42 protein-coding genes, 1 tRNA gene and 1 pseudogene (2 of these 44 cut by a window edge) are annotated in these 57,671 nt (G+C 69.0%); 11 read left to right on the plus strand and 33 right to left on the minus strand.

The window, feature by feature from the left end; translation table 11 throughout:
* From clsB to WG922_RS04170, 21 genes are all read right to left on the minus strand, one after another.
* Nucleotides 1-72, minus strand: the start of a protein-coding gene (clsB, locus tag WG922_RS04070; RefSeq protein ID WP_340280868.1) for a cardiolipin synthase ClsB. 1,128 nt of this gene lie to the left of the window's left edge; the window shows 72 of its 1,200 coding nt (coding positions 1-72); its start codon is at nucleotides 70-72; its stop codon lies beyond the left edge, outside the window.
* Between the two features lie 13 nt (nucleotides 73-85).
* A complete protein-coding gene (locus WG922_RS04075) occupies nucleotides 86-817 on the minus strand; it encodes an endonuclease/exonuclease/phosphatase family protein (protein WP_340280869.1) in 732 nt (243 codons plus the stop codon).
* Nucleotides 814-1,299, minus strand: coding sequence for a dihydroneopterin triphosphate diphosphatase (gene nudB / locus WG922_RS04080; protein WP_340280870.1), 486 nt, complete (start codon nucleotides 1,297-1,299; stop codon nucleotides 814-816). Before nudB ends, WG922_RS04075 begins: the two co-directional genes overlap by 4 nt.
* Before the next feature lie 25 nt (nucleotides 1,300-1,324).
* The gene (locus WG922_RS04085; protein ID WP_340280871.1) at nucleotides 1,325-6,424 is read right to left on the minus strand and encodes a malto-oligosyltrehalose synthase; all 5,100 of its coding nucleotides are present in this window, start codon (nucleotides 6,422-6,424) and stop codon (nucleotides 1,325-1,327) included.
* Nucleotides 6,417-8,291, minus strand: a complete 1,875-nt coding sequence (gene treZ, locus WG922_RS04090; protein ID WP_340281166.1) for a malto-oligosyltrehalose trehalohydrolase — start codon at nucleotides 8,289-8,291, stop codon at nucleotides 6,417-6,419. Before treZ ends, WG922_RS04085 begins: the two co-directional genes overlap by 8 nt.
* Before the next feature lie 5 nt (nucleotides 8,292-8,296).
* Entirely contained in the window at nucleotides 8,297-10,450 is a 2,154-nt protein-coding gene (glgX, locus tag WG922_RS04095; RefSeq protein ID WP_340280872.1) for a glycogen debranching protein GlgX, read from the minus strand.
* Nucleotides 10,451-10,453: 3 nt separating this feature from the next.
* Nucleotides 10,454-11,242, minus strand: coding sequence for a mechanosensitive ion channel family protein (locus WG922_RS04100; protein ID WP_340280873.1), 789 nt, complete (start codon nucleotides 11,240-11,242; stop codon nucleotides 10,454-10,456).
* A gap of 16 nt (nucleotides 11,243-11,258) precedes the next feature.
* Nucleotides 11,259-14,588 (minus strand): maltose alpha-D-glucosyltransferase, encoded by a 3,330-nt coding sequence (gene treS / locus WG922_RS04105; RefSeq protein ID WP_340280874.1) that lies wholly within the window; start codon nucleotides 14,586-14,588, stop codon nucleotides 11,259-11,261.
* A gap of 16 nt (nucleotides 14,589-14,604) precedes the next feature.
* Complete coding sequence (locus WG922_RS04110) at nucleotides 14,605-16,653, minus strand: alpha-1,4-glucan--maltose-1-phosphate maltosyltransferase (protein ID WP_340280875.1); 2,049 nt, start codon at nucleotides 16,651-16,653, stop codon at nucleotides 14,605-14,607.
* The gene (gene glgB / locus WG922_RS04115; RefSeq protein ID WP_340280876.1) at nucleotides 16,646-18,523 is read right to left on the minus strand and encodes a 1,4-alpha-glucan branching protein GlgB; all 1,878 of its coding nucleotides are present in this window, start codon (nucleotides 18,521-18,523) and stop codon (nucleotides 16,646-16,648) included. Before glgB ends, WG922_RS04110 begins: the two co-directional genes overlap by 8 nt.
* 238 nt (nucleotides 18,524-18,761) lie before the next feature.
* Nucleotides 18,762-20,564, minus strand: coding sequence for an aspartate--tRNA ligase (gene aspS / locus WG922_RS04120; RefSeq protein WP_340280877.1), 1,803 nt, complete (start codon nucleotides 20,562-20,564; stop codon nucleotides 18,762-18,764).
* Between the two features lie 31 nt (nucleotides 20,565-20,595).
* A complete protein-coding gene (locus WG922_RS04125; RefSeq protein WP_340280878.1) occupies nucleotides 20,596-21,216 on the minus strand; it encodes a DUF502 domain-containing protein in 621 nt (206 codons plus the stop codon).
* Nucleotides 21,217-21,230: 14 nt separating this feature from the next.
* The gene (locus WG922_RS04130; protein WP_340280879.1) at nucleotides 21,231-21,632 is read right to left on the minus strand and encodes an FmdB family zinc ribbon protein; all 402 of its coding nucleotides are present in this window, start codon (nucleotides 21,630-21,632) and stop codon (nucleotides 21,231-21,233) included.
* 211 nt (nucleotides 21,633-21,843) lie between these two features.
* Entirely contained in the window at nucleotides 21,844-23,322 is a 1,479-nt protein-coding gene (locus WG922_RS04135; RefSeq protein ID WP_340280880.1) for a sodium:solute symporter family protein, read from the minus strand.
* A gap of 80 nt (nucleotides 23,323-23,402) precedes the next feature.
* A complete protein-coding gene (gene ubiB, locus WG922_RS04140) occupies nucleotides 23,403-24,971 on the minus strand; it encodes a ubiquinone biosynthesis regulatory protein kinase UbiB (RefSeq protein ID WP_340280881.1) in 1,569 nt (522 codons plus the stop codon).
* Nucleotides 24,968-25,525: a ubiquinone biosynthesis accessory factor UbiJ gene (locus WG922_RS04145; protein WP_340280882.1), complete on the minus strand. Its 558-nt coding sequence runs from the start codon at nucleotides 25,523-25,525 to the stop codon at nucleotides 24,968-24,970. Before WG922_RS04145 ends, ubiB begins: the two co-directional genes overlap by 4 nt.
* 76 nt (nucleotides 25,526-25,601) lie before the next feature.
* On the minus strand, nucleotides 25,602-26,594 hold the full coding sequence (locus tag WG922_RS04150; protein ID WP_340280883.1) for a Tim44 domain-containing protein: 993 nt from the start codon (nucleotides 26,592-26,594) through the stop codon (nucleotides 25,602-25,604).
* Between the two features lie 34 nt (nucleotides 26,595-26,628).
* On the minus strand, nucleotides 26,629-27,360 hold the full coding sequence (gene ubiE, locus WG922_RS04155) for a bifunctional demethylmenaquinone methyltransferase/2-methoxy-6-polyprenyl-1,4-benzoquinol methylase UbiE (RefSeq protein ID WP_340280884.1): 732 nt from the start codon (nucleotides 27,358-27,360) through the stop codon (nucleotides 26,629-26,631).
* Between the two features lie 112 nt (nucleotides 27,361-27,472).
* A complete protein-coding gene (locus WG922_RS04160) occupies nucleotides 27,473-27,886 on the minus strand; it encodes a DUF971 domain-containing protein (RefSeq protein ID WP_340280886.1) in 414 nt (137 codons plus the stop codon).
* Nucleotides 27,887-28,219: 333 nt separating this feature from the next.
* On the minus strand, nucleotides 28,220-28,657 hold the full coding sequence (locus WG922_RS04165; RefSeq protein WP_340280888.1) for an HIT family protein: 438 nt from the start codon (nucleotides 28,655-28,657) through the stop codon (nucleotides 28,220-28,222).
* The gene (locus WG922_RS04170; RefSeq protein WP_340280890.1) at nucleotides 28,657-32,550 is read right to left on the minus strand and encodes an FAD/FMN-binding oxidoreductase; all 3,894 of its coding nucleotides are present in this window, start codon (nucleotides 32,548-32,550) and stop codon (nucleotides 28,657-28,659) included. Before WG922_RS04170 ends, WG922_RS04165 begins: the two co-directional genes overlap by 1 nt.
* A gap of 193 nt (nucleotides 32,551-32,743) precedes the next feature.
* On the opposite strand from WG922_RS04170, the gene ugpB reads away from it, so the two are divergent.
* The 9 genes from ugpB to WG922_RS04215 all read left to right on the plus strand — a co-directional run bounded on the left by ugpB (nucleotide 32,744) and on the right by WG922_RS04215 (nucleotide 43,715).
* Nucleotides 32,744-34,054: a sn-glycerol-3-phosphate ABC transporter substrate-binding protein UgpB gene (gene ugpB / locus WG922_RS04175; protein ID WP_340280892.1), complete on the plus strand. Its 1,311-nt coding sequence runs from the start codon at nucleotides 32,744-32,746 to the stop codon at nucleotides 34,052-34,054.
* 146 nt (nucleotides 34,055-34,200) lie between these two features.
* Nucleotides 34,201-35,082 carry a sn-glycerol-3-phosphate ABC transporter permease UgpA gene (gene ugpA, locus WG922_RS04180; RefSeq protein ID WP_340281168.1) on the plus strand — a complete coding sequence of 294 codons (882 nt, stop codon included), beginning with the start codon at nucleotides 34,201-34,203 and terminating at the stop codon, nucleotides 35,080-35,082.
* 1 nt (nucleotide 35,083) lies between these two features.
* Nucleotides 35,084-35,935, plus strand: a complete 852-nt coding sequence (gene ugpE / locus WG922_RS04185; RefSeq protein ID WP_340280893.1) for a sn-glycerol-3-phosphate ABC transporter permease UgpE — start codon at nucleotides 35,084-35,086, stop codon at nucleotides 35,933-35,935.
* A gap of 69 nt (nucleotides 35,936-36,004) precedes the next feature.
* A complete protein-coding gene (locus WG922_RS04190) occupies nucleotides 36,005-37,015 on the plus strand; it encodes a sn-glycerol-3-phosphate import ATP-binding protein UgpC (RefSeq protein ID WP_340280894.1) in 1,011 nt (336 codons plus the stop codon).
* A complete protein-coding gene (gene ugpQ, locus WG922_RS04195; RefSeq protein WP_340280895.1) occupies nucleotides 37,012-37,761 on the plus strand; it encodes a glycerophosphodiester phosphodiesterase in 750 nt (249 codons plus the stop codon). The genes WG922_RS04190 and ugpQ overlap by 4 nt, the downstream gene beginning before the upstream one ends.
* A 399-nt stretch (nucleotides 37,762-38,160) precedes the next feature.
* Nucleotides 38,161-38,778, plus strand: a complete 618-nt coding sequence (locus tag WG922_RS04200; RefSeq protein ID WP_340280897.1) for a VOC family protein — start codon at nucleotides 38,161-38,163, stop codon at nucleotides 38,776-38,778.
* A gap of 13 nt (nucleotides 38,779-38,791) precedes the next feature.
* Nucleotides 38,792-40,507 (plus strand): FAD-dependent oxidoreductase, encoded by a 1,716-nt coding sequence (locus WG922_RS04205; RefSeq protein WP_340280899.1) that lies wholly within the window; start codon nucleotides 38,792-38,794, stop codon nucleotides 40,505-40,507.
* A complete protein-coding gene (locus WG922_RS04210) occupies nucleotides 40,504-40,692 on the plus strand; it encodes a DUF2783 domain-containing protein (RefSeq protein WP_340280900.1) in 189 nt (62 codons plus the stop codon). Before WG922_RS04205 ends, WG922_RS04210 begins: the two co-directional genes overlap by 4 nt.
* Nucleotides 40,693-40,892: 200 nt before the next feature.
* Complete coding sequence (locus WG922_RS04215) at nucleotides 40,893-43,715, plus strand: valine--tRNA ligase (protein ID WP_340280902.1); 2,823 nt, start codon at nucleotides 40,893-40,895, stop codon at nucleotides 43,713-43,715.
* A 90-nt stretch (nucleotides 43,716-43,805) separates the two neighbouring features.
* Here WG922_RS04215 and WG922_RS04220 read toward each other — a convergent pair whose 3' ends face one another.
* Nucleotides 43,806-44,783, minus strand: a complete 978-nt coding sequence (locus WG922_RS04220) for an NAD(P)-dependent oxidoreductase (protein WP_340280904.1) — start codon at nucleotides 44,781-44,783, stop codon at nucleotides 43,806-43,808.
* Nucleotides 44,784-44,886: 103 nt separating this feature from the next.
* Between WG922_RS04220 and galU the strand changes: the two genes are divergently transcribed.
* Nucleotides 44,887-45,774, plus strand: a complete 888-nt coding sequence (gene galU, locus WG922_RS04225; RefSeq protein WP_340280905.1) for a UTP--glucose-1-phosphate uridylyltransferase GalU — start codon at nucleotides 44,887-44,889, stop codon at nucleotides 45,772-45,774.
* 117 nt (nucleotides 45,775-45,891) lie between these two features.
* On the opposite strand, the gene WG922_RS04230 is transcribed toward galU, so the two are convergent.
* From WG922_RS04230 to cysM, 3 genes are read right to left on the minus strand one after another with little or no spacing between them, the layout of a single operon-like run.
* Nucleotides 45,892-46,119: a sulfurtransferase TusA family protein gene (locus tag WG922_RS04230; protein ID WP_340280907.1), complete on the minus strand. Its 228-nt coding sequence runs from the start codon at nucleotides 46,117-46,119 to the stop codon at nucleotides 45,892-45,894.
* 27 nt (nucleotides 46,120-46,146) lie between these two features.
* Nucleotides 46,147-46,668 carry an NUDIX hydrolase gene (locus WG922_RS04235; RefSeq protein WP_340280909.1) on the minus strand — a complete coding sequence of 174 codons (522 nt, stop codon included), beginning with the start codon at nucleotides 46,666-46,668 and terminating at the stop codon, nucleotides 46,147-46,149.
* Nucleotides 46,669-46,670: 2 nt separating this feature from the next.
* A complete protein-coding gene (gene cysM, locus WG922_RS04240; RefSeq protein WP_340280911.1) occupies nucleotides 46,671-47,573 on the minus strand; it encodes a cysteine synthase CysM in 903 nt (300 codons plus the stop codon).
* 42 nt (nucleotides 47,574-47,615) lie between these two features.
* On the opposite strand from cysM, the gene WG922_RS04245 reads away from it, so the two are divergent.
* Nucleotides 47,616-47,700: transfer RNA gene (locus WG922_RS04245), tRNA-Leu, on the plus strand.
* A 196-nt stretch (nucleotides 47,701-47,896) separates the two neighbouring features.
* Here WG922_RS04245 and WG922_RS04250 read toward each other — a convergent pair.
* The 8 genes and pseudogenes from WG922_RS04250 to WG922_RS04285 all read right to left on the minus strand — a co-directional run.
* The gene (locus WG922_RS04250; protein WP_340280912.1) at nucleotides 47,897-48,352 is read right to left on the minus strand and encodes an SH3 domain-containing protein; all 456 of its coding nucleotides are present in this window, start codon (nucleotides 48,350-48,352) and stop codon (nucleotides 47,897-47,899) included.
* A 173-nt stretch (nucleotides 48,353-48,525) separates the two neighbouring features.
* Nucleotides 48,526-48,738: pseudogene (locus WG922_RS04255) on the minus strand (DUF3820 family protein); the annotation flags it as partial.
* Nucleotides 48,739-48,773: 35 nt separating this feature from the next.
* The gene (locus WG922_RS04260) at nucleotides 48,774-50,843 is read right to left on the minus strand and encodes an acetate--CoA ligase family protein (RefSeq protein WP_340280913.1); all 2,070 of its coding nucleotides are present in this window, start codon (nucleotides 50,841-50,843) and stop codon (nucleotides 48,774-48,776) included.
* Complete coding sequence (locus WG922_RS04265) at nucleotides 50,840-51,991, minus strand: acyl-CoA dehydrogenase family protein (RefSeq protein WP_340280914.1); 1,152 nt, start codon at nucleotides 51,989-51,991, stop codon at nucleotides 50,840-50,842. Before WG922_RS04265 ends, WG922_RS04260 begins: the two co-directional genes overlap by 4 nt.
* A gap of 12 nt (nucleotides 51,992-52,003) precedes the next feature.
* Entirely contained in the window at nucleotides 52,004-53,530 is a 1,527-nt protein-coding gene (locus WG922_RS04270) for an aldehyde dehydrogenase (protein WP_340280915.1), read from the minus strand.
* 7 nt (nucleotides 53,531-53,537) lie between these two features.
* On the minus strand, nucleotides 53,538-54,530 hold the full coding sequence (locus WG922_RS04275) for a Bug family tripartite tricarboxylate transporter substrate binding protein (RefSeq protein ID WP_340280917.1): 993 nt from the start codon (nucleotides 54,528-54,530) through the stop codon (nucleotides 53,538-53,540).
* Between the two features lie 48 nt (nucleotides 54,531-54,578).
* Nucleotides 54,579-56,261: a hydantoinase B/oxoprolinase family protein gene (locus WG922_RS04280; protein ID WP_340280919.1), complete on the minus strand. Its 1,683-nt coding sequence runs from the start codon at nucleotides 56,259-56,261 to the stop codon at nucleotides 54,579-54,581.
* Nucleotides 56,258-57,671 carry the 3' portion of a hydantoinase/oxoprolinase family protein gene (locus tag WG922_RS04285; RefSeq protein WP_340280921.1) on the minus strand. 674 nt of this gene lie beyond the right edge of the window, so only the last 1,414 of its 2,088 coding nucleotides appear in the window; the start codon falls outside the window, past its right edge; the stop codon is at nucleotides 56,258-56,260. The genes WG922_RS04280 and WG922_RS04285 overlap by 4 nt, the downstream gene beginning before the upstream one ends.

The following is a 57,671-nucleotide window of genomic DNA, read 5'->3' on the forward strand; positions in this document are numbered from 1 at the left end:
AAAAAGCTCGGCGCTGCCCTCCAGCAGTTGCAGGCCGTGGCCGGGTCGCAGGGGCGGCAGGCGTAGCGGCATGTCCTGCGCGGCCCTACAGGCCGAACTCCGCGATGAGGGGCAGGTGGTCGGACATGCGCCACCAGATGCGCCCGCGCGGCACCATCAGGTTCAGTGGCCGCAGGCCGCGCGCGTAGATGAAGTCGAGCTGCGCCAAGGGCAGGCGCGAGGGATAGGTCAGCCCGCTGAGCCAGTCGCAGTCGCGCAGCCCCAGCGCCTTCATCGGCTCGCGCAGCTTGCCGCCCCAGTCGTTGAAATCGCCGGCCACCAGCAGCGGTTCGCCCTCGGGCACCTCGCGCGCGATGAAGCGCGACAGGTGCTGCACCTGGCGCAGCCGGCTGCCGGCGATGAGCCCGAGGTGCACCACCACCACGTGCACCGGCCGATCTTCGACCTGCACGTGCACGTGCAGCAGGCCGCGCTGCTCGAAGCGGTGGTCGGACATGTCTTCGTGGCCGTGCGATACCACCGGCCAGCGCGAGAGCAGCGCGTTGCCGTGCTCGCCGTGGCGGGTGAAGGCGTTGGTCTGGTAGACGGCCTGATAGCCCTCGGGACACAGAAACTCGGCCTGCGGCAGCTCGGGCCAGCGCTTGAACCAGGCGGACTGGCGGCGGTGCAGCCGCCGCACCTCCTGCAGGCAGACGAGATCGGCATCGAGCTGCTCGACGGCATGGCCCAGGTTGTGGATCTCCAGCCGCCGCGCCGGCCCGATCCCCTGCACGCCCTTGTGGATGTTGTAGGTCGCCACCCGGAGGACTTCGGTCATCGCCGGAATTCTGGCAGCAAGAGGATGGCTTCGGCGTTGGACGGCGAGAAGCAGGCGTCGGCCGCCTCGCGCCAGGGCAGCCAGCGGAAGGCGCTGTGCTCGCGTGGGTTCAGCACCACCGGCGTGCCCGCCGGAACGCACAAGCCGAACAGATGCTCGGTATTGCGCGTGGTGCCGGGTGCATAGCGGTGCAGCCACTGGGGGTAGATGTCGTAGACGTTCACCAGGCCCCAGTCACGCAGCGCCCCGTCGAGCTCGGAGCCGGGCCCGCAGGCGATGCCGGTCTCTTCCCACACCTCGCGGGCGGCCGTCTGGCGCAGGTCCTCGCACGCCGTGTCCTTGCTGCCGGTGACCGACTGCCAGAAGCCGGGCGCATCGGCACGGTTGATCAGGAGCACCTCGAGCGCGGGCGTATGCACCACCACCAGCACCGACTCGGGAATCTTGAACGGCCGGGCCGCAGCCCCGGCGATGGTCTGCACGGCACGCACCTCCTGGTGCGGCAGTTTAGGGGGCCCAGAGCAGTGCGCAGGCAGGCAGCCGCGCGAAGGCCTCGGCCAGTGCGATGCGACCCTCCCGAACGACGAACTCGGCACCGTCGAGGACGCTGGTCAGCCGCGCGCCGTCGGGCAGGCCTGCAACATCGACGGTGGTGTCGCCCCAGGCCGCCGAGCCCACCGGCGGCGTTCCGGCATCGCAGGGCAGCTGCGACCACAGCCGTCCGGCGATGGTGACGAGCATGCGCCCCTCGTGGCGGCGCGCGAAGGCCAGCACGTTGGCCGCCCGCGTGCCGGTCGCGTCCAGCGGTTGGTAGTCGCCGCGCTCGAACAGCGCCGGATCGCGCCGCCGCAGGCCCAGCAGCCGCCAGGCGATCCACAGCTTGGCGCGACCGTCGCCGGGCGTGGCGGCGAGCCCCGGCGGCAGCGCGTCGCCCGCCGCTGCGAGCTCGTCGAGCATGCGTGCGAGCGCGGGGTAATCGACCGGCCGCCGGTTGTCGGGATCGACCAGCGTGAGGCTCACGACCTCATGGCCCTGGTAGGTGTCCGGCACGCCCGGTGAGGCGTGCTTGACCAGCGTGCTGCTGAGGCTGTTGAGCGCGCCGAACCAGGCGAGCTGCTGCGCCATCGCGTGCAGTTCGGCCAGGAAGGTGCCCTGCTGCCCCGGCGCCAGCGCGCCTTCGACGAACGCGGCCAGCGCGTTCTCGTAGCCCTCGTCCGGTTTGGTCCAGCGGGTGCGCACCTTGGCCTCGCGCGCGGCCTTGCGCATGTAGTCGACGATGCGTCCGGCGTAGTCCGGCCCCGGGCCTTCGAGCGGCCAGGTTCCCAGCAGGGTCTGGTAGAGCAGGTACTCGTCGGCGGCGCTGGGCGCGTCCTCGGGCGCGCCGGCGGCCCGCAGGCTCTCGCGCAGCGGGCGGTTCACCGCGCGCCAGCGCCGCAGCGCCAGCCGCCACGCGGCGGGCATCTCGGAGAGCACGTCGATGCGGTTGCGCACGTCCTCCGACCGCTTGTGGTCGTGGGTGGCCGTGGCCAGCATGGTGTGCGGCCAGCGCCGCGCGCGGTCGGCGCTCGCCTGGTGGAACGCAGCTACGGTCATGCCGAACTGCGCCGGCTCGCCTCCGACCTCGTTGAGCGAGGACAGCGGAAACCAGCGGTAGAAGGCGGTGTCCTCGACGCCCTTGGCGGCGACCGGCGAGCAGAACTGCTGGATGCGGATGGCGAAGCGCCGCACCCGCGCGAGCAGCTCGTGCGAGGCGTCGGGCAGGCTCTGGCCCAGCATGCACTGGCGGATGAAGCCGAACACCGACAGGTCGGCGTCCTCGCTGCGGCCCATCGCTTCCTCGACCGCCCACTCGACGTAACGGCGGTCCTGCACCGAGGGGCCATCGACCACGTAGGTGCGGTAGACCGGCAGGCAGGCGACCACCTCGGCCAGCGAGCGGCGCAGGCTGTTGAAGGTGTAGTCGCGGGTGCGGCGGTGGCGCCGTGCGATGCGCAGCAGCTCGGTGGCGAGCACCGTGAGCTCGGAGGCCAGTGCCGTGCGCATGATGTCGATCTTGGCCTCGCGCGCGACCTCGTCGAACGGCCTGCGCTCGCCCGTGAAGCGCTGCCAGATCTGCACGAAGCGGTCTTCGGCGGCGGTATCGACCAGCACCCCGTTGACCACGTTGGCGAAGCGGTAGCCGGTGGTGCCGTGCACGTGCCAGTCCTCGGGCACGTCCTCGTGGCTGGCGGCGATCTTCTCGGCCACCACGTAGAGCGGGCGGCAGGGGCGGCCGCCGGCGTCGCGCTCGGGCAGGTCGAGCCCGGCCCGCGTGGCATAGCCCTCCTGCAGCATGCGGAAGTAGCGCGCCGGATCGTAGAGGCCGTCGGGGTGGTCGATGCGCAGGCCGTCCACCGCGCCCTCGGCGGCGAGTTGCAGCGCGAACGACTGCGTGGCCTCGAACACCTCGTCGCGCTCCATGCGCAGCGCCGCCAGGTCGCCGATCTCGAAGAACCGGCGGTAGTTGATCTCGTCGGCCGCGACGCGCCAGTAGGCGGGCCTCCAGGCCTGCGCGTCGATGAGCGCGTGCAGCTCGTCCCGGCGGGACGAATCGTTGAGTTCGGCGACCGCGGCCTCGACCGCGCGGGCCACTTCGGGTTCGCGCTGCAGCAGCCGCGCCAGCCGCGCCTTGAGCAGCTCCTTGTCGCGGTCGCGCTCGATGCGCTCGTCCTCGCCCTCGGCGTCGCGCGCGGGCAGGTGGCCGAATGCGGCGGCGATGCTGGCCAGCCGGGCCGCGAGGTCGAGGTCTTCGAGGCGGGCTTCGGCGCGCGACAGCACCGCGGGGTAGGTCTCCGGCGCGAGCGGCAGGCGGTGCTCGTAGTAGGCGAGCGAGAGCGCGCCGCGGCCCTCCTCCAGGCGCAGCACCAGGTCGCCGCGCTCGAGCACGTCGCCGTAATGGTCGCCCAGCAGCGGCACCAGCAGCTTGCCGGTGAGCTCGCGGTTCAGCGGCCGCCAGTCGATGTCGAAATGCTGCGCATACAGCGAGGCCGGGCCGTTCTCCAGCACGTCCAGCCACCAGGCGTTGTCCTGGCCCCAGACGCCCATGTGGTTGGGGACCATGTCCAGCAGCAGCCCCATGCCGCGCTCGCGCAGCGCGGCGATGAGCCGCCGCAGCCCGTCTTCGCCGCCGAGTTCGGGATTGATCTCGTCGTGCGCCACGACGTCGTAGCCGTGGGTGCTGCCGGCGCGCGCACGCTGCACCGGCGAGCAGTAGACGTGGCTCACGCCGAGGCGGTCGAGGTAGGGCAGGATGCGCACCGCATCGTCGAAGCCGAAGTCCTTGTGCAGTTGCAGCCGGTACGTGGCGCGCGGCACCCGGGCCTGGCAGGCGCGCGCCGCATCGGCCGGACGGTGGCGCGGACGCTGCGCCGCAAGGCTGGCCGAGAGGTCCTGCCAGCCCGGCCGGCCGGCCAGGTCTTCCACCGCCACGGTCAGCTTGCGCCGCCAGTTGGGGTGCTGGTCCACCGTGCCGGGCAGGTTGGCCTGTTCGAGCATGCCGAGCACGTCCTCGAACTGCACCATCATCACCGCCGACGGCGCACGCGCCAGCCAGGTGTGGATGGCATGGACCACCGAGGGCTCGAGCCGCTGCGTGCCGGCGGCAACGGCCACGTCGGACGCCTGCAGCAGGCCTTCGCGCTGCACGGCCAGCAGCAGCCGGATGCGGTCCTGCGCGCGTTCGAGCAGCTGCCGCTCCATCAGCTCGCGCGTGGGGAACAGCCCCAGCTGCTCGCGCACGCGCAGGTCGTGCCCGGCCCACCAGCCCGCCAGGGTCGGCAGGTCGTGGGTGCTCACGGCCACCAGCGCCTGCGCGGGGTAGTCGGCCGGCGGCTTGAAGTCGCCACCGTCACCGCGTTCGAAATACAGCAGCCGGTACGACAGCACGCCCGCGCGGCCGAGGCCGTTGCGCACTTCGTCGGCCACGGTGCCCAGGTCTTCGCCGATCACCATGCACTGGTTGCGCTGGCTTTCCAGGGCGACGATCGCCAGCAGCTCGTCGAGCCGGTAGTGGACATACGCACCCTCGCGCGGCGACAGGCCCGGCGGGATGCAGAACAGGCGCATCAGGCCCATGACGTGGTCGATGCGCAGCGCACCGGCGCCGCGCATGTTGGCCCGCAGGGCATCGATGAACAGGTCGTAGCCGCGCGCGCGCAGCTTGTGCGGATTCAGCGGCGGCAGGCCCCAGCCCTGGCCCTGCGCGTTGAACTCGTCGGGCGGCGCACCGGCGCCGGCATCGAGCGCGAAGCAGTCGCGCGCGCTCCAGGTGTCGGAGCCGGCCCGATCGACGGACACCGCCAGGTCGAGATACAGCCCCACCCCCATGCCGCGCGCGTGCGCCAGCCGGCCGGTGTGCGCGAGCTGGCGCCGTGCCTGCCACTGCAGGAACTGGTGGTAGCGCACCCGGTCGAGGTGGCGCGCCGCGAACTCGCGCACCTCTGGGGCCTCGGGGTCGCGCCAGCCTTCGGGCCATACGGGCCAGCCCCAGACCTCGGGGTTCTGCGCATGGAAATGCGCCTGCAGCGCTTCGAACAGCGCGTGCAGGTACAGGGACGATCCGCCTTCGCGCACGAATGCCAGGAATTCGTCGCCCAGCGCGTCGCGGGCGCTCCCCAGGTCGTCGTCCAGGCGCCGTGCCCGGAAGTCCGCCCAGACCAGCTCGAGCACCTCGAACTTGGCAGCGGCGACGCCCGGGTAATCGACCAGCGACATGTCGCGCAGCCGCGCGAGGCGCGCCTGGAAGGCCGGCGAGCGCACCCGCTGGCGTGCCTCCTGGGCGTCCTCGAATCCGGCGGCCGCCTCGACGTCGATGTACAGAACGTTCAGGTGCCGGCGCGACGACGGGCTGTAGGGGCTCAGGTGCGCCGGGTTGTGCGGAAACAGTGCGTGCAGCGGGTTCAGCCCCAGGATGCCGGCGCCGCGCTCGGCGGCGCGCGCCACCAGGACGGCGAGGTCGGTGAAGTCGCCGATGCCCCAGTTGCGCCGCGAGCGCAGCGCGTACAGCTGCACCGCCGGGCCCCACACCTTGCCCTCGCCTTCGAGGGCGGTCGGGCGCCAGCACCGGGGCGGCGCAGCGACGATGCGGCTGCCGGCACCCTGCCCCTCGACGCTCAGCGTGTGGTAGCCGGCCGGCAGGCCCGGGGCGATGTGCAGGCGGCGCTCGACGCGCGGGCCGTCGGGCCCCTCGCCCGCGCCCGTCTGGGGCAGCTCGCGCAGCGCGGCCTCGCCTTCGTGCACGGCACCGCCTTCTTCGACCACGCGCCAGCGCACGCGCTCCCACGCCGGCGGCAGGCGCAGCGGCACCGACCAGTGGCCGCGGCCCGCCTCCAGTGCCACCACCGGCGGCAGCACTTCGGCCCAGGCAGCCCGTCCGGCGTCGGCCAGCGCCTGTCCGGCGCCACCGGGGGCCTGCGTATCCACGCCGAACGCTGCGAGCAGCGCCGCGAGGTGCCCGGGCGCGACCTGGTGCCGCTGGCCCCAGATGTCCTGGTAGTCCGGCGCGATGCCGAAGTGCGCGCAGAGCCGTTCGAGCGCGCCGCGATCGATCCCTCCCTCGCCCTCAGACACCGCTGCCGCCCTCTGCGTGCGTGGCATCGACGCCGGCATCGAGGATCAGGCAGACCGCGCCGCGCTCCAGCCGCAGCCGGCCGTCGGCCGCATCCGAGGCGCGCTCGCGGTACAGCAGCCGCCCGGGCGGCGCCGCGATCTCGGTCGGCTGCGCGCCGAAGTGGGCGAGCAGGTGCAGGGTGCCCGCGGGCGCGCCTGCCGTGCCGAGCGTCCAGCGAACGGAAAGACGTGCATCGGCGCATTCCCACTGCCCCGCGCAACAGCCTTGGGCGAACCACGGAACCAGCGCGCGCTGGCGCAGCTGCAGCAGCTCGCGCATGCGCGTGAACACGCGCGCGTGTTCGCCTTCGCCGCGCTCCTGCCAGCGCAGGGTGGATGCGGTGAAGGTCGCCGGCGCGTTCGGGTCGGGGATGCGCGAGCGCGCGGCCTCGTCGCGGAACGCAGCGAAGCGGCCGAACTCTTCGCGCCTGCCGCGCGAAACGGCCTCGGCCAGCTCGGGGCCGAAGTCGCAGAAATACTGGAACGGCGTGGACGCGGCGTATTCCTCGCCCATGAACAGCATGGGCACGTGCGGCGACAGCAGCACGCAGGCGTGCGCCGCCTCCAGCAGCAGCGGGTCTGCCAGGCTGTGGATGCGGTCGCCGAAGGCACGGTTGCCGACCTGGTCATGGGTCTGCAGGTAGGACACGAATGCCGACAGCGGCAGGTGCCCCGACGGCTCGCCCCGGGCCTCGCCCTCACGGAACGCGCTGGGCTGCCCCTGGTAGATGTAGCCCTGCGCGAGCGCCCTGGCGAAACCGGCTGCCGGGTCGTCGGCGTAGTCCGCGTAGTAGCCGTCGGTCTCGCCGGTGGTGAGCACATGCACAGCGTGGTGCAGGTCGTCGTTCCACTGGGCCGTGGCGGCACGCGGGCGGCCGTCGGCCTCGCGCTCCAGGAAGCGGGCCTGGTTGGCGTCGTTCTCGAGCACGATGTGCACCTGGCGCTGTTGCCCGGGCCCGGCCTGCACCGCTTCGCAGATCTCCGTGACGATGTGGCGCGCAGAGTCGTCCCGGATGGCGTGCACGGCGTCCATGCGCAGGCCATCGCAGTGGAACTCCTCGATCCAGTAGAGCGCGTTGTGGACGAAGAAGTCGCGCACCGTGCGCGCGTGCTCGCCGTCGTAGTTGATGGCCGAGCCCCAGGGCGTCTGGTGCGCCGGGTTGAAGAACTCCGGACAGTACGCGTGCAGGTAGTTGCCCTCCGGGCCGAAGTGGTTGTAGACCACGTCCACCAGCACCATGAGGCCGAGCGCGTGGGCTGCGTCCACCAAGGCCTTGAGCTCGTCGGGCGTGCCGTAGCTCGCCTCGGGCGCGAACTGCAGCACGCCGTCGTAGCCCCATCCGCGCTGTCCCGGGAAGTCGGCCAGCGGCATGAGCTCGATGGCCGTGACGCCCAGGTCCAGCAGGTCGGGCAAGCGCTCGCGCGCCGCGGCATACGTGCCTTCGCGCGTGAAAGTGCCCAGGTGCATTTCGTAGACCACGGCCTCGTGCCAGGGGCGGCCGCGCCAGGCTGCGTCCTGCCACGCGTAGCTGCCCGGATCGATCACCCGGCTGGGGCCGTGCACGTCGTCTGGGTTGAAGCGGGAGGCGGGATCAGGCGCGCGCAGGCCGTCGCGCAGCACGAAGCGGTAGGCATCGCCGGCGCCGGCCTGCGCGAGGGTCAGCCGGTGCCAGCCCTGCGCGTCGCGCACCATCGGGTGCAGGCGCGGTGCGCCGCCGGCCGTGGCCGTGTCGTGCTCCAGTTGCACGCCCTCCTGGCTCGGTGCCCACAACCTGAATTCGACGCCGCCCCCCGGTTGCAGCCGTGCGCCGAACGGCATGTCATGCATTCGCTTCAATCAGGGCTCCTGGATCGACTGAGCAGGACCAGCGAACGGCCCTGGAGCGCGCAGTGTTCCTGATTTTCCAGCGGCGGTGGGTTACCAGATCCAACTTCGGGTCGCACCGTATCGATCAGGACGCGCCAGGGCCGCCCGGACGCTGCAGGCAAGGCGAACTGCCGGTCTTCCGGATGCGCGTTCAGCAGCAGCAGGAAGTCGTCGTCGCGCTCTCGCTCGCCGCGGGGTCCCAGGTCGGTGATGCCGCGGCCGGACAACATCATGCCGACGCAGCGGTTCTCGCCGTGGTTCCAGTCTTCGGGTGTCATCTCGCCGCCGTCCGGTCGCAGCCACACCACGTCCTTGACCTCGTCGCCATCGAGCGGCTTGCCGCTGAAGAAGTCGCGGCGGCGGAACATCGGATGCGCGCGACGCAGCGCGATCAGCCCCGCCACGAAGTCGGTGAGGCTGCCCTCCCCCTCCCCCGCGCCCTCACCGGCTTCCCAGTCGATCCAGCTCAGCTCGGTGTCCTGGCAGTAGGCGTTGTTGTTGCCGTTCTGGGAGTGGCCGCGGGCGTCACCGGCGAGCAGCATCGGCACGCCCTGGGACAGCAGCAGCGTGGCCAGCAGGTTGCGCTTCTGCCGCTCGCGCAGCGCCCGGATACCGGGGTCGTCGGTCGGGCCCTCGACCCCGTGGTTCCACGAGAGGTTGTGGCTGTGGCCGTCGCGGTTGTCCTCGCCGTTGGCCTCGTTGTGCTTGTCGTTGTAGGAGACGAGGTCGTGCAGGGTGAAGCCGTCGTGGGCGGTGATGAAGTTGATACTGGCGTAGGGCCGGCGGCCCGACCAGCCGTAGAAGTCCTCCGAGCCGGTGAGCCGGCGCGCGACTTCGCCCAGCAGGCCCGGATCTCCGCGCCAGAAGCCGCGCATGGCGTCGCGGTAGCGATCGTTCCACTCGGACCAGCCGGCGGGGAAGTTGCCGACCTGGTAGCCGCCGTGGCCGAGGTCCCAGGGCTCGGCGATGAGCTTGACCTGATTGAGCACCGGGTCCTGACGGATGGCGTTGAAGAAGCCGCTGAGGTTCTCCACCTTGCCCGACTCGCGCGCCAGTGCCGAGGCCAGGTCGAAGCGGAAGCCGTCGATGTGCATTTCCTCGACCCAGTAGCGCAGCGAGTCCATGACGAGTTGCAGCGCGTGCGGGTTCTCCAGGTTCACCGTGTTGCCGCAGCCGGTGAAGTCGTCGTAGTAGCGGCGGTTCTCGTCCTGCAGGATGTAGTAGGAGGCGTTGTCGATGCCCCGAAGGGAGAGCGTGGGGCCCAGGTGGTTGCCCTCGCAGGTGTGGTTGTAGACCACGTCGAGGATGACCTCGAAGCCGGCCGAGTGCAGCGTGCGCACCATCGACTTGAACTCGTAGATGCGTCCCGTCGCGCTGTAGCGCATCTCGGGCGCGAAATAGCCCAGCGAGTTGTAGCCCCAGTAGTTGCGCAGGCCCTTCTCCACCAGGTGCCGGTCGTCGATGAAGCTGTGCACCGGCAGCAGCTCGATGGTGGTCACGCCCAGCCGGCGCAGGTAGTCGAGCACCGGCGCGCAGCTCAGGCCGGCGTAGGTGCCGCGCAGCTTGGGCGGCACGTCCGGGTGGCGCATGGTGAAGCCGCGCACGTGCATCTCGTAGATCACCATGTCCTGCCACGGCACCGAGGGACGGCGATCGCCGTTCCAGGAAAAGGCCGAGTCGGTCACGCGCGCCTTCGGCACCAGCGCCGCGTTGTCGCGCTTGTCGAAGGACAGGTCCTGGCGCTTGGAGCCGACCGTGTAGCCGTAGAGCGCGTCGCTCCATCGCAGCGGGCCGACGAGGTCCTTGGCATAGGGGTCGAGCAGGACCTTGTGCGGGTTGAAGCGATGCCCCTGCTCGGGTTGGTAGGGCCCGAAGACGCGCCAGCCGTAGGCCAGGCCGGGCCGCGCCTGCGGCAGGTAGCAGTGCCAGACGTCGGCGGTGCGCTCGCGGATGTCGATGCGCTGCTGCTCGTGGCGGCCGGCCGGGTCGAACAGGCACAGTTCGACGCGCTCGGCGTTGTGCGAGAAGAGCGCGAAATTCACGCCCTGCCCGTCCCAGGTGGCCCCACGCGGATAGGGCTTGCCTGGCCAGACTTCGTTGATGCGGTCGAAGGGGCTCATCGCTTACAGCTCGCCGCCAGGAGGCCGACGCCCGGCGCTGTCCGCACCCGATGCGGAGCCGCGCCCGCGGCCATCGAGCGGATCGCGCAGGGGGTCCTGCAGGGAATTGCGCCGTGGGTCGCGCAGCCGCTCGCTGGGCCACCAGTGTTCGAGCCGCTCGGCGGCCCACTCGCGCCCTCCGAGGCCGAAGGCGAGCGCCAGCGCCAGGACCACGCCCCCGAGGATGAGGAGGAAGCTGTAGAAGACGATGTTGCCGCCCAGGTTCACCTGGTCGAGGGCGATCAGGATGACGAACAGCAGCACCGCGTAGTGCGCGATGCGCCCGAGCAGTTCGGCGTCCTGCACCTTGATGCTGCGGAAGTAGCCGGTGGTGGTGTCCCCGACGAAGCGGGCGAAGTAGGCGCCGAAGGCCAGCACCAGCAGCGCCACGAAGACGTTCGGCACGAACCACACGATGCGCGCGAGCAGGTCGGCCAGGTAGTCGAACCCCATGCCGTTGGTCGCCACCATGAGGCTGGCCAGGATGATGAGCCAGTAGACCAGCAGCGCCACCAGCGCCGTGGTGTCGCTGCGTGCGCCGCCCTGACGCAGGAAGTTGTCCAGCCCGGCGCGCTCGGTGAGCACGTGGAAGTTGATCGCGCGCAGCCCCCGTTCGACGGCGAAGCGCGCCGCCTTGGCCAGCAGCCAGCCGACCACGACCACCACCACGGCGCCGAGCAGGCGCGGCAGGAAGGCGACGACCTGGAGCAGGAACGCGCGCGCCGGCTCGAGTGAGATTCCTAAACGGTCCATGGCCGCTCCTTGTTTGTTATTGCGGATCGCGTCGGTCGAGCAGCGCCAGGATGCCTTGCAGCGGCACCTGCAGCCAGTCGATGCGATTGTTCAGCTCGTAGCGCACCTCGTACAGGGCCTTCTCCAGCTCCAGCAGCCGCAGCATGGAGGCGTCGATGCCACCGCCCTGCGCGCCGCCCACCGTCTCGGCATAAGCGCCGAAAAAGGCTTCGCGGGTGGCGAGTTCCCAGTCGCGCGCCACCGGGGCCAGCCGCTCGACCTCGCTCGCGCTGCGGGCGATGCGGCGCAGGGCCGCCCAGCGCGCGTAGTTGAACGAACGCAGCATGCCCGCCACGTCGCGCAGGGCCGATCCCTTGGCGCGGCGTTCCTCGAAGGTGCGTGCGGGCTCGCCCTCGAAGTCGATGACCAGGAAGTCGTTGCCGGTGACGAGCACCTGGCCCAGGTGGTAGTCACCGTGGTAGCGGGTCTTGATGCCGCCGGCGCTTTCCACGTCGAACGCATCGATGCGCGCGAGCAGCTCTTCGGAGCGGGCAAGGAGCGCCTCGGCGTCTTCGTGCACCGGCCCGGGCAACTGGGCCAGGCGCGCGCGCAGCAGCTCCAGCGTGTCGCGCGCCTCGCCGGCGGCCCGGTCGCGCATCGCGAGCCGGTCCGCCGGGGCGAGCGGCTCGGGATCGAACGCCGGGTCGCCGCTGCGCGTGGCCAGGGCGCGGTGCAGCTCGCCCGTGCGTCGGCCCAGCGTGGCCGCGAGCGCCAGGAAGCCGCCGTGGGCCATCCCCGGGGGTTCGGGATCGCTGGAGGTGGTGCGCAGGACTTCGAGGTGGCGCTCCAGGTAGCCCAGGGTGTACTCCCAGCCGTCGCCCTGGCTGGCGACATACGACTGCACCAGCGCCAGCGTCATGACGCGGCCGCCCTCGCCGAGGTATTCGAGCGCGCCGAGCACCGGCACGCAGTTGGGATAGTGCGCCACCTCGGTGAGGAAGCGCCCCATTTCCAACTCGGGGTTGAGGCCCTCGCGCACGCGGCGGTAGCCCTTGAGGAACAAGGTGTCGTCGATGGTGACCACGGTGTTGCTGCTCATGCCCAGGGGGCGCGAGACCGGCATGCTGGAGATGTCGGCTACCAGGTCGCGGAACACCGCAGTGGGCCGGAACGCCAGCCGGCCGCGGGCCGTGGGCAGCTCGGCGCCGCTGCCGATGGCGGAGATGACGGCGCGGCAGAAGGTCTCGTCATGAAAGGCGTCGCTCATCACGCCGACGTTGGCCTGCTGGCGCACCTTGGCGAGCGCCGCCGGCTGCAGCCGGTGGGTGCGCTCCTCCTCCATGTCCTCCCAGGCGAGCGCCAGCGGAACGAAATAGAGCGAGGCATCGTCGGGCCCGTCCAGTTGCATCAGCGGCAGCATCCAGCTGTGGGTGCCGTCGTTCCAGACGGCCTGGTCGAACAGGCGCGCCCGCGTGATCGGCGTGCCCTTGGAGGCGTACCAGCGCTGGATCTCGAGAAAGCGCGGCAGGGTGTCGGTCTCGAGCTGCGTACGCATGCGCTCGGCCATGCCGATGCGCCAGGGCATGACCTGCTCGCGGAAGAAACTCGTCCAGCCGTCGAACAGCACCAGCGTGGGACGGTCCTGCAGGGTGACGTCTTCCTGGTGCCAGGCGGGCGCGTTCGCATCCTGCGTGAGGCGGAACCAGTAGAAGCCATAGGAAGGCAGCGTCAGCAGGTAGGGCAACTCGCCGATGGGCGGGAAGGTGGAGCGCCCGAGCATCTCCACCGGCACCCGGCCGCGGAAGGCCGAGAGGTCGAGTTCGACCGCCTGCGCGGCGCGCGCGAGGTTGAAGACGCACAGCAGCGTGTCGTCTTCGTACTCGGTGAGGTAGGCCAGGATCTTGCGGTTGCCCGGCTTGAGGAAGGTGCGCCGACCGCGGCCGAACGCGTGGCTGGTGGCGCGCACGGCCAGCATGCGGCGGGTCCAGTTCAGCAGCGAACTGCTCGAGCGCCCCTGCGACTCGACGTTGATGACCTCGTAGCCGTACATCGGATCCATGATGGGCTGCAGGTACAGGCGCTGCGGATCGGCCCGCGAGAAGCCGGCGTTGCGGTCCGGGCTCCACTGCATGGGCGTGCGCACGCCGTTGCGGTCGCCCACGAACACGTTGTCGCCCATGCCCAGCTCGTCGCCGTAATAGATGATGGGCGAGCCCGGCATGGACAGCAGCATGCCGTTCATCAGCTTGATCTTGTCGGGGTCGTTCTCCATCAGCGGCGCAAGGCGCCGGCGGATGCCCAGGTTGATGCGCGCGCGCAGGTCGGCCGCATACATCGAGTACATGTAGTCGCGCTCGCGGCTGGTGACCATCTCCAGCGTCAGCTCGTCGTGGTTGCGCAGGAAGATGGCCCACTGGCAGCCCTCCGGAATCTCGGGGGTCTGCTGCATGATCTCGACGATCGGGTAGCGGTCCTCCTGCGCGATGGACATGTACATGCGCGGCATCAGCGGGAAGTGGTAGGCCATGTGGCACTCGTCGCCGTCGCCGAAGTATTCGCGCACGTCCTCGGGCCACATGTTGGCCTCGGCCAGCAAAAAGCGGTTCTTGTAGTTGGCGTCGATGGCGGCGCGCACCTTCTTGATGACCGAGTGCGTCTCGGGCAGGTTCTCGTTGCTGGTGCCGTCGCGCTCGACCAGGTAGGGGATGGCGTCGAGGCGGAAGCCGTCCACGCCCATGTCCAGCCAGAAGCGCATCACCTTGAACACCGCCTCCAGCACCGCCGGGTTGTCGTAGTTCAGGTCGGGCTGGTGGCTGAAGAAGCGGTGCCAGTAGTAGGCCTTGGCGACCGGATCCCAGCTCCAGTTGGAGACCTCGGTGTCGGTGAAGATGATGCGCGTGCCCTGGTACTTCTGGTCGGTGTCGCTCCAGACGTAGAAGTCGCGCTCGGGCGAGCCGGGCGGAGCGCGTCGCGCCGCCTGGAACCACGGGTGGTCGGCAGAGGTGTGGTTGATCACCAGTTCGGTGATCACGCGCAGGCCGCGCTTGTGCGCCTCGTCCAGCATCTCGCGGAAGTCGGCCAGGGTGCCGTATTGCGGGTGCACGTCCTCGTATGCGGCGATGTCGTAGCCGTCGTCACGCAGCGGCGAGGGATAGAACGGCATCAGCCAGATCGTGTTGACGCCGAGGTCCTTGACGTAGTCGAGCTTGGCCGTGACGCCCTTGAAGTCGCCCATGCCGTCGCCGTTGGAGTCGTAGAAGGCCTTGACGTTGAGCTGGTAGATGACGGCGTCGCGATACCAGAGCGGATCGTCTCCTGCCTCGATGACAGGACTGTCCAGTGCGAGCTGGGGTGCGGGGCCGCTCATGGGTGCTGTGTCTCCTTCACGAGAAGAAATCGAAGTCGCGTTCGTCGCGGCCGTGGCGCCGCACGACGAAGACGTGTGCCGGGACGGCGTGCGGATCGATGCGGATGAAGTGGCGTTCGCCATCCCACTGGAAAAACTGGTTGCTCAGCTGGTCGTGCACTTCGAACGAGTGCCCCGGTTCGAGGCCGATGCTCGAAGGCTCCAGGTGCAGCCAGCCCGACTGCGTGTGGTAGGGATCGAGGTTCACCACGACGACGACCACGTTGGAGGCGTCCTCCGAGGTCTTGACCCAGGCCAGGAGCTGGTCGTTGTCGATGTGCAGGAAGCGGACGCGCATGTCCTGCAGGGCCGGATTGGCGCGGCGGATGCGGTTGACGCGCGTGATAAAGGGAGCAAGGCTTTGCGGGTCGTCGTGGTTCCAGGTGCGCAGCTGGTACTTCTCCGAATCGAGGTACTCCTCGGCACCGGGGCCGCGCGGCAGGTGCTCGCGCAGCTCGTAGGCCGGACCGTAGATGCCGTAGTTGGCCGAGAGCATGGCCGCCAGCACCAGGCGCGACATGAACACCGGTATCTCGCCGGACTGCAGCTGCGCGTGCAGGATGTCGGGCGTGTTCGGCCAGGCGTTGGGGCGGAAGTAGTCCACGCCGGGAGGCGTGCTGAGCTCCGTGAAGTACTCGGTCAACTCCTGCTTGGTGTTGCGCCAGGTGAAGTAGGTGTAGGACTGCGTGAACCCGAGCTTGGCCAGCCGGTGCATGACCTTGGGCCGCGTGAAGGCCTCCGACAGGAACAGCACGTCGGGGTGCTCGCGCTGCACCTCGGTGATGGCCCACTCCCAGAAGGCGAAGGCCTTGGTGTGCGGGTTATCGACGCGGAAGATCTTCACGCCCTCGCCGATCCAGTGATCGATCACGCTCTTGAGCTCCGTCCACAGCGCAGGCCAGTCCTCGGATTCGAAGTTGAACGGATAGATGTCCTGGTACTTCTTCGGAGGGTTCTCCGCGTACTGCACGGTGCCGTCGGGCCGCCAGCGGAACCATTCGGGATGCTGCTCGACGTAGGGGTGGTCCGGCGCGCACTGGAACGCGATGTCGAGCGCGATCTCCAGACCCAGCCCCTCGGCTTTCTCGCGCAGGCGGCGGAAGTCCTCGGGAGTGCCCAGCTCGGGCAGGATCGACTTGTGGCCACCCTCCTCGGCACCGATGGCCCAGGGGCTGCCGACATCGCCCTCCACGGTGGTCAGCGCGTTGTTCTTGCCCTTGCGATTGATGCGGCCGATGGGGTGGATCGGCGGGAAGTACAGCACGTCGAAGCCCATGTCGGCGATGGCCGGAAGGCGCGCCTCGACGTCGCGGAAGGTGCCGTGGCGCCCGGGCTCGAGACTGGCCGAACGCGGGAACAGCTCGTACCAGGTGCTGAAGCGCGCACGCGGCCGTTCGGCCACCATCGGCAAATCGACGGGGTGGCGCACCGCCAGGCTGCGGTCCGGGTAGCACGCGGCGAGTGCGGCCCGCTCGACGTCGAGCGCGCAGGCCTTGAGCGCGGCGGCGTCGCTGGAGGCCGACTTGCCACCCTTGTCGAGTTCGCGGGCCCAGGCCTCCAGCGCCTTGCGGTCGGCGCCCTTGGCGCGCTTGGCAGCGGCCGCGATTTCCTGTGCGCCCACGCGCGAGGCGATGCGGATGTCCTGCGGTTCGATGCGCCGCTCCATCTCGTGGTGCCAGGATTCGAAGGGATCGACCCACGCGACCACGGTGTAGCGGTAGCGGCCGATGGTGGGGGGCACGAAGCTGGCTTCCCAGACGTCGTTGCCCAGCGGCTGCATCGGAATCTCTCGCGCCTGGGCGTCCGGCTCGTGTTCGGCGCGCCAGCGCAGCATCGCGCGCACCACGTCGTGGCCGTCGGTGAAGACATGCGCGTGCACGCGCACCGCCTCGCCGGCGATGCGCTTGACGGGGAAGCGCCCGCCATCGACCACCGGCAGCACGGCGTCGATGACGGCGCGGGCTCGCCCGTCAAATCCGTCGGGGTGTGCGGGCGGCTGGGGTGCGAGGGCGCGGGTGTCAGGCATGGGTGGACGGTTGCAGGATCAGCGTGGACAGGGGCGGCAAGGTGAGGTGCAGCGCGTGCATGTGGCCGTGCGCACGAACGGGCGAGGTTGCGGCCTCTCCCATGTTGCCCATGCCGGAGCCGCCGTACTCGCGCGCGTCGCTGTTGAGGACCTCGCGCCAGCGGCCGGCGCGCGGCACCCCGATGCGGTAGCCGTGCCGGGGCACGGGCGTGAAGTTGCTCACCACCAGCGCGGGCGGTCCGCCCCGGCGGGGCTTGCGCAGGAACGCGAAGACGCTGTGGTCGGCATCGTCGACCACCAGCCACTCGAATCCGGAGGGCTCGAAATCGACCTCCCACAGCGCCGGGCACTGGCGGTACAGGTGATTCAGCTGGGAGACGAAGTACTTCAGTCCGCCGTGGCCTTCCGTGTTGGCGAGGAACCAGTCGAGCTGGCCTTCGTGCGTCCATTCGCGGCGCTGGCCGAACTCGCCGCCCATGAACAGCAGCTTCTTGCCCGGGTGGCTCCACATCCAGCCGAAGAGGGCGCGCAGGTTGGCGAACTGCTGCCAGGGATCGCCCGGCATCTTGTTGAGCAGCGAGCCCTTGCCGTAGACGACCTCGTCGTGCGAGAGCGGCAGGACGAAGTTCTCGTTGAAGGCGTACACCATCGAGAAACTCATCTTGCCGTGGTGGTAGCGGCGATGGATCGGTTCTTCCTGCATGTACGACAGGTCGTCGTGCATCCAGCCCATGTTCCACTTCATGCCGAAGCCCAGGCCGCCCATCTCGATCGGGCGCGACACGTTGGGCCAGGCGGTCGATTCCTCGGCGATGGTCACCGTGTCGGGGAAGGCACGATACGCCTCGCGATTGAGCACGCGCAGGAACTCGATGGCCTCGAGGTTCTCGCGGCCGCCATGCCGGTTGGGGATCCACTCGCCGTCGCGGCGCGCGTAATCGAGGTACAGCATGGAAGCCACCGCATCGACGCGCAGCCCGTCGATGTGGTAGCGGTCCAGCCAGAACAGGCCCGAGGACACCAGGAAGCTGCGCACTTCGTTGCGCCCGTAATTGAAGATGCACGAACTCCACTCGGGATGGAAACCCTGGCGCGGGTCGGAGTGTTCGTACAGGTGGGTGCCGTCGAAGTACGCGAGGCCGTGCTCGTCGGTCGGGAAATGCGAAGGCACCCAGTCCAGCAGCACGCCGATGCCGCGCTGGTGCAGGTGATCGACGAAGTACATGAAATCCTGCGGCGTGCCGTAGCGGCAGGTGGGCGCGAAGTAGCCGGTCGTCTGGTAGCCCCAGGAGCCATAGAACGGATGCTCGGTGACCGGCATCAGCTCGACGTGCGTGAAACCCATCTCCAGTGCGTAGTCGGCCAACTGGTGCGCCAGGTCGCGATACCCGAGGAAGCTGCCGTCCTGGCGGCGCCACGAACCGAGGTGCACCTCGTAGATCGACATCGGCGCGTCGTGGGCATTGTGCGGCCCACGGTTGGCCATCCAGTCCTGGTCGTGCCAGCGGTAGTCGAGGCTCCAGACCCGCGAGCCGGTGGCCGGTGGGGCTTCGGCGTGGAAGGCGAAGGGGTCGGCCTTGTCGACCACATAGCCGCCGTATTGCGACCAGATGCGGTACTTGTAGGTCTGTCCCCGCTGCGCATGCGGCGCGACGCCCTCCCAGATACCGCTGCCATCACCGCGTGGCTGCAGCGCATCGGCGCCGGACGTCCAGTCGTTCCATTCGCCAATGACGGAAACCGCGCGCGCGTTGGGCGCCCAGACAGCGAAGTGCGCACCACCGCCCTGCTGCACATGGCAGCCGAGCTTGTCGTACAGGCGTGCGTGCGTGCCTTCCTGGAAGAAGTACAGGTCGTCGGAGCCAATCATGCCGACCGACCTTAGCAGTGATCGACCGACAGCGGGGTGCGTGGGCGCCTTGTCGGCGCAGAGAATCAGTCCTACCTGCTGCTGGGAAGGAGGGCTGCGGCCTGGCCCTGGGGTAAGCCCGGTGCGATGCCTGCGCGACCGTACGCGCGGCAACTGCACGCGGCGCTCAGCGCGCGCAGGGCGACCCGACGCGCGCCGGTTTGGTGCGCCCGCAGCGGCGCGCGGGCGCCGCCTCCGCTCAGGCCGGCTGCGGGTTGCGCAGCCGGATGTGCAGCTCGCGCAGCTGCTTTTCGTCCACCGGGCCGGGCGCCTGGGTGAGCAGGTCCTGAGCGCGCTGGGTCTTGGGGAACGCGATCACATCGCGCAGGCTCTCGGCCCCGGTCATCAGCATGACGAAGCGGTCCAGGCCGATGGCGATGCCGCCGTGCGGCGGCGCGCCGTACTGCAGCGCATCCAGCAGGAATCCGAACTTCGCCTGCGCTTCCTCGGCGCCGATCTTCAGGGCGCGGAACACCTTGCTCTGCACGTCCTCGCGGTGGATACGCACCGATCCTCCGCCCAGCTCGATGCCGTTGAGCACGGCGTCGTAGGCCTTGGCGACGCAGCGGCCGGGGTCGGTCTCGAGCCAGTCTTCGTGACCGTCCTTGGGCGAGGTGAAGGGGTGGTGCACGGCGTTCCAGCGCTGGGCGTCGTCGTCGTACTCGAACATCGGGAAATCGACCACCCACAGCGGCTTCCACTGGCCCTCGACGAGCCCGCGGGACTTGCCGAACTCGCTGTGCCCGACCTTGACGCGCAAGGCGCCGATGGCGTCGTTGACCACCTTGGCCTTGTCGGCCCCGAAGAAGATCAGGTCGCCGTCCTGGGCACCGGTGCGCGCCAGCACCTCGGCGATCGCCGCGTCGTGCAGGTTCTTGACGATCGGCGACTGCAGTCCCTCGCGGCCCTTGGCGGCTTCGTTGACCTTGATCCAGGCGAGGCCCTTGGCGCCGTAGATCTTCACGAACTCGGTGTAGCCGTCGATCTCGCCGCGGCTCATGTCGCCGCCGCCGGGCACGCGCAGCGCCACCACCCGTCCGTCGGGCTGGTTGGCCGGGCCGGAGAAGACCTTGAAATCGACCTCCTTCATCACGTCGGTCAGCTCGGTGAACTCGAGCTTGACGCGCAGGTCGGGCTTGTCCGAGCCGTACAGGCGCATGGCGTCGGCATGCGTCATGACGGGGAAAGCCGGCATATCGACGCCGATCACGTTGCGGAAGGTGTTGCGGATCATGCCCTCGAACATCTCGCGGATTTCCTCCTCGGTGAGGAAGGAGGTCTCGACGTCGATCTGGGTGAATTCGGGCTGGCGGTCCGCGCGCAGGTCCTCGTCGCGGAAGCACTTGGTGATCTGGTAGTAGCGGTCGAACCCCGCCACCATGAGCAGTTGCTTGAACAGCTGGGGCGACTGCGGCAGCGCGAAGAACATGCCGTCGTGCACGCGACTGGGAACGAGGTAGTCGCGCGCGCCTTCGGGCGTGCTCTTGGTGAGCATGGGCGTTTCGATGTCGATGAACCCGTTGGCGTCGAGGAACTTGCGCACTTCCATCGAGACCTTGTAGCGCAGCATCAGGTTGTTCTGCATGTAGGGGCGGCGCAGGTCCAGCACCCGGTGCATCAGGCGCGTGGTCTCGGAGAGGTTCTCGTCGTCGAGCTGGAACGGCGGCGTCACCGAGGGGTTCAGAACGGTGAGCTCCTGGCACAGCACCTCGATCTTGCCGCTCTTGAGCCCCTCGTTGGTGGTGCCGGCCGGACGCGCGCGCACCAGGCCCTTGACCTGGATGCAGTATTCGTTGCGCAGGCCCTCGGCGGCCTTGAACATCTCCGGGCGATCGGGGTCGCAGACGATCTGCACGTAGCCTTCGCGGTCGCGCAGGTCGATGAAGATGACGCCGCCATGGTCACGCCGGCGGTTGACCCAGCCGCACAAGGTCACGGTCTGGCCCAACAGGGCCTCGGTCACGAGACCGCAATAGGTCGTACGCATTTTCTGGCTAGACATGGAAGAAGCTTCCCGCGCCGCGGGGGGCGCATTACTTGACGAGGGTGGAGGCGGTCTTGGCGGGGACGACCACGCCCATGGAGATGACGTAACGCAGGGCCTCGTCCACGCTCATGCGCAGCTCGATGCACTCGCTGCGACGCAGCATGACGAAGTACCCGCCGGTGGGGTTGGGGGTGGTGGGCACATAGACGCTCAACCAGTCCCCCAGCAGGTGGTTGACCACGTCGCCGCCGGGCGCGCCGGTGACGAAGCCGATGGTCCAGACATCCGGCCGCGGCCACTGCACCAGCACCGCGGTGCGGAACGCATTGCCGTTTTCGGAGAACAGGGTGTCGGAGACCTGTTTCACCCCGGAATAGATCGAGCGCACCACCGGGATGCGGCCGAACAGCCGGTCACTCCAGGCGAGCAGCTTGCGGCCGGCGAAGTTGCTGGCGACGGCGCCCACCACGAGCAGGATGCCCAGGGCCAGCAGCACGCCCAGACCGGGCAGGTGGAAGCCCAGCAGCCGATCGGGTTGCCAACGTTCCGGAAGGATCAGCAGGGTCTGGTCGAGCGTCGCGATGATCCACTGCAGCACCCACACCGTGATGGCCACCGGCAGCACGGTCAGCAGACCGGCGAACAGCCATTTTCGCAAGGAAGCCATCGGGTGCCCGGAACTCAGTGGCAGGCGCAGGCGCTGCCGCAACCGCCGGCCGACGCCACCGGGCCATCCGAGCGGCCGGACGGTGTGGAGTCTGCCGGCTTGGAGGCCGCACCGTCGGAGGAGGCGGTCGTGCCGGTGGAGCCGCCCGAGGACGTGCCGGACGAGGCGCCGGCCTCGGCGGGCTTGCCGCCTGCGCTGTCGGAGGCGCCGGTGCCGCTCTTGGAGGCACCGTTTCCGTTGCGGAAGTCCGTCACGTACCAGCCGGAGCCCTTGAGCTGGAAACCGGCAGCGGTGACCTGTTTGCTGAATGCCTCGGCGCCACAGGCCGGGCAGGCGGTGAGCGGTGCGTCGGAAACCTTCTGCAGGACATCCTTGGCATGGCCACAGGAGCCGCACTTATAGGCGTAGATGGGCATGGCGTGGGCGTGAGGTGCAAAGCCTTCAATTATAGGCAGCCGCCTGGAACGCAAGCCGGGGCGGCCGAGGCGCTTCGGCTAGGCACACGCACCGGCACGCGGACTGCACGCGCACTGCGAGACGCGCCGGCATGTGCCCCGCCCTGGCCGTGGCCAAGCCCCCCGTCGGGCCGGGACGCTGGCCCTCCCCGTCGGACAGCGCGAGGCGTCCTCAGGCCGCCGCGCGGTGGCGCTCTTCGCCACCGTCGCCGCTGCCCTCGTAGTGGTGCACGTGGCCGTGGTGGTTGGCCACCCACTGCGGCAGCAGGGATCCGGCGAGCATGCCCACCAGCGCGGCCAGCAGCCCCGCCAGTTGCTGCGGGAACACTTCGGCCAGGGGGGTGAAGGCGAAGAACAGCCAGGTTCCGAGGCCCAGCACCACCGATGCGAGCGCACCCTGCGTGGTCGCGCGGCTCCAGTACAGGCCGAACACCAGGGGCACGAACGCGCCGACCAGCGGCACCTGGTAGGCGCCCGCCACCAGTTCGTAGATCGAGGTGCCCTCCATCACGATGGCGTACGCCAGCACGATGATGGTGAACACCAGCACCGACACGCGCATGGCGCGCAGGGTCGCCTGGTCGCTCATGCCCGGCACGATGTTGCGCAGGATGTTCTCGACGAAGGTGGTGCTGGGCGCCAGCAGGGTGGCCGACGCGGTGGACATGATGGCCGAGAGCAGCGCGCCGAAGAAGGCCACCTGCAGCATCAGCGGCATGCGTTCGAGCACCAGCGAGGGCAGCACCTTCTGCGGATCGTCGGCCAGCAGCTGCACGGCCGAGTCCCCCATCACCACGACGGCCGCGGTCACCACGAACATCGGCACGAACGCGAACAGCAGGTACAGCGAGCCGCCGATGATGGGGCCACGCACTGCGGTGCGGGCGTCCTTGGCCGACATCACCCGCTGGAACACGTCCTGCTGGGGAATCGAGCCGAGCATCATGGTGATGGCCGCCGCGAAGAAGAACGTCCACTCTCGCCAGCCGCCCTCGGGGAAGAACTGGAACTTGCCGTTGGTCGCGGCGTACTCCACCACCCGCCCCGCACCGCCGGCCATGTCGGCTGCGAACCAGCCGATCAGCAGCAGGCCCGCAGCGATGACGATCATCTGCACGAAGTCCGTCAGCGCGACCGACCACATGCCGCCGAAGAGGGTGTAGACCAGCACCACGGAGGTACCGATCACCATGCCGGCGACGACGGACAGCGTCTCGGGCATGAGCAGGTGGAACACCAGGCCCAGCGCGGTGACCTGGGCGGCGACCCAGCCGAGATAGCTGGCGATGATCATCAGGGAGGACAGCACCTCGATCAGGCGGCCGAAGCGCTGGCGGTAGAAGTCGCCCAGCGTGATGAGGTTGCGCCGGTAGAGCTTGTACGCGAAGAACAGACCCACCAGGATCAGGCAGAAGGAGGAGCCGAACGGGTCTTCGACCACGGCGCCGAGGTTCTCGGACACGAAACGCGCCGGCACGCCCAGCACCGTCTCGGAGCCGAACCAGGTCGCGAAGGTGGTGGCGACGACGATGGCCAGCGGCAGGCTGCGTCCGGCGACCGCGTAGTCCGCCGTGTTGTGAACGCGCCGCGCGGCATAGAGGCCGATGGCGACCGAGGCGAGCAGGTACAGCACGATGAACGTCATCAGCATCTGGTGTGGCTCCTGTTGGGTGTCTACACGAGGACCCGGACGCACGTCCGCCGGGCACGCGCATTATCGGCAAAGCCGAGCTAGTAACCGCCGACGCGCACCAACAACTGCATGGCCACGAGGCCAAGGGCGAATCCGATGCCGCCCCAGACGATACCTTGCAGCAAACGGTTGGTCCGGCGCAACTCCCCCAGCATCTCGCGCATCTCCCGCTCGACCATTCCGCTGGACCGGCGCGCAAGGAAGTCGTGCAGCAGCCGTGGCATCTCGGGCAGCATCTTGGCGTAGCGCGGCGCCTGGTCCTTGAGCTCGGCCCAGAGCTTCTGCGGGCCGATCTGCTCGAGCATCCAGCGCTCCAGGAACGGGCGCGCGGTGCTCCACAGGTCGAGGTCGGGGTCGAGCTGGCGGCCGAGGCCCTCGATGTTCAGCAGCGTTTTTTGCAACAGCACCAGCTGCGGCTGGATTTCCACGTGGAAGCGGCGCGATGTCTGGAACAGGCGCATGAGCACGATGCCCAGAGAAATCTCGCGCAAGGGACGGTCGAAGTACGGCTCGCAGACCGAACGGACCGCCGCCTCGAGCTCGTCCACCCGCGTGCCCGGTGGCACCCAGCCCGACTCGATGTGCAGTTCGGCCACCCGCTTGTAGTCGCGCCGGAAGAAGGCGGTGAAGTTCTGCGCCAGGTATTCCTTGTCGTACTCGGTAAGCGTGCCGACGATGCCGAAATCCAGCGAGATATAGCGGCCGAAAGTCGCCGGATCGAGGCTGACCATGATGTTGCCCGGGTGCATGTCGGCGTGGAAGAAGCCGTCGCGAAACACCTGGGTGAAAAAGATGGTTACGCCGTCGCGCGCGAGCTGGCGGTGATCCACGCCGGCATCGAGCAGCCGCTGGGTGTGGCTGATCGGCACCCCCACCATGCGCTCCATCACGATCACCTCGGAATGGCACAGGTCCCAGACCATCTCGGGGATCAGCACCAGCTCGAGACCCGCCATGTTGCGGCGCAGCTGCGCCGCATTCGCTGCCTCGCGCAGCAAGTCGAGCTCGTCGTGCAGGTACTTGTCGAATTCGGCGACCACCTCGCGCGGCTTCAGGCGCCGGGCATCGGCGGACAGCCGCTCGACCCAGCCGGCCATCATGCGCATGAGCGCGAGGTCCTGCTCGATCACGGACAGCATGCCGGGGCGCAAGACCTTCACCGCCACCTTGCGCAGCTGTCCGTCCTTGGCCAGCAGGACTGCGAAGTGCACCTGCGCGATGGAGGCGCTGGCGATGGGCGTGCGCTCGAATTCCGTGAACAGCGTGTCCACCGGGCGGCCGAAGGCGCGTTCGATGGTGGCGATGGCCACGGCCGGATCGAATGGGGGCACGCGATCCTGCAGCAGCGAGAGCTCGTCGGCCATGTCGGGGGGCAGCAGGTCGCGCCGGGTCGACAGCAGCTGGCCGAATTTGACGAAGATGGGCCCCAGACGCTCCAGCGCCTCGCGCAGGCGCTGCCCGCGCGGGGCCCGCAGGTCGCGCCCCACGCTCATGAGCGCCGCCAGGCCGCGCAGCACGGGGTGGCGGAAACTGCGCAGGAAGATGTCGTCCAGACCGTACCGCAGCACGATCCAGAAGATGAAGACGGCCCGGAAGTAGCGCCTCATCGGCCGGAGCCCGCGGGCGGTGCCGGCGGCTGTCCGACCGCGCGTCCGGTAAACCGCCGCAGTGCATCGGCCATGCCGCGCACGCCCTGCGATACCGCGTAGGCGGGCGCGTCGCCCAGCAGGCGCGCCAGGTCTTCCTCGAGGTCCCAGCGGACATGATCGACCAGCCAGTTCACCTCGGCCGCGAACTGCACGTCGCCTGCGATGCGCACCGACGGCTTGTCCCCGCGCAGGGTCGCCTGGGCCAGCGCGAACGGCGACTCCTCGGCGACGGTGAGCGACAGGTCGGGCACGACCGCGCCTTCAGCCAGGTCGAGCAGCCCGGCGGGGGTGGCGACCAGCCGCATGTGGAACTGGCGCCAATGGGCTTCGAGCACGCGGCCCTTGTGGCGCGCCAGCCGGGACTGCGCCTCGGGCTCCTGCTGGAGCACGTGATTGAGCAGCAGCACCACCCGCCGCTGCGTCTCCCGCACCGCCCAGTCGGGCGGCTGGAACATCTCGCCAAGCCGGTTCGCAAGGCCATCCAGAAACGGGAAGGGGGACTGTGTCGCCATAGTCCCCCATTATTCCCGTGAAAGCCGCCGGCGTTCCCGCGAAAGCGGCGCACCGGCGGCGTCGGTGCCGATCAGCTCACTGCAGCGCCTGCACGCCCGCAACCAGCCAGCCGCTGCGGCCGTCCTTGGACTTGCTCATGTTCCAGACTTCGCGGAAGGGGCTCGGGCCGGCCGAAGGCTCCTCGCGGATCATTCCGGAGAACTCCACGCTCGCCAGGTACGAATCGCCGAGGTCCTCGATGCCGAGCAGCTGCGCGTCGAGCATCGCGACGTCGGTCTTGCCTCCGGTCGGGCGCTGTCCCTCGCGCTCCTTGAGCTGCGTGCGGATCTCTTCGAGCATCTCGTCGGTCATCATGGCGCGCAGGGTGGCGAGATCGGCGCGATCCCACGCGTCCTGCAGGCTGATGAAGTTGCGCCGCGACGCCTCGACGAAACCGGCGACGTCGAATCCGGGCGGGACGCCCCAGCCCTGCGAGCCGCCCAGGGAGGAGCCGATCTGCACGCCACCGCCCTGGCGCACCGCGTCGAAGGCGGTGGAGTTGCGCTCCCACGGCCGCGCCGAGGCGTCGTTGCCGACCTTGTCGGGGCTATAGGGGCGCGGCTGCCCCGCAGCGCCCGCGCCTTGGAAAGCGAAGCCGCCGCTGGACGCGCTGGGCGCGGCGCGCCGCGAGCGCATGACCATCCCGACCACCACCATGATCACCAGGGCGAGAAGCGCGAACAGCAGGAACTGGGCGAACTCGGCTCCGAAGCCGAGCGCGTTCGCCAGCCACGCGAGGCCCAGCCCCGCCGCGATCCCGCCGAGAATGCCGCCCCACGGCCGCCGCGGCGCGGCTGCCGGGTTTGCGGCAGCGCTGCCCGGGCGTTGGGCTGCTGCCGTGGCCGGCGCCTGTTGGCCGGACTGCTGCGGCGCCTGCTGCGGCGTCTGCTGCGGAGGAGCCGCCTGACGCTGCGTCACGTTGCCCGACTGCTGCCCGATCGAGCGCCCGCCGCCCAGGCGGCGTGCCGCCTCGGCGTCGAAAGTGGCCGCCACGAGGGTGCAGGCCAAGAGAGCTGTCCAGATCTTCATTGCTGTCTCCGTTCACGCATGCGCCAGGCGGTGCCTAGCACTTGATGCCCACATGCAGCGCCACGACGCCGCCCGAAAGGTTGTGGTAGTCCACATGGCCGAAACCGCTGCGCTTCATCATCGCCTTCAGCGTTTCCTGGTCGGGGTGCATGCGGATCGATTCGGCCAGGTAGCGGTAGCTGTCGGCGTCGCCGGCCACCGCACGGCCCAGCCGCGGCAGCACCTGGAAGGAATAGAAGTCGTAGAGCTTCTCCAGCGGCCGCGCGACACGCGAAAACTCCAGCACCAGCAGCCGCCCGCCGGGGCGCAACACCCGCGCCATTTCGGCGAGCGCCTGCTCCTTGTGCGTCATGTTGCGCAAGCCGAAGCCCACGCTGACGAGGTCGAAGGACTCCGAGGCGAAGGGAAGGCGCTCGCCGTCGCAGACGATGGTCGGAAGGACCACCCCTGCGTCCACCAGCCGGTCGCGGCCGGTGCGCAGCATGGTTTCGTTGATGTCGGTGTGGACGACGCGGCCGGTGGGACCGACCGCCTGCGCGAAAGCGCGCGCCAGGTCTCCAGTGCCACCGGCGATGTCGAGCACCTGCTGGCCGGGCCGCACGTGCGCGGCCACTACCGCGAAAGCCTTCCATGCGCGGTGCAGGCCCATCGACATGAGGTCGTTCATCAGGTCATAGCGGCTCGCGACGGAGTCGAAGACACCGCGCACGCGGCGTGCCTTGTCGCGCTCATCGACCTGCTGGAATCCGAAATCGGTGGTGCTCATGAAAGGATGCTAGGCCATGGACCTTGACGGCGGCATGCCGTAAAGGTCGGCACGGCAAAATTCGTGACCGACTGTAAGCCGGACGCCACGACGGCTGTGTCAGCGAACGCCGTCAGTGGCCGCAGGAAGACTTGCCCGCCGCAGCTGCCATCGGCGCGTCACGCGAGACACCGGCCTGCGCCAGCCGGCGCTCGTAGTCCTGCCAGAGCTGGTCCTGTTCCGACCCAAGGAAGTAGAGGTAGTCCCAGGAGTAGATGCCGCTGTCGTGCCCGTCGGAGAACACCGGCTTGACGGCGTAGTTGCCCACCGGCTCCAGTTCGCTGAGCTGCACGTCGCGCTTGCCGGTCTGCAGCACCTCCTGGCCCGGGCCGTGCCCCTGCACCTCCGCGGAGGGCGAGTAGATGCGCATCAGCTCGAAGGGGATGCGGAAACCGGCTCCGTCGGAGAAAGCCACCTCCAGGACGCGCGACTTCGCATGTACGGTGAGGGCCACCGGGGTGGGCGTGTCGGCGTTCAATCCGGCCATGGTGTGTGGGTGGTGTTGGAGGGTTGGCCACCGGGCGGGCCGCCGGCAGGCTGGGTTGCCGATTATGTCGGAGCCGCCGGCAGGAGGCAGGCGGCCTCATGCCTCATATCAGTACCGCCTTCAGGGACAGGCGGCCTCCTCCGCCGCACCGGCGGCGGAACCGGTGCACGAAGCTTCGCTGCCGCCGGGCGAGGACACGGGGCGTGTGCTCCGGTGTCCGGTGCGCCGCCAACGACGGGCGGGGCAGCGTCCCCAGCCGCCACGACCGCAGCGGGAATCCGCAAGAGACACGGAGCAGAACGTCCGCGAGTTCGACCCCGGGCACCCCGCGCGTCAGAGCCGTGCCAGCCGTTCCCGCAGCTCGGCTTCGAGGGCAGGCAGGCGAGCAGCCAGGTCCGCCAGTGCGTCTGCGGGCGCTTCGCGGACTGCAGCAGCCCAGACCGGCGCCGGAAAATGCGTGTCCCAGGCGAAGCGGGCGACCACGTGCCAGTGCAGGTGGGCAACCATGTTGCCCAGGCTGGCGAGGTTCACCTTGTCGGGCCCAAGGTGGGCGCGCAGCGCCTGCTCGGTTTGCACGACCGCTTCCATGCACAGGCTGCGGTCGGCCGGCGACAGGTCGGAGAACTCGGCAACGTGGGCGTGCCAGACCACCCGGTAGAAGCCCGGAAACGCCGCCTCGCCGGCGTGCACCACCCGCAGCGTGGGGGTGCGCAGCACCAGCCGGCCGCCGTCGGCGTCGCACAGCGCGCAGGGCGACCGCGGCGCCGGCATCAGACCAGCACCCGCTCGATGCCACCCTGGTTGGCGGCGCGCACGTACTGCGGCATCCAGTCGGGGCCGAGCAGCTGGCGGGCCATCTCGACGACGATGTAGTCGGCCTCGAGCAAGCCGTTCTGGAGGTCACCGCCGTAGCGAGAGAGGCCTTGCAGGCAGCTTGGGCAGCTGGTCAGGACCTTGAGCGGACCGGCATCCGGCAGCGACGCGCTGGCGCGCAGGGCCGCCTCGTCCTGTCGCAGCTGCTCCTCCTTGCGAAAGCGCACCTGCGTGGAGATGTCGGGGCGGCTCACGCCCAGCGTGCCCGACTCGCCGCAGCAGCGCTCGGACTTGCGCACCTGCGGGCCCACCAGCGCGGTGACGGTCTTCATCGCATCCTGCTGCTTCAGCGGCGAATGGCAGGGGTCGTGGTACAGGTAGGCGCCCTTGCCCTCCAGGCGCACGCCTTTTTCCAGCAAATACTCGTGGATGTCGATGATGCGGCAGCCCGGGAAGATCTTGTCGAATTCGTAGCCCTGGAGCTGGTCGTAGCAGGTGCCGCAGGAGACCACCACGGTCTTGATGTCCAGGTAGTTCAGCGTGTTGGCCACGCGGTGGAACAGCACCCGGTTGTCGGTGATGATCTTGTCGGCCTTGTCGAACTGGCCGCTCCCGCGCTGCGGGTAGCCGCAGCACAGGTAGCCGGGCGGGAGCACGGTCTGCACGCCCGCATGCCACAGCATGGCCTGGGTCGCCAGCCCCACCTGCGAGAACAGCCGCTCGGAGCCGCAGCCCGGGAAATAGAACACCGCTTCCGATTCGGTGGTGGTCGCCTGCGGGTTGCGGATGATGGGGACGTAGTCCTTGTCCTCGATGTCCAGCAGCGCCCGTGCCGTCTTCTTGGGCAAGCCGCCCGGCAGCTTCTTGTTCACGAAGTGGATCACCTGCTCCTTGAGCGGTGCGGTACCGTGCGTGGACGGCGGCTGCGCCGTCTGGCGGCGCGCCAGCCGGCCCAGCAGATCGTTGGCCAGGCGCTGCGCCCGGAAGCCGACATCGACCATCGCCGTGCGGGCGAGCTTAATGGTTTCGGGGCGGGTCGCATTGAGCATGAACATGGCGGCCGCGTTGCCGGGGCGGAAGCTCTTCTGCCCCATCTTGCGCAGGAGGTTGCGCATGTTCATGGACACGTCACCGAAGTCGATCTTGACCGGGCACGGGTTGAAGCACTTGTGGCACACCGTGCAGTGGTCGGCCACGTCCTCGAACTCCTGCCAGTGCTTCACGGACACGCCGCGGCGCGTCTGCTCCTCGTAGAGGAAGGCCTCGACCAGCAGCGAGGTCGCGAGGATCTTGTTGCGCGGGCTGTACAGCAGGTTGGCACGCGGCACATGGGTGGCGCACACCGGCTTGCACTTGCCGCAGCGCAGGCAGTCCTTGACGCTGTCGGCGATGGCGCCGATGTCCGACTGCTGCATGAGCAGCGACTCGTGCCCCATGAGGCCGAAGCTGGGCGTATAGGCGTTGGTCAGGTCGGCGTGCAGCCGCGCCCCGACCTCGGGTTGCGGGTCGGTGCTGCGCAGCAGCTTGCCCAGGTTGAAGCGGCCTTCGGGATCGACCCGCCGCTTGTACTCGGCGAAGGGCGCGAGTTCCTCGTCGGAGAGGAATTCCAGCTTGGTGATGCCGATGCCGTGCTCGCCGGAGATCACGCCGTCGAGCGAGCGCGCCAGCACCATGATGCGCCGCACCGCTCCGTGCGCGGCCTGCAGCATGTCGTAGTCGTCGCTGTTGACCGGAATGTTGGTGTGCACGTTGCCGTCGCCAGCGTGCATGTGCAGCGCCACCCACACGCGGCCCTTGAGCACCCGCTGGTGGATGGCGCTGACCTCGGCCAGGATGGGCGCGAAGGGCTGACCGTTGAAGACCTGCTGCAGCGGAGCGCGCACCTGCGCCTTCCAGCTGGCGCGCAGCGTATGGTCTTGCAGCCGGGGAAACAGGGTATCGACCGCGGCCAGCCAGCCGCTCCAGGTGGCACGCACCTCCTGCAGCAGCCGCAGCGCCTGGGCCACGCGGTCTTCGAGCAGTTCGGCCGGGGCGATGTCGCGGGCGTCGTCCTGCCGGCCCAGCGGCAGGTTGCCCCTGCGGAAGAAGGCCTCCAGTTCGTCGAGCAGGCGCAGCTTGTTGGCCAGGCTCAGCTCGATGTTGATGCGCTCGATGCCGTCGGTGTACTCGGCCATGCGCGGCAGCGGAATCACCACGTCCTCGTTGATCTTGAAGGCGTTGGTGTGGCGGCTGATGGCGGCCGTGCGCTTGCGGTCGAGCCAGAACTTCTTGCGCGCCTCGCCGCTGATGGCGACGAAGCCCTCGCCGCTGCGCGAATTGGCCAGCCGCACCACCTCGGAGGTGGCCCGCGCCACGGCGTCCGCATCATCGCCCGCGATGTCGCCGACCAGGACCATCTTGGGCAGCCCGCCGCGCTTGCTCTTGGTGGCGTAGCCAACGGCCTTGAGATAGCGGTCGTCGAGGTGCTCGAGCCCCGCCAGCAGCGTGCCGCTGCGGCGCTGCTCGGCGAACATGAAGTCCTTGATCTCGACAATGCTGGGCACCGCGTCGCGCGCGTTGCCGAAGAACTCGAGGCAGACGGTGCGCGTATGAGCCGGCATGCGGTGCACGACCCAGCGCGCGCTGGTGATCAGGCCGTCGCAGCCCTCCTTCTGGACGCCGGGCAGCCCCGAGAGGAACTTGTCGGTGACGTCCTTGCCCAGGCCTTCCTTGCGGAAGGTGCGCCCCGGAATCTCCAGGCGTTCGGTGCGCTTGGGACTGCTCCAGTCGATGCGGCGTGCGTCGGCGTCGAAGTAGCGCAGCTCGAAGGTGGCGACCTCGGCGTCGTGGATCTTGCCCAGGTTGTGGTCCAGGCGCACCACCTCCAGCCATTCGGCCTGCGGCGTGACCATGCGCCAGGAGACCAGGTTGTCCAGGGCGGTGCCCCAGAGCACGGCCTTCTTGCCGCCGGCGTTCATGGCGATGTTGCCGCCGATGCACGAGGCCTCGGCGGACGTGGGATCGACCGCGAAGACATAGCCTGCGCGCTCGGCGGCGTCGGCCACGCGCTGAGTGACCACGCCGGCCTCCGTCCACACGGTCGCGACCGGCTGGGCATGCCCGGGGATGGACACCTGCTCCACCTCGGTCATGGCTTCGAGCTTTTCGGTGTTGATCACCGCGCTCTTCCAGGTGAGCGGGATCGCGCCGCCTGTGTAGCCGGTGCCGCCCCCGCGCGGGATGATGGTCAGGCCCAGCTCGATGCAGGCGCGCACGAGCGCCGCCATTTCGGCCTCGGTGTCGGGCGTGAGCACGACGAAGGGGTGTTCGACGCGCCAGTCGGTCGCGTCGGTGACGTGCGCGACACGCGACAGTCCGTCGAACTTCACGTTGTCGCGGGCGGTGACGCGCGCCAGCAGGCGACGCGTGCGCCGGCGCAGCTGGGCGACCTCGTCGAAGCTGGCGTCGAAGGCCTGCACCGCCTGGCGCGCGGCGCCGAGCAGCTCGGCCACCAGGGCGTCGCGGCCGGCATCGTCGGGGCTGCGGCGCTTCTCGATTTCGTGCAACCGGTGGTGCAGCGCCTCGACCAGCTGCCGTCGGCGCTTGGGGTTGTCGAGCAGGTCGTCCTGCAAATACGGATTGCGCTGCACCACCCAGATATCGCCCAGCACCTCGTAGAGCATGCGTGCCGACCGGCCGGTGTGGCGCTCGGCCCGCAAGCCGCTCAGCAATTCCCACGCACGTTCGCCGAGCAGCCGGATGACGATTTCGCGGTCGGAGAACGAGGTGTAGTTGTAGGGAATTTCACGCAGGCGTGGCGCCTGCGCTTCGCGCGCGTCGAGGAGGTGGTCGAGGGTAGTGGGGGCGTTCATCGCAGGCGCAGGATCAGCCGAAAGATTGCGTTGCGCGGCTGGAGCGCGATGGTACCGCAGCGCAGCATGGCGCCCCCGCCGGCAGGAAAACCCCGGGGTGGGGCGAGCCCCGAACCGGAGACAATACGCCTCCTTTCAAAGTGTCACAAACCTGGCGTATGGTCCGGGGCCTGACCAAACGGAGACCTCTCTCATGAAGTTCATCAAACCCTTCGCGCTGGCCACCATGGCCGCCGCACTGCACGCGCCTGCGTGGGCCCAGACCGAAATCCAGTGGTGGCATTCGATGACCGGCGGCCTGAACGACTGGGTCGTCGATCTGGCCAACGGCTTCAACGCCAGCCAGAAGGACTACAAGGTCGTGCCCACCTACAAGGGCAGCTACGACGAGTCGATGACGGCGTCCATCGCCGCCTTCCGCGCGGGCAACGCCCCGCACATCCTGCAGGTGTACGAGGTCGGCACCGCCACCATGATGGCCGCCAAGGGCGCCGTCGTGCCCGTGGGCAAGGTGATGCAGGACGCCGGCTACAAGTTCGACGCCAGCGCCTACATCCCCGCCGTGGTCGGCTACTACACGGCGCCGAACGGCCAGATGCTGAGCTTCCCGCTCAACAGCTCGACTACGGTCCTCAACTACAACAAGGACCTGTTCCGCAAGGCCGGGCTCGATCCCAACAAGCCGCCGCAAACCTGGCCCGAGCTGGTCTCCGCTGCGGCCAAGCTCAAGGCCTCCGGCGTCGAGTGCCCCTTCACCACCAGCTGGCAGAGCTGGACCCAGCTCGAGAGCTTCTCTACCTGGCACAACACCCTGTTCGCCACCCAGAACAACGGCTTCGGCGGCACCAACGCCCGCCTGGCGTTCAACAGCCCGCTGCACGTGCGCCACATCGAGAACCTGGCCAACATGGCCAAGCAGGGCCTCTTCCAGTATCGCGGGCGCGGCAACAAGGGCGACGCGCCCTTCTATTCCGGTGAATGCGCCATGGCGACGGCCAGCTCCTCGACCTACGCCAGCATCAAGAAGAACGCCAAGTTCGACTTCGGCATCGCGCCGCTGCCGCACTACCCCGATGTGCCCGGCACGCCCCAGAACACCATCATCGGCGGCGCCTCGCTGTGGGTGATGTCGGGCAAGCCGGCCGCCGACTACAAGGGTGTCGCCGCCTTCTTCAACTACCTGACCAACCCCGAAGTGCAGGCCAAGAGCCACCAGCGCACCGGGTACCTGCCGATCACCATGGCCGCGTTCCAGCTGACCGAGAAGGAAGGCTTCTACAAGCAGAACCCGGGCACCGACACGGCGGTGAACCAGATGGTCCGCAAGACGACCGACAAGTCGCGTGGCGTGCGCCTGGGCAACTTCAACCAGATCCGCGCCATCATGGACGAGGAACTCGAGCACGTCTGGGCCGGCAAGAAGTCGGCCAAGGAAGCGCTCGATACCGCCGTCAAGCGCGGCAACGAGCAGCTCGAGCGCTTCGAGCGCGCGAACAAGGGCTGATCGCCGGATCTCTCCCCAGCGGTGCTGCCCCGGCGGCACCGCCGCTCCTGGTGTTCCGCGCCGCCCCGGCGGCCGGCTCCCCTGCGCTCCCTGCTCCTTCGGGGAGCGTTGTCGTTTGTTGAACCCATCGCAGGTCCGTCTTGGCCATCGAAAAACGCGTCCGATTCAAGAGCTGGTGGCTGCCGGCGGCGCTTCTTGCGCCGCAGGTGGTCGTCATTGCCGTCTTCTTCTTCTGGCCCGCCGCGCAGGCGCTGGTGCAATCCCTCCAACAGCAGGACGCCTTCGGCACCTCGGTCGAGTGGGTGGGGCTGGACAATTTCCGCAGGCTGCTGGCCGACGAGAGCTACCTCGCGTCGTTCAAGACCACGGCCATCTTTTCCGTCCTGGTCGCCGGCCTCGGACTGGTGATATCGCTGGCGCTGGCCGTGTTCGCCGACCGCGTGCTGCGCGGCGCCTCGATCTACAAGAACCTCCTGATCTGGCCGTACGCCGTGGCGCCCGCCGTCGCCGGCGTGCTGTGGCTGTTCATGTTCGCGCCGTCCATCGGCGTCGTGAGCTATGCCTTGCGCCAGATCGGCTTCGAGTGGAACCACCTGCTCAATAGCGGCCAGGCAATGACGCTGATCGTTTTCGCCGCCGTGTGGAAACACATCTCCTACAACTTCCTGTTCTTCCTTGCGGGTTTGCAGTCGATTCCACGCAGCCTGATCGAAGCCGCGGCGATCGACGGCGCCGGACCGTGGCGGCGCTTCTGGAGCATCGTCTTTCCGCTGCTGTCGCCCACCACCTTCTTCCTGCTGGTGATCAACATCGTCTACGCCTTCTTCGACACCTTCGCCATCGTCGATGCGGCGACCGAGGGCGGTCCGGGCAAAGACACCGCCATCCTGGTCTACAAGGTCTACTACGACGGCTTCAAGGCCCTCGACCTCGGCGGCTCGGCCGCCCAGTCGGTGGTGCTGATGGCCATCGTGGTGGTGCTCACCGTCATCCAGTTCCGCTACGTCGAGCGCAAGGTCAACTACTGAAATGGTCGAACGTCGTCCCCTCGCCACCTTCATCTCGCACCTGGTCCTGATCCTGGGCGTGATCGTGGTGGCCTTCCCCCTCTACATCACCTTCGTCGCGAGCACCCACACCGCGCAGGACATCGTGCAGGTGCCCATGCCGCTGCTGCCAGGGCCGCACCTGATCGAGAACTACACCCACGCCATCGCCGGCACGGGCGGCGGCGCGGCGTCCACCGCACCGGTCGGCCGCATGATGATGGTGAGCCTCATCACGGCACTGGTCATCGCCGTGGGCAAGATCGCGATCTCGCTGCTGTCGGCCTTCGCCATCGTCTACTTCCGCTTTCCCGGACGCATGTTCTTCTTCTGGGCGATCTTCGTGACGCTCATGCTGCCGGTCGAAGTGCGCATCGGCCCGACCTACCAGGTCGTGTCGGACCTCGGGATGCTCAACTCCTACGCCGGGCTCACGGTGCCGCTGATCGCCAGCGCGACGGCCACCTTCCTGTTCCGGCAGTTCTTCCTGACCGTGCCCGACGAACTGGTCGAAGCGGCCAGGGTCGATGGCGCCGGCCCCATGCGCTTCTTCAAGGACGTGCTGCTGCCGCTGTCGACCACCAGCATCGCGGCGCTGTTCGTGATCCAGTTCATCTACGGCTGGAACCAGTACCTGTGGCCGCTGCTGGTCACCACGGACGAATCGATGTACCCGGTGGTCATGGGCATCAAACGCATGATCTCGGGTGGCGACGCGGCCAATGACTGGAACATCGTCATGGCAACGGCCATCCTGGCCATGATTCCGCCGGCCCTGGTGGTGCTGCTGATGCAGCGCTGGTTCGTCAAGGGCCTGGTCGATTCGGAAAAGTAAGCACCCCCAGCAAGAACACAAGAGGAGCGGCGCGCGGCCGGACACCACCGGCGGCGCCCACAGAGGAACATGGCAGCCATTTCATTCAGAAACATCGTCAAGCGCTACGGCAAGGGCAAGCAGGAGCTGCAGGTCATCCACGGCGTCAGCGCAGAAATCGAACGCGGCGAGTTCGTCGTGATCGTCGGCCCGTCGGGCTGCGGCAAGTCCACCCTGCTGCGCATGGTCGCCGGCCTGGAGGAGATCTCCGCGGGCGACATCGCCATCGGGGAGCGGGTGGTCAACAACCTGGAGCCGGCCGAACGCGACATCGCGATGGTGTTCCAGAACTACGCGCTCTATCCCCACATGAGCGTGTTCGACAACATGGCCTACGGCCTGAAGATCCGCAAGATGCCGCAGGCGGAGATCAAGACCCGGGTCGACAAGGCCGCCGGCATCCTAGAGCTGGGGCACCTGCTCGAGCGCAAGCCGCGCCAGCTCTCGGGCGGCCAGCGCCAGCGCGTCGCCATGGGCCGCGCGATCGTGCGCCAGCCGCAGGTTTTCCTGTTCGACGAGCCGCTGTCCAACCTCGACGCCAAGCTGCGGGCGCAGACCCGGCTGGAGATCCAGAAGCTGCACCGCGAACTGGGCATCACTTCGCTGTTCGTCACGCACGACCAGGTCGAGGCCATGACGCTCGCGCAGCGCATGATCGTGATGAACGCCGGCAACATGGAGCAGTTCGGCACGCCCGAAGAGGTGTACCACCGGCCGGCCTCCACCTTCGTCGCCAGCTTCATCGGCTCGCCGCCCATGAACCTGCTGAAGCACGCGCCGGGCGGCCAGCCCCAACGCATCCTGGGCATCCGTCCCGAGCACCTGGACATCGGCAAGCCGGGTTGGGATCTGCAGGTCGAGACCGTCGAGCTGCTCGGGGCTGAGCGCCTCATCTACGGGCGCGTCGGTGACGAGCCCGTCATCGTGCGCGTCGATGAAGGCAGCGCCGCGCCGGTGCCTGGTCAGGTGCTGCAGGTCGCGCCGCGACCCGACCGTGTGCACTGGTTCGACGCCGGCACCGGCAAGCGGGTGGGCGCGTGACGCCCTCCCCGGCTCTTCCCTGGCCGTATCCGCGCTGGATCGGCCACCGGGGCGCCGGACGGCTGGCGCCGGAGAACACGCTGTCGGCTTTCCGGCTCGGTGCCGCGCACGGCTATCGCATGTTCGAATGCGACGTGAAGCTCTCGGCCGACGGCGTGCCGTTCCTGCTGCACGACGCCACGCTGGAGCGCACCACCGACGGCCGCGGGGAAGCCGGCGCCCTAACCTGGTCCGCGCTGTCGCAGCTGGATGCGGGCGGCTGGCATTCGCGTGCCCATGCCGGCGAGCCGCTGCCCACGCTGCAGGCACTCGCACGCTGGTGCCGGGCCAACGCATACCTGCTGAACATCGAGATCAAGCCCACTCCCGGCCTGGAGGCGCACACGGGTGACGCCGTGGCAGCCGCAGCCCGGCGGCTGTGGCAAGGTGCCGAGGTGCCGCCGCTGCTGACTTCGTTCCGGCCCGAGTCGCTGCAGGCGGCCCGCAGCGCCGCGCCCGCGCTGCCGCGCGGCCTGTTGCTCGACACCCTGTGGGAAGGCTGCTTCGACGCCGCGCGGACGCTCGACTGCCATGCGCTGGTGCTGAACCATGCGCTGTGGGACGCCGCGCTGGTGCGGCGCGTGCACGACGCCGGCATGCGCTGCCTCAGCTACACGGTGAACGACCCCTGGGCCGCCGAGCGACTGCTGGCGCTCGGCACCGACGGCATCATCACCGACCGCGTCGATCTGTTCGCTCCCGACTGATCGGCAGGCCCCCGACGGCACGCGTGCGCTGACGCGCACCGAAGCGCTCGCGTCGGCGTCGCCGCGCCTGCCGATGCACCGCCGTCGCGCGCGCAGGCCCGACGCACCCGGAACCATCCAGTGCCCGGCCCCGTCCAGCCTGTCCACCGCCGTCGATCCGCCAGGCTGGGCGCATCCGTCCGCTTGCGCTGGTCGGCCCGACAGACTTCGCTGCACCCTGGAAAAAGCCTCGCGCGCGGTCGCGCGGGCTCGCGCGAGCCATGGCAAGGAAGGACACTACGGGTCGGATTGCCCGAAGCCGGGGCCGGCCCCCGGCCTCCCCCGCGGCCGCGCACGCAGGCCGCCGCCGTGATTACGATATAGTAAACGCGTTACGCAATGGTAAATCGAGGAACCTCCATGGCCGCCGTCCACCAACCGATCCAGCCCCTGCCTGCCCCTGCGCCCATCCGGCAACTGCACCACTACGCCTGGCGCGCCCGCGATGCAGAGGAGACGCGCCACTTCTACGAAGACATCCTGGGCCTGCCGCTCTACCACATCATCCAGAGCGACTACGTTCCCAGCACCGGCGAATACTGCCCCTACACCCACTTTTTCTTCCGGCTGCAGGACGGCTCGTTCATCGCCTTTTTCGACCTCGGCGACGACCAGGCGGCCGAGCCCTCTCCCAACACCCCTTCGTGGGTCAATCACGTTGCCTTCCGGGTCGATTCGCAGCAGGCGCTCAGGGACATGAAGTCCCGCCTGGAGGCGCACGGGGTGCAGGTGCTCGGCGTGACCGACCACCACATCTTCCACAGCATCTATTTCTTCGACCCGAACGGCATCCGGCTCGAACTCAGTGCGCAGCTGGCCGACGAGTTCCAGATGCTGCAGGAGAGCAAGACCGCGCACGCCCGGCTGGCCGAGTGGAACGCGCGCAAGCAGCAGTGGCGCCGCGAGCGCGCCGACGGCGAGCAGACGCAGCCGCTGAAGCCGCAGCGCAACGACCGTCCCGAGTTCGTGAAATCCTGAGGCGGAGGCCACCATGTTCGAGCGCTACGCCGACACCACGTTCGCCAACGGCTATGAGTTCACCCAGGGCAGCGGCTACGTCCTGCCCGAGTACCCCTTCGTCGAGCCGCCCGAGATCAAGGCAGGCACGCCCGGCCACCACCCGATCGTCATCGTGGGCGGCGGCATCACCGGCCTCACGGCCGCCTGCTGCCTCGCCCGCCTGGGCGTGTCCGCGGTACTGCTGGACGAGGACAACACGGTCGGCGTGAAGGGGGCCTCCTCGCGCGGCATCGTCTATACGCAGAAGTCGCTGGAGATCTTCCAGCGACTGGGCGTGTACGAAGCGATCGCCGCCAAGGGCACCCGATGGAGCGTGGGCCGCACCTTCGCCGGCAGCGACGAGGTCTACTCCTTCGACATGCGCAAGCAAAGCGGCTTCAACCTGTCCAGCCAGCCGCCCTTCATCAACATCCAGCAGTTCTACATCGAGGCCTTCCTGGTCGATCGCATCCGCGAGGTCGGGCATGTCGATCTGCGCTGGTGCAACCGCGTGACCGCGTTCAGCCAGGACGAGCAGGGCGCCCTGCTCTCGGTCACCACCCCGGCGGGCGACTACCAGTTGCGCGCCGACTACGTGATCGACGCCACCGGCTCGCGCACGCCCTTTCGCGGCTGGGTGGGCGCGAGCGTGACGGCCAAGAAGGGCGACGACCGCTGGTGCATCGCCGACGTGCGCTTCACCAAGCATCCGCCCGTGGAGCGGCACACCTGGATCGAGGCGCCGTTCAACGACAACCGCGCGGTCTGGCAGCACCTCATGGCCGACGACGTCTGGCGCATCGACTACCAGATGGCGCCCGATGCCGATCCTGCCTACGTGAGCCGCGAGGACGTCGTGCGCGAGCGCCTGGCGCGCCAGTTCGGCCCCGACACCGAAGTCGATATCGTCTGGGTCGGCCCGTACGCCTACCGCAGCGAATGCATCGACCAGATGCGCCACGGGCGGGTGTTCTTCATGGGCGATTCGGCCAAGGTGGTCAGCCCCTTCGGGGCGCGCGGCGGCAACACCGGCATCGCCGACGCCGACAACCTCAGCTGGAAACTTGCCGCCGTGCTGCGCGGCCGCGCCGGCCCGGCCCTGCTGGACAGCTACCACGAGGAGCGGCACGAGGCCGCCACGCAGAACGTGCTGGTGACCAACCGCACGGCGCGCTTCCTGCGCCCCGCCGACGGCGTCGAGCGGCTGTTTCGCACCGCGGCTATCAGCCTGGCCAAGCAATACCTGTTCGCGCGGCAGCTGGTCAACACCGGCCGCATGGCCGTGGCCAACCCGTACACCCGCTCGCGCGTGTGCGCCCAGGGCGGCGGCCAGTCGGTGCAGAACGTCTCCTTCCAGTGGGCCGACGGCAACGCCGGCACCGTGAACGACCTGGTGCAGTGGGCCGCGGGCGACCTGCTGCTGCTGGTCTTCGGCGACCTGAGCGCAGCGGCGCGCGAGCGTCTTCGCGCGCTGGCGGCGAGTGCGCCCGTGCGCGCGGTCCAGGTCGTCAGCGACGGCAGGGCGCACTGCCGCGAGCACGTGCGCGATCCGCAGGGCCACCTGCAGGGCGCCTGCCACGTCTTCGGCCACGCCTGGGCGCTGGTGCGCCCCGACGCCTACGTGGCCGCCACCGGCGAGAGCATCGACGCCGGCCTCATCAATGCCGTGAGCGCCAGCCTGGCGCTGACCGAAGGAGCCCAGGCATGAAGACCAGCCTCAACCTGCAAGACGCAGACACGTTCTACGAGCAGTTGCTCGACGCGCATGCCGGCCTCACCGAAGAACAGTCGCAGTTGCTCAACGCCCGCCTGATCCTGCTGCTGGCCAATCAGGTGGGCGACGCGCGACTGCTCAAGGAGTGCGTCGAGGCGGCGGCACGGATGCCGGACTGATCGAGGCCCGCCCTGCAGCCCGGCACTGCCGGGGCGCATGCCATGCGCCCACCCGCGGTGCTTCTTCTTCCGGGCGACGCGCGGCTGCCTGCTTCGTCGGCAGCCCTTCGGCCCGGCGATCCGGCATGCAGCGCGGGCCTGCGGGCCTGCGGGCCTGCGGGCCAGCGGGGCAGCCCGCAACCACCTCGTAAAATTCGCGGGTGAGCACCACCGACCAACCGGGCCTGAACAGCCTGTCCAAATCCTTCGAACCCGCCGCCCTGGAAGCCCACTGGGGCCCCGTCTGGGAGGCGCGCGGGTACGGCCGCGCCGGCTGGCGCGGCACCGGCGACGCCAGGCCCGGCGAGCCGGCCTTCGCGATCCAGCTGCCGCCGCCGAACGTCACGGGCACGCTGCACATGGGGCATGCGTTCAACCAGACCATCATGGACAGCCTCACGCGCTACCACCGGATGCGCGGATTCAACACGGTCTGGATTCCCGGCACCGACCACGCCGGCATTGCCACGCAGATCGTGGTCGAGCGCCAGCTGCAGCAGCAGGGCACGAGCCGACACGCGCTGGGGCGCAAGAACTTCGTCGCGCGCGTGTGGGACTGGAAGCAGCAGTCCGGCAACACCATCACCACGCAGATGCGCCGCATGGGCGACAGCGTGGACTGGTCGCGCGAGTACTTCACGATGGACGACAAGCTGTCGCGCATCGTCACCGAGACCTTCGTGCGCCTGTACGAGCAGGGACTCATCTACCGGGGCAAGCGGCTCGTCAACTGGGACCCGGAGCTCAAGACTGCGGTGAGCGACCTGGAGGTGGAGAGCGAAGAAGAAAACGGCTCGCTCTGGCACATCCGCTATCCGCTCGCGGACGGCGAAGGCACGCTGACCGTGGCCACCACCCGTCCCGAGACCATGCTGGGCGACGTTGCCGTGATGGTCCACCCCGAGGACGAGCGCTACCGCCATCTGGTCGGCCAGCGCGTGAAGCTGCCGCTGTGCGAGCGCGATATTCCGGTGATCGCCGACGAGTACGTCGATCGCGCCTTCGGCACCGGCGTGGTGAAGGTCACGCCGGCGCACGACGCGAACGACTACGCCGTCGGCCAGCGCCACAACCTGCCCCTGATCGGCGTGCTCACGCTCGACGCGAAGATCAACGACAACGCACCGGCCGCCTACCGCGGGCTCGACCGCTTCGCCGCGCGCAAGCAGATCGTGGCCGACCTCGAAGCACAGGGCCTGCTGGCCGAGACGCGGCCCCACAAGCTCATGGTTCCCCGTTGTGCCCGCACCGGCCAGGTGATCGAACCCATGCTCACCGACCAGTGGTTCGTCGCCATGACCAAGGTGGGCGAAGGCGACGCCACGGGCAAGTCGATCGCGCAGAAGGCGGTCGAGGCGGTGGAGTCGGGCGCGGTGCGCTTCGTGCCCGAGAACTGGGTCAACACCTACAACCAGTGGATGAACAACATCCAGGACTGGTGCATCTCGCGCCAGCTCTGGTGGGGCCACCAGATTCCCGCGTGGTACGACGAGGACGGGCGCGTGTACGTGGCGCGCAGCGAACAGGACGCGCAGGCGCAGGCGGCGGGCAAGACGCTGCGCCGGGACGAGGACGTGCTGGACACCTGGTATTCCTCGGCCCTGGTGCCCTTCTCCACCCTGGGCTGGCCCGAGGCCACCGAAGACCTGGACCTGTACCTTCCCTCGACGGTGCTCGTCACAGGCTACGACATCATCTTCTTCTGGGTCGCCCGGATGATCATGATGAGCACGCACTTCACGGGCCGAGTGCCTTTCCGGCACGTCTATATCCACGGTCTGGTGCGCGATGCGCAGGGCCGCAAGATGAGCAAGTCGGAGGGCAACGTGCTCGACCCGGTCGATCTCATCGACGGAATCGAGCTGCCCCCCCTGCTGGACAAGCGCACCACCGGGCTGCGCAAGCCCGAGACCGCACCGGCCGTGCGCAAGGCGACGCAGAAAGAGTTCCCCGATGGCATTCCGGCCTACGGTGCCGACGCGCTGCGCTTCACCTTCGCTTCGCTCGCTTCGCTGGGGCGCAGCATCAACTTCGACTCCAAGCGCTGCGAGGGCTACCGCAACTTCTGCAACAAGCTCTGGAACGCCACGCGCTTCGTGCTGATGCACTGCGAGGGGCAGGACCTCGCCGAGGAAGGCGCAGATCGCAGCCCGGCCGATCGCTGGATCGTGTCGCTGCTGCAGCAGGCCGAGGCGGACGTCGCGCGCGGCTTCGCCGAGTACCGGCTCGACAACGTCGCCAGCGCCATCTACCAGTTCGTCTGGGACGAGTACTGCGACTGGTATCTCGAGATCGCCAAGGTGCAGATCCAGGCCGGCAGCGCCGCCCAGCAGCGTGGCACCCGTCGCACCCTCATCCGCGTGCTCGAAGCCATCCTGCGCCTGGCGCATCCGGTGATCCCGTTCATCACCGAGGAGCTCTGGCAGAAGGTCGCCCCCGTGGCTGGCAAGCCGGGCGACTCGGTGGCCGTGGCGCCGTATCCCGAAGCAAATCCTGCCGCCATCGATGCCGACGCCCTCGCCTGGATGGGCCGGCTGAAGACGCTGGTCGATGCGTGCCGCAATCTGCGCGGCGAGATGAACGTGTCGCCCTCGACCCGCCTGCCGCTGTTCGCCGTGGGCGACGGCGCGTTCCTGCGCGAGGCGGCTCCGGTGCTGCAAGCGCTGGGCAAGCTGAGCGAGGTGCGCGTCTTCGACGAGGAAGCGGCCTGGGCCGCTGCGGCTCAAGCGGCGCCGGTGGCCGTGGTCGGGGAGTCGCGCCTGTGCCTGTTCATGGAAATCGATGTCGCCGCAGAAAAAGCCCGCCTGGAAAAGGAAGCGGCGCGCCTGCAGGCCGAGCTGGCCAAAGCCGAAGGCAAGCTGTCCAACGAAGCCTTCGTCTCCAAAGCCCCGCCGCCGGTCATCGAGCAGGAACGCCAGCGCATCGCGCAGTTCTCGAGCACGCTGGGCCGCATCCGGGAGCAGCTCGCTCGCCTCGCGAGCTGACACGCGGCGCAGGGATCGCGACGCAGTCGCGTCAGGGGTGGAACACCCCGCGCCGCGCGTGCCGAAAGCTCGGCCTTGCGTGTGGTCCCCTCAGGGACACAGAGGTGCGTCGATGGGCGACGCCGATACGTCGTGGTCGGTCCGGGCGCCGGCCGGCTGACTGAGGGCCTCATGGATGCGGCCGGCGACATACCAGCTCGCCCGCACACGCGCCTCGCGGGTATGGGAGCCCAGCCGCGGAGTCAGGTACAGGTTCTCGGCCTCGTGCAGGGGCGTTCCGCGTGAGGCGAAACCAGCTTCCGCGCCGTCGAGCACGCAGGCCTCGATGCGGCCGTCGGCCAGAGCCTGCGAGAGGGCGATGGGCTCGAACAGCGCCGAGCGGCTGATACCCACCCAGTACTGGCCGGGCTTGCAATGGGCCAGCACGCGCTCGTTCACGAAGCCCTGATAGCGCGAGGCATACATCACCTGCACAGAGACGGCGTCGGCAAACGCAACCAGTTCGTAGAGGCTCACCGGCTCGACTTTCAGTCGGCTCCAGACCGGGGACGACCGGTGCACGGCCGGGTCGTAGCCGATCAGACGGGCGCCGAGGCTGCGCAGCAGCAGCGCGAGGGTGTGCGCGGCAGGGGCGAGCCCGAGCAGGCCGATCGTGCTGCCGTTGAGCTCCCGGCCGACGCGGATGTCGGCATGACGCTGCCCCGAGAGGGGCAGGCCGATGCCACGCCGATACAGCATCAGCAGCGCGGTGAGCAGGAACTCGGCATTCGAGCGCACATGCGCGGTGCGCGCGTGGATCACCCGCACGTCGCGTTCGCGGCAGGCCTCGAGGTCGGTGTTGTCGGTGTCGGCATGCATGCGGGCGACCGCCCGCAGCCGGGGCGCCGCCGACAGGAAGTCCCGGGTGACGACCGCCTTGCGCGGCAGCACGATGGCCCGCGCTTCGCGACACGCGGCCCGGATCCCTGCGGGGTCGGTAGCCAGGTCGGGGCGATGCTCGACCGCGTGCCGAGCCTCCAGCCACGCAACGGCTTCCGGCTGCAGCCGCTCGATGAGTAATATGTCCATGGTGAGTCCTTGTCCGACAGGGTTTTCAGCCTTGCGACGACACCTGTAACCAACTTCATTGTGAAGAATTGGTGAACTTTAGCTTCAATATTGCATACCGTCGATGACAACAAAGCCCACCGTCTGCAAGGCCGTCTTCCCTGTCGCGGGCCTCGGAACGCGATTCCTGCCCGCCACCAAGGCTGCGCCGAAGGAGATGCTTCCCGTCGTCGACAAGCCGCTCATCCAGTACGCCGTCGAAGAGGCTTACGAGGCCGGAATTCGGCACATGGTCTTCGTCACCGGCCGCAACAAGCGCGCCATCGAAGACCACTTCGACACAGCCTACGAGCTGGAAACCGAACTCGAGGCCGCGCAAAAACACGAGCTGCTGGCGCTCGTGCGGTCCATCAAACCTGACGACATGGACTGCTCGTATGTCCGTCAGCCGCGCTCGCTCGGTCTGGGCCATGCGGTGCTGTGCGCCCAGCCGCTGGTCGGCAAGGAGCCGTTCGCGGTGCTGCTGGCGGACGACCTGATGACGGGCGTGGACGGCGGGAAATCAGTTCTTGCGCAGATGGTCGATGTGTTCGCGCGCGTGGGCACGTCCATCCTCGCGGTCCAGGAAGTGCCGCAGGAGCACGTCCGCCGCTACGGCATCGTGGCAGGAGATGCGGCCGGCGAACGCCTGACGCGGGTGCACACCATGGTGGAAAAGCCCAGGCCGGAAGCCTCACCGTCACGCATGGGCGTTGCAGGCCGCTACATCCTCACCCCGGCGGTATTCGACGAGATCCGGCAGCAGCCGCGTGGCACGGGCGGCGAGATCCAGCTGACGGACGGCATCGCGCGCCTGATGTCGACGGAGGGCGTGCATGCCTACCTCTACGAAGGCAAGCGCTACGACTGCGGCAGCAAGCACGGCTTTCTCGAGGCGACGGTGGAACTGGCGCTCAAGCATCCTGAAGTCGGACCGGACTTCCGCGCATACCTGAGAAACACCATCTGCTGAACAAGGCAGCAATCGATGAAAGAGGCGCGCGTTGCGGCGCCTTTTTTTCTGTTGTGCGTGACGCCGCGGGAACTTCGCGGCGCGGCCGGCCCCGCCGACAGAGCGCCCGCGCTCGGCTCAGCGGCGCCGGAGAATGTGCACGAACTCCTGACCGGCGGACTGCTGATCGACCAATTCGTTGCCGGTCTGACGCGCGAAAGCCTGGAAATCGCGCACCGACCCTGCGTCGGTTGCGACGACCTTCAGCAGCTGGCCGGCCTGCATGTCGGCCAGCGCTTTCTTGGCCTTCAGGATGGGCAGCGGGCAGTTGAGCCCGCGGGTGTCGATTTCCTTGGCGATGTCCATGTTGGTTCCTGAGCTGAGCGGCGAATTCTAGGGCTCGAGGTAGCGGGGCTCATGCCCCTGGCTGCGCAGCCAATCGGCCAACGCCTGCCCGGTCCCGGCGCGCCAGCACCGCACGGCATCGTAGTCGTACAGGCGCCAGTCCGCCAACTCGGGCGAGAGCACCACCTCGCCATGCGCGACGGCATGGTAGGCAATGATCACCTGGTTCATGCGCTGGAAGTCGTAGACCCCGATCAGGCCCAGTCGGCTGACCTCCAGCGACGTTTCCTCGCGGATCTCCCGCACGATGCCGGCCTCCGGCGTTTCGCCGGCCTCCATGAATCCGGTGATCAACGCATACATCTTGTGGGGCCAAGCCGCGTTGCGCGCCAGCAGGATCTTGTCCTGGTACTGGATCACGGCCGCCAGCACCGGCGTCGGGTTGTTCCAGTGGGTCCAGCCGCAGGCGACGCAGCGCAGGCGCTCTCGCGGGCCGCTGTCTTCCTGCCGCACGAGGGGGGCCAGCGCACCCGCACAGGCAGGGCAAAAGCGCCAGGCTGCGTCGGACACCGTCAGGCCGGGAACACGCCGGTGGAGAGATAGCGGTCGCCCCGGTCGCAGACCACGAACACGATGGTCGCATCCCGCACCGACGCGGCAATCTGCTGTGCCACCCAGCAGGCGCCCGCAGCGGAGATGCCGGCGAACAGGCCCTCCTCGCGCGCCATGCGCCGGCACATGTCTTCGGCGTCCTCCTGGCTCACGTAGACCAGCTCGTCCACGGTGCTCGCGTCGTAGATGCGTGGCAGGTACTCCTCGGGCCACTTTCGGATGCCGGGAATGCGCGAGCCTTCGCTGGGCTGTGCCCCGATCACGCGGATCGCGGAGTTCTTTTCCTTGAGAAAGCGTGAGACACCGGTGATGGTGCCGGTGGTGCCCATCGCGCTCACGAAGTGCGTGATGCGGCCGCCCGTCTGCTCCCACAGCTCAGGCCCGGTGGTCTCGTAGTGGATGCGGGGATTGTCGGCATTGGCGAACTGGTCGAGCACACGCCCCTTGCCTTCGCGCTGCATGTTTTCAGCCAAGTCCCTCGCATATTCCATGCCGCCGCTCTTGGGTGTGAGGACGAGTTCGGCACCGAACGCCTTCATGGTCTGCGCACGCTCGATGGAGAGGTCCTCGGGCATGATCAGCACCATGCGGTAGCCGCGGATCGCAGCGGCCATGGCCAGCGCAATGCCGGTGTTGCCGGAGGTCGCCTCGATGAGGGTGTCGCCCGGCTTGATCTCGCCGCGCTCTTCGGCGCGGCGGATCATCGACAGCGCCGGACGGTCCTTGACCGAACCGGCAGGATTGTTGCCTTCGAGCTTGCCCAGCACGACATTGCCGCGCTCACGATTGGCCGGCACCCCGATGCGCTGCAGCGCAACCAACGGCGTCCTGCCGACCGCGTCTTCGACTGTGGGATAGTGCATCGGCAGCACTGTGCCATAATTTTCGGCTGCACTTTCCGCACTGCCCGAGTGGTGAAATCGGTAGACGCAGGGGACTCAAAATCCCCCGCCGCAAGGCGTGCCGGTTCGAGTCCGGCCTCGGGCACCAGCCACAACTTTCCGCCTCGATCGGTCCGCGCTCACCTCGCGGCCGGCTTCCGATCCAGGAGCTCGGCTGCAAGCGTGCTCTTCGTACGCCCACCTGCAGCTTCATTTCGGCCGTTCACGCCCACCGTTGCGGGCGCCTCGGCAGGCGCCCGGCCGTGCTGGAATGGCTCCGGCAGCGCGCGACGCTCTGCGCCCGATCACCAACCCCACAGCAACCCGCGGGCAATCCAGCCGGTGCGCGCGTCTTCGCCGCGCACCCTCACCCAGCCGCGACGCTGCTCGAGGACGCGGAACACGTCTCCGTACTGCGCCTGTCCGATGACCCGGTGCTTGGTGCCCGCACCCGCGCGCAGGTTGGCCCTGGGGCTCTTGACCACGTAATGCGGCGTGGTCGCGGTGAGCCGCTTCGCGATCCAGCCGCGGTCGCCCTCGAAGTCGATCACCTTCACCCACGATCCCTTGCGCTGAACCACCTTGACCGGATAGTTGCGCCCCAGCTGCCACAGCACGTCCGATCGCAGGGACGGGGCGGCTCGCATGTTCACCTTCTCCCCCTTGATGGTGAGGAGCTGCTGCGCTCCGGCGAATTGCGGGACCGCCGCAGCGGCGGTGACGCCCAGCGCCAGCACAAGGCGGGGAAGCAGTTTCCTCACAACGTGATGCAAAACCATCGGCAAGTTTTCTCCTCTCAAAGAATGGCCGAGCCGCTGGCCCATCGATAAGTTCCCCGGACCGCTCACCCTTCCTGCGCAGGTCCTGCCGGCCGGGCCGCTCGTCCGTTGTCGTGGCCTGCGACATCGTCGCTGCGCGAGCGCGCGGAGCCGCCGCCGCGCAGCGGCGCGAGCAGGTGCTTGAGCCCGTTGTGGTCGATCTCGTGCATGAGCGCCAGCAGGCGCCCGAGCTCACCCGGCGGGAAGCCTTCGCGCGCAAACCAGCGCAGGTAATCGCCGGGCAGGTCGGCCAGCGCCACGCCCTTGTGCTTGCCGAACGGCATGCGGGTGTGGACGAGGCGAATCAGGGCGTCGGTCATGGGCAGCATTGTCGTGCCCCGTTTCGCACGGGCCGCAGATCGCGTCAGCCGGCGAAAACCAGCGCGTCCACGGCCAGAACCCCGTCTTCGCGCAGCAGCAGCGGGTTGATCTCGGCGTCTTGCACACCGTGCTGGCCGTCGGCGAGCGACGACAGAGCAACCAGCGCGCGCGCGAGCCCCTCCAAGTCCGCGGCGCGACGTCCGCGCACCCCCGTCATGGCGCGCATCATCGGGAGTTCGGCCACCATGCTCCTGGCGTCGTCGATGGACACCGGCGCAAGCCGGATGCTGCGCTGGTTGGCGATTTCTGCCCAGATCCCGCCCGCGGCCAGCAGCACGATCGGCCCTGCCTCGGGATCGACACGAAAGCCCAGGAGCACCTCGCCCAGGCCCTGTGCCATGGGCTGCACCAGAGCCTCGTCGCAGCGCGCGTGCGGGGCCGCCTGCGCCAGGCTGGCACGCAAGCGGCCCAGCGCCCTCACCAGCGCCTCGGGGCCCTCGATGCCGAGCAACACACCGCCCACGTCACTCTTGTGCGCAAGGTCCGCCGAAGACGCCTTCACCGCCACAGGGTATGCAAACGGCAGCTGCGGCGCCGCCGGTGCGTCCAGGGGCAGCCGCACCACCGGCGCGTGCGGGATGCCCAGCCGCGCGAGCAGGCCGTAGCTGTCGAATTCGCTCCAGGCACGCGCACGCTCCGCGCGCCGCCCGGCCGGCCGCGCACGCGGGCTGCGCCGCCCGAAGACCGCCGCGATGGCATCGGCGCAGGCCTCGGGCGCGCGAAAACACGGAACGTCGGCAGCCGTCAACGAGGCCAGCGCCTCGGGGGCGTCTGGCACCAGCAGCACCGCCAGCGGCTTGGCGGAGCCGCCGCGCGCGTCGAGCAGGGGTGCCACCGCCAGCTCAGGCTGGAAACGCGCCGAAGACCCCACGGTGGCGAGCACCAGGTCGAACTCCGGGGCCTGCAGCATCGCGTCCAGCACCGGCTTCATGACCTCGTAGCGTGTGCCGGCAAGCGTGAGGTCCAGCACCTCCCCAGAGCGCAGCCGCACCCCCGCTTCGCGGATGCGCGCCACGGTTTCTTCCGAAGGCGCCTGAACCGTAAGCCCGCGCACGCCCAGTTGATCGACCACCGTGGCCGCCCCGCCGCCCGTCGTGGTCACCACACCCACGCGCACGGGCCGCGCCTGTCCGCCCACGGGAATGGCGACGCGTCGGGCGAGGCAAGGTGCCTCCAGCAAGGCATCGAGCACGCCCACGCGCGCGATGCCGCAGCCGCGCAGGAAGGCGTCGGCGATGTCGTCCTCCCCGGCGATGGCCCCTGTGTGGGTGGCGGCCATGCGCGCCGCCACCCGGGAGCGGCCGAGCTTGTACGCGATGATCGGCCGGCCACGCTGCGCCGCCTGCAGGGCGAAGCGCTGCAGGTCCGCCGCATGGCGCAGCGATTCGAGGAACAGCACATAGCTGTCGACGCCCTCGTCGTCCAGCGTCGCTTCGCAGATTTCGCCGAGGCTCAGATCCGCCTCGCTGCCCACCGACACGAGACCCGCGAAGCCGACCCCGCGCGCTACGCCACGGGACAACAGCGCGCCGATCATGCTGCCGCTGTGCGAGGCGCAAAAGAGGCGGCCGACGGGAAGGCGCTGCTCGGCGAATGCAGCATTGGCGGTCAGCAGCAACCCATTGCGCGGGTTGGCGACTCCGATGCTGCTCGGGCCCAGCAGGCGCAAACCGCCCGCGCGCGCCATGTCGCGCAACGCGTGCTCGCGCTGCGCGCCCTCCGGGCCCTGCTCGGAGAAACCGTCCGCAAGAATGGTGGCCACGCGGACGCCCCGCTGCACGCATTCGCGGACGGCCTGCTCCACGCGCTCGGCTGCCGCAACGATGAAGACATGCTCCGGCACTTCGGGCAGCGCGGCCAGAGCGCTCCAGGCTCGCGCCCCCTGCACTTCGGTGCGCGTCGGGTGCACCGGATACACGCGCCCCTGAAACCCGGCGGCGCGCAGGAACGCCAGCGGGCGCCCCGCCGGGCGGCCCGGATCGTCGGAGGCGCCGTAGAGCGCGACGCTCGCAGGCCGCAGCAGTGCGTCCGCCAGCGCCGCTCGCGTGCTCACGCGCCGGCCCGTTGCGAGAAGCTGCGCCCGAACACGCCCTCGGCGATGCGGTTCTTCAGCATCTCGACGGAGCCGCCGGCGATCATCCAGCCGCGCGTGCGGCGCACGCAGTACTCCACCAGCGTCTCGCGGCTGTAGCCCAGCGCACCCATCACCTGCATGGCCTCGTTCGCCACGTCCCAGCCGGCCTGGTTGCAGGCGAGCTTGGCCACCGCCGTCGCCTGGGCCGTCGGCAGTCCGCCCTGCCCGGACAGCACGGCCTGGTAGAGCGCCAGCTGCGCCAGCTCGAGCTTGAGGTGCATGTCGGCGAACTTCCACTGGATGCCCTGGAATTCGCACAAGGTCCGGCCGAACTGCCGCCGCGTCGCGGCATGCTCGCGGGCCCGTTCGAAGCAGTAGCGCCCCAGCGTCAGCGACCGCGCCGCATTACCGAGTCGCTCGACATTGAAGCCGGCGATCTGGCGGCGAAATCCGCCGGCGCCGAGCAGGATGTTGTCCTGGTGGACGCGGCAGTTCTCGAAGTGCAGCTCGCTCCACGCCTCACCGCTCATGAACGCGGCCGGCGGCCCGACGGTGAGGCCCGGCGTCGCGCGCTCCACCAGCACCGAGCCGATGCCTTCCAGTCCCGGCCCGAAACGCGCATAGACCAGGAACAGGTCGGCGTCGGGGCTGTGGGTGGAAAACACCTTCGTGCCGTCGAGCACCACCGCGTCGCCCTCCATGCGCGCGCGTGTCTTCAGCTCGGTGACCGCCGAACCCGCATCGGGCTCGCTCATGCCGAGCGCGATCACGGTCTCGCCCGAGAGCAGGCCGGGCAGATAGCGCGCCTTCTGTGCTTCGCTGGCGTATTCCACGAAGGTGCGGATCGGCCCGAAGTTGCCCGCCTGGACCACGTCCGCGCTGCGCGGGCAGGCCATGGCGACCTCCTGGATCGCCAGGACGGCATGCATCAGCGTGCCGCCCTGGCCGCCGTCTTCGGGTGCGAAGGAGATGCCGAGCAGCCCCTGCTGCGCCATCAGCCGCGCCACGTCGCGCGGGAAACCGGATGCGTGCGCCCGCTCCAGCGCCCGGGGCGCGAGCTGCTCACGCGCGAAGCGGCGCACGCTGTCCGCGAAAGCCTGTTCGTCATCGCTCAAGCGAAAGTCCATGGCCGTGGTGCCTCAGGCGCGCGGGTTGAACGGATCCTTGATGCCCGCGCCGGTGTCGATCCACACGCTCTTGGTTTCGGTGTAGTCGTAGATGGCCTCCAGCCCGTTCTCGCGCCCGAGTCCGCTTTCCTTCATGCCGCCGAAGGGCGTGGCGTAGTTGGTGCGCCGGTAGGTGTTCACCCAGACGGTGCCTGCGCGCAGGCGGCGGGTCATGCGGTGCGCGCGCTTGATGTCCTGCGTCCAGACACCGGCGGCGAGGCCGAAGCGCGTGTCGTTGGCGATGCGCACCGCATCGTCCTCGTCCTGGAAGGGGATCAGGCAGAGGATCGGGCCGAACACCTCCTCGCGGGCGATGCGCATGTCGTTGCGCACGCCGCCGAAGATGGTGGGCTCGATGAACAGGCCCTGGCGCAGCGCCGGGTCGGGCGGCGGGCCGCCGCCGCACAGCAGCGTGGCGCCTTCGCTGCGCGCGAGCTCGATGTAGCGCAGCACCTTGTCGTACTGCATGCGGCACGACACGGTGCCCATCTCGGAGGCCGCATCGAGCGGGTCGCCGATGCGGATGGCCCGCGCGCGCTCGACCAGTGCACGCGCGAAGCTGTCCAGGATGCTCGCCTGCACCAGCGCCCGCGACCCCGCAAGACAGGTCTGGCCCGTGGCACCGAAGATGCCCGCCAGCACGCCACTGAGGGCGCCCGGCACGTCGGCGTCTTCGAAGACGATGTTGGGCGACTTGCCGCCCAGCTCGAGCGATACGCGCGCCAGCCGGTCGGCCGCCGCGTGGGCCACGGCCTTGCCCACCTCGGTAGAGCCGGTGAAGGCGATCTTGTCCACGCCAGGGTGGCTAGCCAGGGCCGCACCCACCCGGCCGTCGCCGGTGACCACGTTCACCACGCCCGGCGGAAAGCCCGCGCGCTCGAACAGCTCGGCCAGCACCAGCGTGGACACGGGCGTCACCTCCGAGGGCTTCACTACGAGCGTGTTGCCCGCCGCAAGGGCGGGACACAGTTTCCAGAACAACAGCGACAGCGGGCTGTTCCAGGGAGTGACGGCGGCGACCACGCCGATCGGCTCGCGCACGGTGTAGTTCACCATGTCGGGCACGCTGATCGAGACGGTATCGCCATGCATCGATTCGGCCATGCCGGCGAAGTAGTAGCAGTGCGCCGCGAGCCCCGCGGTCTGGCCCAGCACCTCGCGCATCAGCTTGCCGTTCTCCAGCACCTGCACGTTGGCCAGTTCCTGCGACTGCTGTTCCAGCAGCTGCCCCAGCGTGCGCAGGCAGCGCGCGCGCTGGGCCGGCAGGAAACGGCTCCAGGGGCCGGACTCGAAGGCACGCCGTGCGGCATCGACGGCCGCATCGACGTCGTGCTCCGTGGCCGCGGGCACGCGTGCCCACGCGCGCCCGGTGTACGGGTCGATGCTTTCGAAGACCTCTTCGCTGGAAGACGCGCGCCACTGCCCGTCCACCAGCATGCGGTAGGTGCGCATTTCGCGCGCACGGATGTCCACTGCGGCGGGCGACGTGGCACTGGTCATTGCGGCGTCACTCCACCATCGGGACGTTGGCGTCCTTGATCACCTTGGCCCAGTGCGCCTTCTGCTTTTGCAGGAAGGTCTTGAATTCCTGCGGCGACTGGCTGGCCACCGGCTGCAATCCGGTCTCGCGCAGCTTGGCGATGTACTCGGGCTCCGCCGCGATCTCGCGCAGGGCGGTGTGCAGCGTGCGCACCACCTCCGGCGGCGTCTGCGGCGGCGCGGCGATGCCCAGCCAGGCGATGGCCTCGAAGCCCGGCAGGGTCTCTGCCATCGTGGGAACGTCGGGCAGCACCGGCGAGCGTTCGGTGGTGGTGACCGCCAGTGCGCGCAGCTTGCCGCCGCGCACGTGCGGCAGCGGCGAAGGCAGCGAATCGATGAAGAAGTGGATCTGTCCGCCCATGACGTCGGTGATGGCCTGCGCGGCCCCCTTGTAGGGGACGTGCAGCAGCTTGGTGCCGGACGCAAGTGCCAGCATTTCGCTGATCAGGTAGGGCGCGCTGGCCGAGCCGAAGGAGCCGTAGGAGATGGTTCCCGGGGCCTTCTTCGCCGCCGCGACCAGATCGGACACGCTCTTGAAGGGGCTGTTGGTCGAGACCACCATCGCGTAGGGGAAGCGCACGATCTCCGACACGGGCGTGAAGTCCTCGATCGGGTCGAACGGAAAGCTCTTTTGCAGGTTGGGCGAGACCGCGTGCACCGTCGCCGCCATCACCAGCAGGGTGTAGCCGTCTGCCGGCGCACGCGAGACCGCCTGCGAGCCGATCTGGCCGGTGGCGCCGGGGCGGTTCTCCACCACCACCGGCTGCCCCAGCTTGGCCGACATGCGCTCGCCCAGCAGGCGCGCGGTGAGGTCCACCGTTCCGGCGGCCGTCCAGGGCACCACAAGCTTGATCGGACGGGTCGGGTAGGCGCCACCCTGCGCCAGGCCGACCGCCGGGATGGCGCACGCGAGTGCGGCGGCTGCCGCGGCTTTGATCAGATGCCTTCTTGAAGTGCCCATGTCGCTGTCTCCTGTAGTTGGTTGAGGGAAACGAAGGAACGTCGTGATTCAGGAGCCTGCTGCCGGCTCCCAGCCATAGTGGGTACGCGCATGATCGAGCGTGATCAGCCCGTCGCGCAAGTCGCGCGCGACCGCTTCGCGGCTGCGCTCGCGCGGATCGCCATAGCCGCCGCCGCCGGGGATGTGGCTGACGATGCGGTCCCCCGCGCGCAGCACCACCTGGCGGCCGGCGTCCTGGCTCTCGCCACGGATGGACAGGAAGCCCCGTGGCGCATGCCCGCCTCCGAGCACGCCCTCGGGTGGGTGGATGAACCGCCCGCCCCGGAAGCTGGCGAGCACGTCGCCGACCGGGCCGAGATCGCCCTCGAGCATCTTGAGCACGTAGCGCTGGCCCAGGCCCCCGCGGTACTTGCCCGGCCCGGCAGAGTCCTCCCACAGCGAGCGTTCCTCCACGATCACGGGAACCTCGCTCTCGATGACTTCCGCCGGCGTGTTGCCGACGTTGTAGGGAAAGGCCAGGCAGGAGACGCCGTCCTTCGCGGCGCGCGCGCCCAGCCCGCCGCTCGCGACGTTGAAGGGCGCGAAATTCTCTCCATCGCTGCGTTTGCCGAACATGTACTGGCCCCACATCGGCGTCGCTCCCGCACCCGCGCACACGCGCTCGGGCGCTGCCGGCGCGATGGCCTGGTAGACCAGGTCGGGCAGGAAGTTGCCGATGGCCGTGCGGCCGAAGACCGGAGCCGGAAACCTGCAGTTCAGGACACTGCCCTCTTCGGCGACCACCTGGATCGGCGCCAGCGTGCCCTCGTTCACCGCCACCGGCAAGTCCAGCATGCACAGCACGCCGAAGACCGTGTACGCGCTGGTGTAGGTGAGGGTGCAGTTGATGGCCGGCGCCACCTGCGGCGAACTGCCGGAGAAATCGACGACGATGCGGTCGTCCTCGACGGTGACCGCCGTGCGGATGGTGAGGGTGTCGCCGCCGACGATGTCCACCAGCGCCTCGTGGCGGAAGGTCCCCTTGCGCAGCTTGCGGATCTCGGCGCGCGTGACCTCCTCGCTGCGCGCGACGATCTCGTCGGCCAGCCCCTGCAGGTCGGCGGTGCCGAGTTCGCTGCACAGCTCGCGCATGCGCTCGCTGCCCACATGGCAGGCCGACACCTGCGCCCCGAGGTCGCCCACCACCGTTTCGCTGGAACGCACGTTGGCCTGGATGAAAGCCATCACGTCGGCATTGACCTCGCCTGCGCGATAGAACTTGAGCATCGGGATGCGCAGGCCCTCCTCGTAGTTGTCGCGGCTCTCGGTGGTCGCGCGCCGCCCGCCGATGTCCACATGGTGGCAGCAGGTGATGACGAATCCGATCAGCCGCGCGCGGTGGAAGATCGGCAGCATGATGCTCACGTCGTTGTGGTGGCCGCTTCCAGCCCAGGGATCGTTGCCGATGAGGACGTCGCCCTCGACCAGTGTCGCCGGGGGATGGGCGACCAGGAAGGCGCGCAGCATGGAGCCGAGCGGGCCGCACAGGCCGGGGGTGCTGTCCGGCGTCTGTGCCAGCAGCCGCGCGCGCGCGTCGAACACGGCGCAACCGTAGTCGCCGATGTCGCGCACCACGGTGGAAAACGAGGTGCGCCGCAGCGTCGAGCCGAGTTCGCCGACGATGGAGACGAGGCGCCTCCAGTACATCTCCAGGAGGATGGGGTCGATCTTGTGTGCGGGGGTCGTGTTCATGATTGGCCCTTGGGCGATTCCAGTTTCACGATGAGGCTGCCGTTGCGGTCCACGTAGGCGAAGGAGTCGCTGTGGATCACGGTGGTCGATTCGTTTTCTTCGACGATCGCGGGGCCGGCGAAGTGCACACCCGGCGTGATCGCATGGCGGCGATGCACCGAAAAGGGCTTCCAGCTGCGGCTGCGGGCGCAGAACGCCTGGCGCGTGCCGATGCGGCCGTCGCCCTCGTTCTCTGTGGCGGCCACCGGCAGATCGACGACCTTGCGGCTCGCGCTGGCGGCCAGCCGGAAGTTCATGATCTCGAGCGGCGCCGTCGCAAAGATACGCCCGTACAGCTTCTTGTAGGTCCGCTCGAATGCGCTGCGCATCGCCTGCACCGCCGCTTCGGGGGCGAGGCCTTCCGGCAGCACCGCGTTGACGTCGTAGCCCTGCCCCAGGTAGCGCATATCGACGCTGAACTCATAGGCGATCGCCGCGCGATCGACCGTCGCGGGCATGCGCTCCTCGCACTCGGCGACCAGCTCGGCGCGCACCTGCGCGAGCATCTCCGGCGTGACGCGCGACAGCAGCACGCGCCGCGAACGCACCGCGTCGTAGCTCACCGGCGCAACGATCATCCCGAAGGCCGCCGCGACACCCGCGCGCGGAGGGATCAGCACGGTCTCGATGCCCAGCCGCGCCGCCAGGTCGCAGGCATGCACCGGGCCCGCCCCGCCGAAGCCGACCAGCGCGCACGATTTCGGGTTCTCGCCCTTCTCGCTCGCGTAGGCCTTGGCTGCGGAGGCCATGTTCTCGTTGACGATGGCGTGGATTCCGAAGGCCGCTTCTTCCACCGTGATGCCGAGCGGCTCGGCGAGCGCGCTGCGGATCGCCTCGACCGACTTGTTGCGGTCCAGGCGCATGCGCCCGCCCAGGAAATGCTCCGGGTCCAGGTAGCCCAGCACCAGGTCGGCGTCGGACACGGTGGGTTGGGTGCCGCCCTGGCCATAGCAGGCCGGGCCCGGAACCGCGGACGAACTCTCCGGGCCCACCTGCATGGTGCCCACCGCCGTGCGGTGCGCGATGCTGCCGCCGCCGGCCCCGATTTCGATGAGATCGACCACCGAGATGCGCACCGGGATACCGCTGCCCGGTTTGAACCGGTGCACGTGCGCCACCTCGAAATCGTTGGTGCGGATCGCGCGGCCGCCTTCCACCAGCGCCAGCTTGGCGGTGGTGCCGCCCATGTCGAAGGCCAGCACTTTGTCGAGGTCGGCCAGGCGCGCGAAGTGCGCCGCGCCCAGCGTGCCCGCCGCTGGGCCGGATTCGATGATCTGCACCGGGAACTCCCGCGCGAACGCCACCGAGTTGATGCCGCCGCTGGACTGCATCATCAGCAGCTCGCCGTCGAACCCCTGGGCGCGTACCCGA

The sequence above is a fragment of the Ramlibacter sp. AN1015 genome, assembly GCF_037726105.1.
Lineage (GTDB): Bacteria > Pseudomonadota > Gammaproteobacteria > Burkholderiales > Burkholderiaceae_C > Ramlibacter.

Excerpts from the sequence above, each read along its gene's own strand:
- WG922_RS04075 (WP_340280869.1), bottom strand. The coding sequence starts at position 817 with ATGACCGAAGTCCTCCGGGTGGCGACCTACAACATCCACAAGGGCGTG.
- treZ (WP_340281166.1), bottom strand. The coding sequence starts at position 8,291 with ATGCATGACATGCCGTTCGGCGCACGGCTGCAACCGGGGGGCGGCGTC.
- glgX (WP_340280872.1), bottom strand. The coding sequence starts at position 10,450 with ATGAGCCCCTTCGACCGCATCAACGAAGTCTGGCCAGGCAAGCCCTAT.
- WG922_RS04100 (WP_340280873.1), bottom strand. The coding sequence starts at position 11,242 with ATGGACCGTTTAGGAATCTCACTCGAGCCGGCGCGCGCGTTCCTGCTC.
- treS (WP_340280874.1), bottom strand. The coding sequence starts at position 14,588 with ATGAGCGGCCCCGCACCCCAGCTCGCACTGGACAGTCCTGTCATCGAG.
- WG922_RS04110 (WP_340280875.1), bottom strand. The coding sequence starts at position 16,653 with ATGCCTGACACCCGCGCCCTCGCACCCCAGCCGCCCGCACACCCCGAC.
- glgB (WP_340280876.1), bottom strand. The coding sequence starts at position 18,523 with ATGATTGGCTCCGACGACCTGTACTTCTTCCAGGAAGGCACGCACGCA.
- aspS (WP_340280877.1), bottom strand. The coding sequence starts at position 20,564 with ATGTCTAGCCAGAAAATGCGTACGACCTATTGCGGTCTCGTGACCGAG.
- WG922_RS04125 (WP_340280878.1), bottom strand. The coding sequence starts at position 21,216 with ATGGCTTCCTTGCGAAAATGGCTGTTCGCCGGTCTGCTGACCGTGCTG.
- WG922_RS04130 (WP_340280879.1), bottom strand. The coding sequence starts at position 21,632 with ATGCCCATCTACGCCTATAAGTGCGGCTCCTGTGGCCATGCCAAGGAT.
- WG922_RS04135 (WP_340280880.1), bottom strand. The coding sequence starts at position 23,322 with ATGCTGATGACGTTCATCGTGCTGTACCTGCTCGCCTCGGTCGCCATC.
- ubiB (WP_340280881.1), bottom strand. The coding sequence starts at position 24,971 with ATGAGGCGCTACTTCCGGGCCGTCTTCATCTTCTGGATCGTGCTGCGG.
- WG922_RS04145 (WP_340280882.1), bottom strand. The coding sequence starts at position 25,525 with ATGGCGACACAGTCCCCCTTCCCGTTTCTGGATGGCCTTGCGAACCGG.
- WG922_RS04150 (WP_340280883.1), bottom strand. The coding sequence starts at position 26,594 with ATGAAGATCTGGACAGCTCTCTTGGCCTGCACCCTCGTGGCGGCCACT.
- ubiE (WP_340280884.1), bottom strand. The coding sequence starts at position 27,360 with ATGAGCACCACCGATTTCGGATTCCAGCAGGTCGATGAGCGCGACAAG.
- WG922_RS04160 (WP_340280886.1), bottom strand. The coding sequence starts at position 27,886 with ATGGCCGGATTGAACGCCGACACGCCCACCCCGGTGGCCCTCACCGTA.
- WG922_RS04165 (WP_340280888.1), bottom strand. The coding sequence starts at position 28,657 with ATGCCGGCGCCGCGGTCGCCCTGCGCGCTGTGCGACGCCGACGGCGGC.
- WG922_RS04170 (WP_340280890.1), bottom strand. The coding sequence starts at position 32,550 with ATGAACGCCCCCACTACCCTCGACCACCTCCTCGACGCGCGCGAAGCG.
- ugpB (WP_340280892.1), top strand. The coding sequence starts at position 32,744 with ATGAAGTTCATCAAACCCTTCGCGCTGGCCACCATGGCCGCCGCACTG.
- ugpE (WP_340280893.1), top strand. The coding sequence starts at position 35,084 with ATGGTCGAACGTCGTCCCCTCGCCACCTTCATCTCGCACCTGGTCCTG.
- WG922_RS04190 (WP_340280894.1), top strand. The coding sequence starts at position 36,005 with ATGGCAGCCATTTCATTCAGAAACATCGTCAAGCGCTACGGCAAGGGC.
- WG922_RS04200 (WP_340280897.1), top strand. The coding sequence starts at position 38,161 with ATGGCCGCCGTCCACCAACCGATCCAGCCCCTGCCTGCCCCTGCGCCC.
- WG922_RS04205 (WP_340280899.1), top strand. The coding sequence starts at position 38,792 with ATGTTCGAGCGCTACGCCGACACCACGTTCGCCAACGGCTATGAGTTC.
- WG922_RS04210 (WP_340280900.1), top strand. The coding sequence starts at position 40,504 with ATGAAGACCAGCCTCAACCTGCAAGACGCAGACACGTTCTACGAGCAG.
- WG922_RS04220 (WP_340280904.1), bottom strand. The coding sequence starts at position 44,783 with ATGGACATATTACTCATCGAGCGGCTGCAGCCGGAAGCCGTTGCGTGG.
- galU (WP_340280905.1), top strand. The coding sequence starts at position 44,887 with ATGACAACAAAGCCCACCGTCTGCAAGGCCGTCTTCCCTGTCGCGGGC.
- WG922_RS04230 (WP_340280907.1), bottom strand. The coding sequence starts at position 46,119 with ATGGACATCGCCAAGGAAATCGACACCCGCGGGCTCAACTGCCCGCTG.
- cysM (WP_340280911.1), bottom strand. The coding sequence starts at position 47,573 with ATGCACTATCCCACAGTCGAAGACGCGGTCGGCAGGACGCCGTTGGTT.
- WG922_RS04265 (WP_340280914.1), bottom strand. The coding sequence starts at position 51,991 with ATGGACTTTCGCTTGAGCGATGACGAACAGGCTTTCGCGGACAGCGTG.
- WG922_RS04270 (WP_340280915.1), bottom strand. The coding sequence starts at position 53,530 with ATGACCAGTGCCACGTCGCCCGCCGCAGTGGACATCCGTGCGCGCGAA.
- WG922_RS04275 (WP_340280917.1), bottom strand. The coding sequence starts at position 54,530 with ATGGGCACTTCAAGAAGGCATCTGATCAAAGCCGCGGCAGCCGCCGCA.
- WG922_RS04280 (WP_340280919.1), bottom strand. The coding sequence starts at position 56,261 with ATGAACACGACCCCCGCACACAAGATCGACCCCATCCTCCTGGAGATG.